The sequence below is a fragment of the Nocardia sp. NPDC005366 genome, assembly GCF_040606855.1.
Taxonomy (GTDB): Bacteria; Actinomycetota; Actinomycetes; order Mycobacteriales; family Mycobacteriaceae; genus Nocardia.
Genome location: NZ_JBEXFQ010000022.1, coordinates 1 through 57,671, shown reverse-complemented (window position 1 = coordinate 57,671; position 57,671 = coordinate 1). Strand labels below are relative to the sequence as shown.

At 67.5% G+C, this 57,671-nt stretch carries 40 protein-coding genes and 1 pseudogene (1 of these 41 running past the window's edge); 17 read left to right on the top strand and 24 right to left on the bottom strand.

The window, feature by feature from the left end; translation table 11 throughout:
• On the bottom strand, window positions 1-1,074 hold the 5' portion of the coding sequence (locus ABZS43_RS23820; RefSeq protein WP_355038151.1) for an MFS transporter. It extends 348 nt beyond the left edge of the window; 1,074 of the gene's 1,422 nt are visible here — the first part of the coding sequence; its start codon is at window positions 1,072-1,074; its stop codon lies off the left edge, out of view.
• On the bottom strand, window positions 1,071-2,063 hold the full coding sequence (locus ABZS43_RS23815) for an alpha/beta hydrolase family protein (protein WP_355038150.1): 993 nt from the start codon (window positions 2,061-2,063) through the stop codon (window positions 1,071-1,073). The genes ABZS43_RS23820 and ABZS43_RS23815 overlap by 4 nt, the downstream gene beginning before the upstream one ends.
• A gap of 287 nt (window positions 2,064-2,350) precedes the next feature.
• Here ABZS43_RS23815 and ABZS43_RS23810 point away from each other — a divergent pair, with 287 nt between their 5' ends.
• Window positions 2,351-3,262, top strand: coding sequence for a thermonuclease family protein (locus ABZS43_RS23810; protein WP_355038149.1), 912 nt, complete (start codon window positions 2,351-2,353; stop codon window positions 3,260-3,262).
• Window positions 3,263-3,275: 13 nt separating this feature from the next.
• On the opposite strand, the gene ABZS43_RS23805 is transcribed toward ABZS43_RS23810, so the two are convergent.
• Window positions 3,276-4,025, bottom strand: a complete 750-nt coding sequence (locus tag ABZS43_RS23805; RefSeq protein WP_355038148.1) for a hypothetical protein — start codon at window positions 4,023-4,025, stop codon at window positions 3,276-3,278.
• 458 nt (window positions 4,026-4,483) lie between these two features.
• On the opposite strand from ABZS43_RS23805, the pseudogene ABZS43_RS23800 reads away from it, so the two are divergent.
• From ABZS43_RS23800 to ABZS43_RS23790, 3 genes and pseudogenes are all read left to right on the top strand, one after another.
• A pseudogene (locus ABZS43_RS23800) lies at window positions 4,484-6,253 on the top strand (peroxidase family protein); the annotation flags it as partial.
• A gap of 12 nt (window positions 6,254-6,265) precedes the next feature.
• Window positions 6,266-7,390, top strand: a complete 1,125-nt coding sequence (locus ABZS43_RS23795; RefSeq protein WP_355038208.1) for a catalase family protein — start codon at window positions 6,266-6,268, stop codon at window positions 7,388-7,390.
• A 125-nt stretch (window positions 7,391-7,515) separates the two neighbouring features.
• Entirely contained in the window at window positions 7,516-10,125 is a 2,610-nt protein-coding gene (locus ABZS43_RS23790; RefSeq protein WP_355038147.1) for a LuxR C-terminal-related transcriptional regulator, read from the top strand.
• 31 nt (window positions 10,126-10,156) lie between these two features.
• Here ABZS43_RS23790 and ABZS43_RS23785 read toward each other — a convergent pair whose 3' ends face one another.
• Window positions 10,157-11,734, bottom strand: coding sequence for an acyl-CoA carboxylase subunit beta (locus tag ABZS43_RS23785; RefSeq protein ID WP_355038146.1), 1,578 nt, complete (start codon window positions 11,732-11,734; stop codon window positions 10,157-10,159).
• Window positions 11,735-12,638: 904 nt separating this feature from the next.
• Between ABZS43_RS23785 and ABZS43_RS23780 the strand changes: the two genes are divergently transcribed.
• The 8 genes from ABZS43_RS23780 to ABZS43_RS23745 are packed head-to-tail and all read left to right on the top strand — an operon-like array spanning window position 12,639 to window position 34,693.
• Complete coding sequence (locus ABZS43_RS23780) at window positions 12,639-22,280, top strand: SDR family NAD(P)-dependent oxidoreductase (protein WP_355038145.1); 9,642 nt, start codon at window positions 12,639-12,641, stop codon at window positions 22,278-22,280.
• Window positions 22,267-27,507 carry a thioester reductase domain-containing protein gene (locus ABZS43_RS23775; RefSeq protein WP_355038144.1) on the top strand — a complete coding sequence of 1,747 codons (5,241 nt, stop codon included), beginning with the start codon at window positions 22,267-22,269 and terminating at the stop codon, window positions 27,505-27,507. The genes ABZS43_RS23780 and ABZS43_RS23775 overlap by 14 nt, the downstream gene beginning before the upstream one ends.
• 1 nt (window position 27,508) lies before the next feature.
• Window positions 27,509-28,717 (top strand): cytochrome P450, encoded by a 1,209-nt coding sequence (locus ABZS43_RS23770; protein ID WP_355038143.1) that lies wholly within the window; start codon window positions 27,509-27,511, stop codon window positions 28,715-28,717.
• Window positions 28,704-30,221, top strand: coding sequence for a GMC oxidoreductase (locus ABZS43_RS23765; RefSeq protein WP_355038142.1), 1,518 nt, complete (start codon window positions 28,704-28,706; stop codon window positions 30,219-30,221). The genes ABZS43_RS23770 and ABZS43_RS23765 overlap by 14 nt, the downstream gene beginning before the upstream one ends.
• 18 nt (window positions 30,222-30,239) lie before the next feature.
• Window positions 30,240-31,154: an SDR family NAD(P)-dependent oxidoreductase gene (locus ABZS43_RS23760; protein WP_355038141.1), complete on the top strand. Its 915-nt coding sequence runs from the start codon at window positions 30,240-30,242 to the stop codon at window positions 31,152-31,154.
• A gap of 15 nt (window positions 31,155-31,169) precedes the next feature.
• A complete protein-coding gene (locus ABZS43_RS23755) occupies window positions 31,170-31,967 on the top strand; it encodes an alpha/beta fold hydrolase (RefSeq protein ID WP_355038140.1) in 798 nt (265 codons plus the stop codon).
• Window positions 31,957-34,146, top strand: coding sequence for an MMPL family transporter (locus ABZS43_RS23750; RefSeq protein ID WP_355038139.1), 2,190 nt, complete (start codon window positions 31,957-31,959; stop codon window positions 34,144-34,146). Before ABZS43_RS23755 ends, ABZS43_RS23750 begins: the two co-directional genes overlap by 11 nt.
• 22 nt (window positions 34,147-34,168) lie before the next feature.
• Window positions 34,169-34,693: a DUF2505 domain-containing protein gene (locus tag ABZS43_RS23745; RefSeq protein ID WP_355038138.1), complete on the top strand. Its 525-nt coding sequence runs from the start codon at window positions 34,169-34,171 to the stop codon at window positions 34,691-34,693.
• Between the two features lie 30 nt (window positions 34,694-34,723).
• On the opposite strand, the gene ABZS43_RS23740 is transcribed toward ABZS43_RS23745, so the two are convergent.
• The 4 genes from ABZS43_RS23740 to ABZS43_RS23725 all read right to left on the bottom strand — a co-directional run bounded on the left by ABZS43_RS23740 (window position 34,724) and on the right by ABZS43_RS23725 (window position 38,803).
• On the bottom strand, window positions 34,724-36,517 hold the full coding sequence (locus tag ABZS43_RS23740) for a long-chain fatty acid--CoA ligase (RefSeq protein WP_355038137.1): 1,794 nt from the start codon (window positions 36,515-36,517) through the stop codon (window positions 34,724-34,726).
• 168 nt (window positions 36,518-36,685) lie between these two features.
• Window positions 36,686-37,123: an SRPBCC family protein gene (locus ABZS43_RS23735; protein ID WP_355038136.1), complete on the bottom strand. Its 438-nt coding sequence runs from the start codon at window positions 37,121-37,123 to the stop codon at window positions 36,686-36,688.
• A gap of 94 nt (window positions 37,124-37,217) precedes the next feature.
• Window positions 37,218-37,649 carry a group III truncated hemoglobin gene (locus ABZS43_RS23730; RefSeq protein WP_355038135.1) on the bottom strand — a complete coding sequence of 144 codons (432 nt, stop codon included), beginning with the start codon at window positions 37,647-37,649 and terminating at the stop codon, window positions 37,218-37,220.
• A gap of 170 nt (window positions 37,650-37,819) precedes the next feature.
• A complete protein-coding gene (locus ABZS43_RS23725; RefSeq protein WP_355038134.1) occupies window positions 37,820-38,803 on the bottom strand; it encodes an oxygenase MpaB family protein in 984 nt (327 codons plus the stop codon).
• 157 nt (window positions 38,804-38,960) lie between these two features.
• Between ABZS43_RS23725 and ABZS43_RS23720 the strand changes: the two genes are divergently transcribed.
• Window positions 38,961-39,728, top strand: a complete 768-nt coding sequence (locus tag ABZS43_RS23720) for a TetR/AcrR family transcriptional regulator (RefSeq protein WP_355038133.1) — start codon at window positions 38,961-38,963, stop codon at window positions 39,726-39,728.
• Between the two features lie 3 nt (window positions 39,729-39,731).
• Here ABZS43_RS23720 and ABZS43_RS23715 read toward each other — a convergent pair whose 3' ends face one another.
• The 11 genes from ABZS43_RS23715 to ABZS43_RS23665 form a co-directional block, all read right to left on the bottom strand.
• Window positions 39,732-40,730, bottom strand: coding sequence for an oxygenase MpaB family protein (locus ABZS43_RS23715; RefSeq protein WP_355038132.1), 999 nt, complete (start codon window positions 40,728-40,730; stop codon window positions 39,732-39,734).
• Between the two features lie 20 nt (window positions 40,731-40,750).
• Window positions 40,751-41,386 (bottom strand): hypothetical protein, encoded by a 636-nt coding sequence (locus ABZS43_RS23710; RefSeq protein ID WP_355038131.1) that lies wholly within the window; start codon window positions 41,384-41,386, stop codon window positions 40,751-40,753.
• Window positions 41,383-42,366, bottom strand: coding sequence for an MlaD family protein (locus ABZS43_RS23705; RefSeq protein WP_355038130.1), 984 nt, complete (start codon window positions 42,364-42,366; stop codon window positions 41,383-41,385). The genes ABZS43_RS23710 and ABZS43_RS23705 overlap by 4 nt, the downstream gene beginning before the upstream one ends.
• Window positions 42,363-43,370 (bottom strand): MlaD family protein, encoded by a 1,008-nt coding sequence (locus ABZS43_RS23700; protein WP_355038129.1) that lies wholly within the window; start codon window positions 43,368-43,370, stop codon window positions 42,363-42,365. Before ABZS43_RS23700 ends, ABZS43_RS23705 begins: the two co-directional genes overlap by 4 nt.
• Complete coding sequence (locus ABZS43_RS23695; RefSeq protein WP_355038128.1) at window positions 43,367-44,437, bottom strand: MlaD family protein; 1,071 nt, start codon at window positions 44,435-44,437, stop codon at window positions 43,367-43,369. Before ABZS43_RS23695 ends, ABZS43_RS23700 begins: the two co-directional genes overlap by 4 nt.
• 4 nt (window positions 44,438-44,441) lie before the next feature.
• The gene (locus ABZS43_RS23690) at window positions 44,442-45,467 is read right to left on the bottom strand and encodes an MlaD family protein (protein WP_355038127.1); all 1,026 of its coding nucleotides are present in this window, start codon (window positions 45,465-45,467) and stop codon (window positions 44,442-44,444) included.
• Window positions 45,467-46,483 carry an MlaD family protein gene (locus tag ABZS43_RS23685; protein WP_355038126.1) on the bottom strand — a complete coding sequence of 339 codons (1,017 nt, stop codon included), beginning with the start codon at window positions 46,481-46,483 and terminating at the stop codon, window positions 45,467-45,469. The genes ABZS43_RS23690 and ABZS43_RS23685 overlap by 1 nt, the downstream gene beginning before the upstream one ends.
• On the bottom strand, window positions 46,480-47,505 hold the full coding sequence (locus tag ABZS43_RS23680; RefSeq protein ID WP_355038125.1) for an MlaD family protein: 1,026 nt from the start codon (window positions 47,503-47,505) through the stop codon (window positions 46,480-46,482). Before ABZS43_RS23680 ends, ABZS43_RS23685 begins: the two co-directional genes overlap by 4 nt.
• Before the next feature lie 7 nt (window positions 47,506-47,512).
• The gene (locus ABZS43_RS23675) at window positions 47,513-48,397 is read right to left on the bottom strand and encodes an ABC transporter permease (RefSeq protein WP_355038207.1); all 885 of its coding nucleotides are present in this window, start codon (window positions 48,395-48,397) and stop codon (window positions 47,513-47,515) included.
• Entirely contained in the window at window positions 48,397-49,260 is an 864-nt protein-coding gene (locus tag ABZS43_RS23670; protein WP_355038124.1) for an ABC transporter permease, read from the bottom strand. The genes ABZS43_RS23675 and ABZS43_RS23670 overlap by 1 nt, the downstream gene beginning before the upstream one ends.
• A 265-nt stretch (window positions 49,261-49,525) precedes the next feature.
• Window positions 49,526-49,687: a hypothetical protein gene (locus tag ABZS43_RS23665; RefSeq protein ID WP_355038123.1), complete on the bottom strand. Its 162-nt coding sequence runs from the start codon at window positions 49,685-49,687 to the stop codon at window positions 49,526-49,528.
• 49 nt (window positions 49,688-49,736) lie between these two features.
• On the opposite strand from ABZS43_RS23665, the gene ABZS43_RS23660 reads away from it, so the two are divergent.
• Entirely contained in the window at window positions 49,737-51,038 is a 1,302-nt protein-coding gene (locus ABZS43_RS23660; protein ID WP_355038122.1) for an APC family permease, read from the top strand.
• Here the strand turns inward: ABZS43_RS23660 and ABZS43_RS23655 are convergent.
• Window positions 50,989-51,396: a DUF6223 family protein gene (locus tag ABZS43_RS23655; RefSeq protein ID WP_355038121.1), complete on the bottom strand. Its 408-nt coding sequence runs from the start codon at window positions 51,394-51,396 to the stop codon at window positions 50,989-50,991. The two genes, ABZS43_RS23660 and ABZS43_RS23655, sit on opposite strands and share 50 nt — an antisense overlap.
• Window positions 51,397-51,613: 217 nt before the next feature.
• On the opposite strand from ABZS43_RS23655, the gene ABZS43_RS23650 reads away from it, so the two are divergent.
• Both ABZS43_RS23650 and ABZS43_RS23645 read left to right on the top strand, forming a co-directional pair.
• A complete protein-coding gene (locus ABZS43_RS23650) occupies window positions 51,614-52,720 on the top strand; it encodes a histidine kinase (protein WP_355038120.1) in 1,107 nt (368 codons plus the stop codon).
• On the top strand, window positions 52,717-53,385 hold the full coding sequence (locus tag ABZS43_RS23645) for a response regulator transcription factor (RefSeq protein WP_355038119.1): 669 nt from the start codon (window positions 52,717-52,719) through the stop codon (window positions 53,383-53,385). The genes ABZS43_RS23650 and ABZS43_RS23645 overlap by 4 nt, the downstream gene beginning before the upstream one ends.
• A gap of 19 nt (window positions 53,386-53,404) precedes the next feature.
• On the opposite strand, the gene ABZS43_RS23640 is transcribed toward ABZS43_RS23645, so the two are convergent.
• The 3 genes from ABZS43_RS23640 to ABZS43_RS23630 all read right to left on the bottom strand — a co-directional run bounded on the left by ABZS43_RS23640 (window position 53,405) and on the right by ABZS43_RS23630 (window position 55,644).
• Window positions 53,405-54,337: a universal stress protein gene (locus ABZS43_RS23640; RefSeq protein WP_355038118.1), complete on the bottom strand. Its 933-nt coding sequence runs from the start codon at window positions 54,335-54,337 to the stop codon at window positions 53,405-53,407.
• Window positions 54,338-54,470: 133 nt separating this feature from the next.
• A complete protein-coding gene (locus ABZS43_RS23635; RefSeq protein ID WP_355038117.1) occupies window positions 54,471-55,127 on the bottom strand; it encodes an SRPBCC family protein in 657 nt (218 codons plus the stop codon).
• A 7-nt stretch (window positions 55,128-55,134) separates the two neighbouring features.
• A complete protein-coding gene (locus ABZS43_RS23630) occupies window positions 55,135-55,644 on the bottom strand; it encodes a hypothetical protein (RefSeq protein ID WP_355038116.1) in 510 nt (169 codons plus the stop codon).
• A gap of 383 nt (window positions 55,645-56,027) precedes the next feature.
• Here ABZS43_RS23630 and ABZS43_RS23625 point away from each other — a divergent pair, with 383 nt between their 5' ends.
• Window positions 56,028-57,005: a magnesium transporter gene (locus tag ABZS43_RS23625; protein ID WP_355038115.1), complete on the top strand. Its 978-nt coding sequence runs from the start codon at window positions 56,028-56,030 to the stop codon at window positions 57,003-57,005.
• Between the two features lie 32 nt (window positions 57,006-57,037).
• On the opposite strand, the gene ABZS43_RS23620 is transcribed toward ABZS43_RS23625, so the two are convergent.
• Entirely contained in the window at window positions 57,038-57,481 is a 444-nt protein-coding gene (locus ABZS43_RS23620) for a DUF2267 domain-containing protein (protein ID WP_355038114.1), read from the bottom strand.
• Between the last annotated feature and the right edge of the window lie 190 nt (window positions 57,482-57,671).

Genomic DNA, 57,671 nt, shown 5'->3' with positions numbered 1-57,671 from the left:
CACGTAGAGGTACCCGACGCCAACCGCGACCCAGAAGCCGAAGAAGGCGACCCCGGTGGCGAGCGCGCGAATACCCCAGCGATTCACCAGAATCGGGGAGAGGACGGCGCCGACACCCGCGCCGACGGCGAACGGGGTCATGGCGATCCCGGTGCGCAGCGCGGAGAACCGCAGCACGTCCTGCAACAGGATCGAGACGGTGAACACGAACGCGGTGAACAGTCCGAAGAAGATCGTCACCAGTACCGAACCGACGGCGAACCCCTTGTCGCCGAACAGATCCAGCCGGACCAGCGCGACGCCGCCGCCCCGCCGGGTCGCCCGTTCGTAGGCCACGAACAGCCCGCCCAGCGCCAGCGCGGCCACGACGTAGATCCCGTGGAGCGGCCGCCACCCCGCCTGCTGGCTGTCCGCCAGCGCGAAGAGCAGCAGGAACAGCGCCGCCGTGGCGACCACGGCGCCGCGCAGGTCCAGCGGCGGGCGTTGCGGCGCCGGCCCGAGTTTCAGGTATTTCGCGGCCAGCCCGATGGCGAGCACACCCAACGGCAGGTTCATCAGGAAGATGACGTGCCAGCCGAGCCCGAACGGGTCGAGGGTGATCATCGCGCCGCCGAGGATCGGACCGAGCATGCCCGCGAAACCGGCGGTCGCGCCGTAGACGGCGAAGGCGTACGGCTGGTGATCGCGCCGGAAGGAGGAGGTGATGACCGCGATGGTCTGGGCCGCCATGCCCGCCCCGGCCACGCCCTGGACGATCCGGGCGAGCACCAGTTCCATAGCGCTGGTGGACATTCCGCACCACAGCGAGGCGGCGGTGAAGGCCGCCGCCGACCACAGGAACATCCGGCGGCGCCCGGTGATCGCGCCGAGGCGGGCCGCGGTGAGCAGCACGCAGGCGAAGGCGAGCGAGTAGCCGGCCACCACCCACAGCTGCTGGGACCGGGACGCCCCCAGCTCGGCGGTGATCACCGGGAGCGCGGTGTTGACGATCGTCACGTCGATCATCTGCATGAACACCGAGATCAGGCAGGCCCCGAAGGAACCGAGGGCCACCGCGGCCTCTCTGCGGGTCAATTCAGAGCCTCCTCGAACATCGGCCAGGATTTGTGCAGATCGTCTTGCCAGTAGCCCCAGGAGTGGGTGCCGGTCGGCCGCAGATCGAAGGTCGCGGCGATCCCCGCCGTGCGGAGCCGCTCCTGCAACTGGCGCGTGCATACGTTCGCGACCACCTCCAGTGGGGCCCCGAACAGGAACTGGTAGAGCAGGTGTGTGACCTCGCCGCGCGCGCCAGCGAGATTGTCGTTCGGCCCCGGCAGGCCGGTTCCGGTGGAGACGTAGACGGCGGTGCCGCGCAGCTTGTCCGCTTGCAGATACGGGTCCTTCGCCCGCCAGGCCGGATCTCCCGGCGGCCCCCACATATTGGCGAGGGTGCCGCGCTGGGTGGTGACCACAGCCCCGACGATGGCCTGGCCCGCGGGGTCGCTGGTGCGCACGCAACCGCTGTAGGAGCCGATCGCCCGGTAGAAACCCGGTGCTGCCAGCGCCAGCTGGAACACCGAGGTCCCCGCCATCGACACCCCGGCGATGGCGTTCGCTCCGGTGCCGTCGAACGCGCCGTCCACGATCGGGGGCAGTTCCTCGGTCAGGAAGGTGGCCCAGCGCTGCCTGCCCAGCACCGGGTCGTCGGCGCGCCAGTCGGTGAAGTAGCTGCCCGCCCCGTCCAGTAACACCACGACGTTCACCTGCTTGGCGGCGAAGAAATCGGCGAGATCGGTGCGATCGACCCAATTCCCGTCCGAGCCGCCGCTGGAACCATTGAGTAGATACAGCGTCGGCGCGGGCGAATCCGGGTCGGCCGCGCGCAGCAGCGTCATGCGCACGGTCCGGTCCATCGCAGCCGAGTACACCTCGAGCTGGGTCTGCCTGCCGGTCCCCGGCCGGATCTGCACAATTCGCGAGGCGTCCGCCGGTGCGGGATCGGCGTGCGCGCTCGTCAAGACGCAGGCGAGAAATAGCGAAGCGGCGAGCAGTACCGCGCCCGCCCGCCGCAGCTGTTCCGACATATCGACTCCTGGTCCCGGTGGGACGACTCCGATTCGCAGTCAAGAACATTCGCGTGCTGCCGCGCTCGATAATCGAGCAATCTTGTGGTCGTTACCAATTGGTCCTGGCGTGTGTAGATCGGGTTCCCAAACCGGGGAGGGCCGCGAGGCGGTAAGGCGACCATCCGAGCTCGATTCGCGTCGGTGGATTCGAGTACGGGTCTACTCGTGTGGAGCGTGGCGGTTCGAGCCGACGATAGAGGTGTTCGGAGGGAACGCACGCAGATCTCGGTTCGGAAGGAAATGCGATGTTCGAGGCAGTACAGATCTTCTGGTCACCGGCCGGTGTCAGCATGCCCTCGCTCGACACCAAAACCTTGATCGACATCCATGACGGGGACACCCCGAGCATCCGGATGCCCGTGCGAATGCTGTCGATCGACACTCCCGAAATCACCGCCGGATCACAACAGGGCGCCGACAGAGTGGACGAGAAGTTCGCCCAACTCGCGCAGTGGATTCAGCAGCGTCCGGCCGACGTGCCGGTATCGCGCCGATTCGCGGAATTCCTGCTTCCGAAGCTCACCACCGGCAAGGCCGGGACGCTGCAGTTCGCTCAGGGTACTCAGGCCGCGGATTTCGCCAAATCGAATGCCGCGCAACGATTGACACGCCCGGACGGGAGCAAGCGGTCGCTCTTCGTCCGCACCGCGGACTCGCCGTTCGACACCAATGGCCGCCTCCTTGCCTACGTCGCCCCGAACTATTCGAAGTCCGAACGCGAAACTCTGACCCGCGAGCAGCGCTCGACCTTCAATCTCGACATGGTGCGCGCGGGTTGGGCCGTGCCTTTCATCATCTACCCCTCGATACCCGGTGAGCTGGATCTGCCGCTGTTCCTCAGCGCGGCCGATGAGGCGGTCACCGCCGGTGGCGGGATCTGGGATGTGCCCGAGACGATGCCGGCATACGAATACCGTTCGGTCGAGCGACTGTTCGGCATCGCCAGGTCGATCATCGTCGACGGCAAGCCGGTGTCCGATCCATTCGGCTGGCGCGAGCGGTATTGCGTCGACATACGAACGAGAGTGCTGGTCGGGCCCGAGGACTACTTCGACATCGACCCGATCTATCGGCTTTTCCTGTGGCCGGCCGATGTGCGTGATGCCGTCAGCAGACTCAACCTGACGCCGTCACCCAGGCTGGTCGGCATCCGATAGCCGGGGGAGCCGATCAGCGGCGAACCGATCGCGCCGTCAACGCGGTGAGCGCCTGCTTGGTCTTGGTCTCGCCGGTCGCGACGCGCAGACCATGGTGACGTACCGCGGTCTCGAATCGGCGTTGTCGGTCGAGGGCGCGGTCTCGCACCTCGGCGTGTGACTCACCGCGCTCGGGGGTGACTCGCAGTGACAGTTCGAGCAGATCGAGGTCGGCGATTCTCCAGCGCTCGGCATCGACCTCGAGATCACCCACGCGTACCTTCGTCCACTTCGTCGACGCGATCGGGCCCATGACCAGGAGGCGGTCGACCGCTACGCCCGGTGGTGTGCAGCTCACCAGGAACTGGCGCTGGGCGGGGTCGAGGACGGTGGTGACGTCGGTGCCGAGCATCGTGGCGGCGCGCAGGGATCCGGCCGGTCGCTCGCTGATCGCCGAGGCGGACAGCACGCGTCGTTCGGCGTTCCAGTCTTCTTCGATGCGGTACCGCAGCGCGTCGTCGGCGCGGGGGGCGGTCCATCTGCCGACCAGTTGCGCCGGCAGGCAGGGGCGCAGTTTTACGGTCAGGTCGTCGTTCTCTCCGCTGCGTAACCGGATGACGATCCGGCTCGACAGCAATGTCGGCGTTGTGCCGGGATCGACGGGGTGGGTCTCGGCGAACCAGATGCGACGGTCGATCGCCGGACGGCCCGTACATCCGAGCCGGGTCAGTGCCGCCGCGACGTCACCGTCGAGGTCTACCTTGATTTCGATCGGACTGATCATCCGAGCGCCCTTTCCTGCTGTTTGCCGCGAACGGGTCCCGCTGTCCGGCGGCACCGTCGAAGACAGCGTGGTCCAACCGTGGCCGCCCGGGCGCGCGTACCGTCCTACCCGATTGCGCGCGGCGGCATCGGCAGCCGCGCGGCGGTGACGGCGTGACCGCGATAACGGCAGCGCCAGCCCGTTTGCCCGGAGCCGGACGGGTCGCCCGTGGTGGTGCCAGCGGGCCGACACCTCCGCCGCAGCGATCGAGGCTTGGGGTAGCCCACTACTCGTGACGGGTGTCTCGCCACCCCGGAGACTGGCATTCGATTCGATCTCGGGCGCGTCGCAGGTCGCGCCAGCCACATGGAGGTTCTTTCATGGTCAGCGCGAAGTCGACATGTCCAGCGCGGGGGACCACTCCGCGGCCGCCCCCGCCCCCGTCGTCGCGTCGCCTGCGACCTGTCACCCGGCTGTTGGTGGTGGCCGCCGAGGCGCTCGACCGCACCGTCGGCTGGTTCCGGTTGCCCACCCCGGTGGGATTGGCCGTCCTCGTCGGCTTGCGCAGCCGACTGCGTGCCGAGAATCTGTTCGACACCGGTCCCCATCCGGACGGATCGCTGCCGACCGACGGGTCTGCCGCAGGCGAACACCGGCGCGCGCGAACCATCGACGGGACCTACAACAGCCTCGCTGATCCACGAGCGGGTTCGGTCGGCTGCCGGTTCGGGCGAAACGTCGCGCTGGAGTACACCTTTCCCGAGGACTCCGATCGGATACTGGTGCCCAACCCGCGGGTGGTGAGTCGGGAGCTGTTGACGCGTAAGCGTTTCGAACCGGCCACCACGTTGAATCTGTTGGCGGCGGCCTGGATTCAGTTCGAGGTCCACGATTGGCTCAGCCACGTCGAGTCCGACGTCGAGCCATTGACCGTGCCGCTGGCCGATCAGGATCCGTGGCCGGCGCACCCCATGACGATCCCGCGCACCCCCTCGGTCCCCAGTCCCGAACCCGGCGGCCCCCCTACCTACACGACCGAGGAATCCCATTGGTGGGACGCTTCCCAGATCTATGGCAGCACGGCGAAATTCGCCGACGTGCTGCGGACGGGGGAGAAGGGGCGAGTCGAGGTCGACGAATTGGGACTTCCGCCGCTGGATGTGGAAGGGCTACTGGAGTCGTCGAGCACCGCGGCCAACGCCTGGGTCGGCCTCGCTCTACTGCATTCGCTGTTCATGCGCGAACACAACGCGATCTGCGAGCGCCTCACCCGCCGCTACCCCGACATGAGCGATCAGCGACTCTACGACACCGCTCGTCTGGTCAACTCGGCATTGATCGCCAAGATCCACACCATCGACTGGACACCGGCGATCATCGCTCACCCCACCACCGTCGTCGCCATGCGCGCCAACTGGTTCGGTCTCATCGGTGAGCGGATCGCCCGCCGATTCGGTCGCCTCAGTGGCAACGAAGTGCTGTGCGGCATACCGGGTTCCGCCGTCGATGACCACGGCATCCCGTATTCGCTGACCGAGGAATTCGTCGCCGTGTACCGGATGCATCCCCTCATCCCGGATGACCTCGCGATCCGCAGTCTGGCCGACGACAGCGTCGTCGCCGAGCATCCGTTGCCCGATCTGGGGGTCGCCCACATCCGTGAGCGTCTGGCCGAGACCCCGATGGACGCCTTGTTCTACTCGTTCGGCCGCGCCAACCCCGGTGCGCTGACCCTGCACAATTACCCGGTCCACCTGCAGAACCTCGCGCGCCCCGGCCACCCGCTGATAGACCTGGCGACCGTGGACATACTGCGGGTCCGTGAACGGGGAGTGCCGCGCTACAACGAGTTCCGCCGCCACCTGCGGCTCCGGCCCGCCGTGTCGTTCGAGGAGTTGACCGACAATCCGGTGTGGGCGCGCGAACTCGAGCGGGTCTACGGCGATGTGGAAGACGTCGACCTCATGATAGGGCTCTACGCCGAACCCAAGCCACCCGGATTCGGCTTCAGCGACACCGCATTCCGGTTGTTCGTGCTCATGGCGTCACGTCGGCTGTCGGCCGACCGATTCTTCACCACCGACTTCCGTCCCGAGATCTACACCGAGGCAGGTATGTCCTGGGTACGTGACAACACCATGCGCAGCGTCCTGCTGCGCCATTTTCCCACCTTGGCGCCCGCTCTCGATGGCGTCACCAACCCCTTCGCTCCGTGGCGAACCGTCGGATCCGCCGCGGGAGCGGGAAAGGAGACGACCGCGATGACCGACCTGGCAGCCTCGCGCCCGACCGCGCAGTCCTACCTGCGCTACCGCGACGACCTCGAACAACCACGTCCCGACGAAGAACAGGATATCGACAAGATCATCGCGGTGCTGCGCGCCAACAACGAACGCGCCTTCCGCAAATACAAGCACGGGGTGCGCGACGCGCACGCCAAGAGCCACGGCATCCTGCGCGGCGAACTCGTCGTCCACCCCGACCTGCCGCCCGAACTGGCTCAAGGCCTGTTCGCCGCCCCCGCCACCTATCCCGTCGTCGCCCGGCTGTCGAGTACCTCGGGAGCGATCCGCAGCGACCAGCTGCGCGGCGTGCGCGGGCTGGGAATCAAGGTCCTCGGTGTGGACGGGCCACGCGCGTTGCCCGGCGACGAGGCCACCACCCAGGACTTCATCATGGTCACCCACCGTGAATTCCTCTTCGCCGATGCCCACGCCTACTACACCAGGGGAATGCCCACCGCATGGGTGCTGGCCCGCTTGCCCGATCCCGTACTGCACACGGCCAGCACCATCCTCTCCGCGCTCGACGCGCACGTGTTGCGGCGTATCGGACGTCCCCTGCCACCCAACCTGGGCGTGTTCGTGCGACCCAACACCCACATTCTGGGAGAAACCTTCTACTCCTCGGCGCCCCTGCGCTACGGCGACTACATCGCCAAGATCCTCTACACCCCGGTGTCACCGGAAGTCCGCGCCCTCACGGGCCGACCGGTGGCTAACGACGCGGGCGTCAACGCCCACCAGGACATGGTCGTCGACTTCTTCGCTTGCCACAGCGCCGAATACGAGCTGCGGGTGCAGCTGTGCACCGACCCCGACACCATGCCGATCGAGGACGCCACCGTCGCCTGGCCCGAAGCCCGATCACCGCACCGGACCGTCGCGACCATCCGCTTCGACGTCCAGGACCCCTACACCCCGCAACGACGGGCCTTCGGTGACGACGTGCTGTCGTTCAACTCCTGGCGTGGCCTCGCTGTCCACCGGCCGCTGGGCTCGATCAACAGGCTCAAGCAGCGCGTGTACGAGGCGTCGAGCAACTATCGCCACCACGTCGACAACGCGCCCCGCCTCGAACCCACCCCCGACCAACTCCCGCGATGACCACCGCGCCGCCCGTGTATCCGCCCGCGCTATCGGCGGCAGGAGTCCGCGTTGGTGCCGACGTAGTGCGTTCGCCAGCGGAAACCTGTCGCAACGTCGGCGGGCGAGATCTAGAATTGTTGTTCATGGGGGACCGCTGGCAGCTCCTCGATCGCCCGGTCGAATACCAGGCCGTTCGCACGGCGTTGACGAGCGGCGGTGTCGGCGGTGTCGGCGGTGTTGTTCTTGTCGGCGCCGCCGGGGTCGGCAAGACCACCCTCGCCCGACTCGTCACCTCGGCCCTGGACGCTCCCGTGCGGTGGATGGCATGTACCGAGTCGTCACAGGCCATTCCCCTGGGTGTTTTCGCGCCGTGGATCGCCCCGACCGCGTCGCGCGACCCCATCGCCCTACTCGGTTCGGCCAGGGAAAACCTACTCGCCGAACAAGACACCGTGATCGGCGTCGACGACGCGTACCTACTCGACAAACTCTCCGCGACCCTGCTGCACCAGATCGCCGTCGACCGCGCGGCTCCTATCGTTGCCACCGTCCGCACCGGCGAACCCGTCCCCGACGCGGTCACGTCCTTGTGGAAGGACGGCTACCTCGAACGCATCGAACTGCGACCACTGACCAAACAACAGTGCGTGTGTCTCGTCGAGACTGTCCTGAGCGGCACCCTGGAAGGCCTCAGCGCCGACGTCATATGGGAGTCGTCGGGCGGAAACCCCCTGTTCCTGCGCAACATGGTCGAAGGCGCCGTCGAGGCGGGCACCCTGACCGAAGTCAACGGGTTCTGGCAACTGCGGGGCCCGACCGCTGTGCCTTCCGGGCTGGTAGCGCTGCTCGAAGGCAGGCTCGCCCGGGTGGGTGAGCCCGCCCTGGACACCCTGAAGATGCTGGCCCTCTACGAGCCACTCGACATCGACGTCCTCACCGACCTCGTCGGCGAGGACGCCGTCGACGCCGCCGAGATCTCCGGGCTGATCCGTACCAGTCGCGACGGCTGGTGCGTCAGCGCCCGATTCAGCCACCCACTGCTCGGTGACGTCGTGCGCCGCCGGATCGGTACCGCCGCCGCGCGCAAGCGGCGCGGTCGCATCGTCGAGATGCTGCGCGACCAAGATCTCAGCACCGCCGCCCACCGGATCCGGTTGGCCCAGTTGTGTGTCGACAGCGGCCAGCCGATCGACAACGATCTGTTGATCACCGCGGCCAAAGACGCTGTCGCCCTGTCCAACCTGCCCCTCGGCGAACGTCTCGCGCGCGCGGCCTGTGACCGCGGCGGCGGACTGCCCGCAGCCGAACTGCTCTCGCGCGCCCTGCTGTGGCAGGGGCGACCGCTCGAAGCCGACGAGATCCTCGCCGACTTCGATCCCGATCGCCTCGATCAACTGCAACTCGTCCAATGGGGCATCCCACGCGCGAGCCGGCTGTTCTGGTCCCTGGGTGATGTCGAACACGGCCGCGAGATACTGGATCTGCTCGGCGACCGGGTCGAGCATCCAGCGCTGCGCCTGATCATCGATGCCGTGAACGCGGCGATGGCGGTGCACGAGAACAAGATCGCCATCGGTATCGAGGCCGCCGAATGTGTACTCGCCGACCCGAGCTCCCCGAAACAAGCTGTCGACTGGGCCGCGTTCGCCCTCGGCCTGGCGATGCCGGTCGCCGGGCGCGGCGCCGACTTCGCGCCGATCGCGGCCCGCAGCCGGGCACAGCAGAAATCCACCGACGGCATGATCCGCGTCATGGTGCGCTACGGCGATGTGCTGGCACTGACACTCATCGGCGAACTCGACCTGGCCGAGCAGCGGGCCATCGAATACAGCGAGTTCTCCTCCGCCGCACAGTTTCTCGGCTGGGCGATCGCCAAAATCGCATGCGGTGTCGTCGCCACCTATCGTGGCCGCTTCCGTGAGGCGATCACCTCGTTCGAACAAGCCCTGGCCGCACTGCACGCCGAAACCTCACTGCCCTGGAAACTTCCGGCGCAGCTACTCCTTATCCGCGCCTACGCGGCCCTTGGCGATGTCGAACAAGCCGAACGGGTCCTCGACGAGGCCGAAGAACACAGCGGACCACATCTGGCCCTGCACGAACCACAACGCATGATCGCCCGCGCATGGCTCGCGGCAGCCTCCGGCGGCCAGCACTCCGCGGTCGAACTCGCCCGCAAGGCCGCGGCCATCGCCCACACCGCGGGCCAATACGCGCTGGAAGCCGAAGCTCTGCACCACGCCACCCGATTCGGCGACCGAACCCTCGCGCCACGGCTGGCCTCACTCGTCGGCCGCGTGCAAGGGCCCGTCGTGGCGATCTATGCCCGCCATGCCGCCGCATTCGAACACTCCGACACGGACGCGCTTTCCGCGGTCAGCGTCGAGTTCGAGAACGCCGGACTACTACTGGCAGCCGCCGACGCCGCGGCGCAAGCGGTGCCGATCCACGACCATGCGGGCCAACGCCGACTCAGCGCCCTGGCCGCGGCCCGCGCCCTCGACCACGCCGCCCGGTGTGACGGAGCGACGACCCCCGCCATCATCGCCGCGGCTCACCCCCTGCCGATCACCGACCGCGAACGTGAGATCACCGCCCTCATCGCGCGTGGGCTGTCCAACCGCCAGATCGCCGAGCGGCTGTGCGTCTCGGTACGCACCGTCGAAGGCCACATCTACCGGGCCTGCACCAAACTCGACGCCGCCGACCGCGACCAACTCGCCGCACTGATCTGGGGCGACGTCGCACGATAGCCGCCCGCTTCGTGTTCGGCGCCGCGGGGGATCACATCGGGTACACGGGGTGCTTGCGTGGATTGAACTCCGGTCTGACCGGCTGCTTGTCGCGTAACAGGCGTAGGGCGTGCCGGATCTCCAGCCGGGTGGTCGCCGGTTCGATCACGGCGTCGATGTAACCGCGTTCGGCGGCGATCCACGGGGTGGCGATCGTCTCGTTGTACTGATTGACCATGAACTCGCGCGCCGCGGCGCGATGTTCCTCGGGGACTGCCGCCAATTGCCGCTTGCCGATGAGGTCGACCGCGCTTTCCGCGCCTATCACCGCGATCCGGGCGGTCGGCCAGGCGAAACTGATATCCGCGCCAACCTGCCTGGCGGCCATCATGCCGTAGGCGCCGCCGTAGGATTTGCGGACAACCAGGTTGATGATCGGCACCGTCGCCTCGATGATCGCGCGCGGGACCCGGCCGCCGCGGATGATCACGCCGTTGGCTTCCTGCTCGAGGCCGGGCAGCACGCCGGGGGTATCGACGACGAACACCAGCGGGATGTTGAACGCGTCGCAGAGCCGGATGAAATAGGTCGACTTGTCCGAACAGGCGGCGTCGATGGAACCACCCAGCACCAGCGGCTGGTTCGCGATCACGCCGACCGGGTATCCGTCGACTCTGGCGAATCCGGTGATCAGATTCGGGGCGAACGCGGCACGGATCTCGTGGAATTCACCGTCATCGAAGATCCGTAGCAGGATCTCGTGCATGTCGTAACCGGCGCGGTCGGAATCCGGGATGATCGTGTCGAGTTCCCGGTCGATCGCGGTGATCTCCGGCTCCAAGCCCGGGTTGACGATCGGCGGCTGCTCGAGACAGCTCGTCGGCATGTAGCCGAGATAGTTGCGGGCCCAGTCGTATGCTTCCTGCTCGGTGTCGGTCACATGATGCAGGGTGCCGCGCGTGGCCTGTACCTCGGCGCCGCCGAGCGCCTCGGCGGTGATGTCCTCACCGTTGACGGCTTTGATCACCTCCGGCCCGGTGACGAACATGTAGGAATCTTTGGTGCCGATCAGTACGTCGGTGTTGATCGGCCCGTACACCGAACCCGCGGCGCACTTGCCGAGGATGATCGACACCTGCGGCACATATCCGGACAGCTTTTCCAGCACTCGGGATATGTCGCCGAACGAGGCGATCGAACCGACCGCGTCCTGGATACGCGCGCCGCCGGAATCGTTGATCGTCACCACCGGACAGGCGTTGTCGAACGCGAGCTGCAACGCCCGCATGAACTTGCGGGCGGACGTCACACCAACCGACCCCCCGTACACCGTCTGATCGTGGGCGATCACTACCACCGGGCGGCCTCCGATCATCCCGCGGCCGGTGACCAACCCGTCGCCGTAGAGGGCATCCGGTTGGTCGGGCTGACGAGCCAGTGCACCGATCTCGATGAATGTGCCGGGATCGAGCAGCATGTTCAGACGCTGGCGTACGCTCGGAACGCTCTTCTTCTCCCGCTTGGCGATACCGGACTCGCCCGCTGGTTCCGCGGCGATCTCGAGAATCTTGACGAGTTCATCGAGCTTCGCCTGAGTATCGACCACGCTTGCTGCCACCTTCCAGACCATCTGTTGTGCTTGTGGCGATGTTAAGCGGAATCGACGCTGAACCAGTCATCGTGCTGGAAGCCCTAGACAGTTCACAGTCACCGTCGGCGTGACATTGCGTTCCGAGCGGTTCGAACACAAGTCGGGCCGCGCCTGTGCGGGAACTCCGACCGCCGAGCGGAGCGTGCCGCACGGCCCCGCCGAAGCTCGAGCAGAAGAGGTTGCCCCTTCGCCGAGCGCGCGCCGTGGGCCACCACGATTCATAGCGGATAGGTTGTGCAGTGAATTAGCTAACACCCGCGAGTCGAAATGTCTGGATTTCGCGATCGGCCCAGCCTCTCCGTGTCGTCGAGTTCTAAGTTAATGGGCGTTCTCGAGGTGGCGACGGTCGGCGGCGGTGAAACGTCGGTTACCGGCCGGCGTTGTGCGCCGCGTAGCCATCGCGGTCGGACCTGCGGACGACCGGGGTCGGCCGGATGCCGTCGAACGGCAATGTCACGGCTCTGGCGCGGCATCCGGGCGGGCTGCGGGGGAGGGATTGCCGGAGCGGCGGGCGGCATTCGCTTCGAGGTAGCTCTACTGATATCGGATGTCCGAAACAAGGGCGCTCGGTATATTTTCACCGCGATTGATATGTGTAACTCGTCCGTCATTTCAGCTTGCGTTAACCCGACTTTGCGTGTGAGACTACGCTCGGATCCGCGTTGTTGGTTCGATGTTCGCCGAGAGGGCGAACCGGTCTGCTTCGGTCGACGCATCGTCGCGTCGCAATCTGAATTGTTGGGGAGTGATTTTTCGCGAGCATGCTCGGCAATGTGGTCGTGGTGCTCTCTATTGAACTCAGAATCTGATGTTCAATTCTTAGTCATGTCTTCGGGTGCTCGGTGACCTCTGTGTTCCGGGTGATCGTGATGAGGGGTGTTCGATGCCGACAGGCGATTCACCGAATAACTTTTCCAGCCTGGTCGATGCTATTCGTTTCCGTGCCGACAGAACTCCGGATCGGCTGGCCATTCGATTTGTGCGGCCCACCGCCACCGACAAATTCGAGACGGAGGATCTGACCTACCGTGACGTCGACTCCGCTGCTCGGGCGGTCGCGGTGACGCTCGCCGCGAACTGCGCGATCGGTGAGCGTGTCCTGTTGATGTGCCCACCGGGCCTCGAGTACATGATGTACTTCTATGGATGCCTGTACGCTGGGCTTATCCCGGTACCGGCGTACCCGCCGGCGTCGAACCGGCATCTGTTCCGTGTCGAGACCATTGCGCGCTCAGCTCGTGCGAGCGCCGTGCTCACCGCTACCGGAGCCGATCGACTCGATGTGTCGAACATTCACGGAAATGAAATCCCGACCCTTTCCGGCGTGACGTGGATCGAAGCGGACAGGGCTGCCTTCGATACTCCATCGGATTCGTGGCGGCAGCCGCCCATCAATGGCGAAACGACAGCGCTGCTGCAATATACGTCGGGATCGACATCGGCGCCCAAAGGCGTTATCGTCAGTCACGCCAACCTGTTGAACAATGCGCGTCTAGCGGAGGATGCCTTCGGCGTCACCGAGGAAACCATCGGCGCCGGTTGGCTCCCGCCCTATCATGATATGGGGCTGCTCGGCGGGTTGGTATCGCCGATTTATTCCGGGTTTCCCATCGTAGTGATATCTCCGATGACTTTCATCCGGGATCCGCTCTATTGGCTGGAAGTGATTTCGCGAGAAAAGGCGACCAGCAGTGCCGGGCCGAATTTCGCATATCAGATGTGCGTCGACCGCGCCGACCCGCGACGTCTTGCCGATATCGATCTCTCCTCGTGGAAATACGCGATGAACGGCTCCGAGCCGGTGCGCGCCGAGGTGCTCGACAGTTTCGCCGAGACCTTCCGCGATGCCGGCTTCCGGCGATCGTCGTTCTACCCGTGTTACGGCCTCGCCGAGGCGACTCTCTTGGTGTCCGGCGCGAGGACGACCCCCGACCCGGTGATCCTGGACGTCGCGGGTGACCGGCTCGAGCAAGGGGTTGTCGATGTCGCCGGGGACGGCAGGCATCTCAGATTGGTCAGTTCGGGCCGGATCGCGACCGACACCGAGGTCGTGATCGTCGACCCGGCGACCCGATCGGTCCTACCCGAGGGGCGGGTCGGCGAGGTCTGGATCCGTGGAATCAGCGTCGCCGCAGGATATTTCGAGAACGAGACGGCGACGGTGGAGACCTTCGGCCGATTCACCGACACCGGTGCGGGACCCTATATGGATCCGGGCGATCTCGGCTGTCTGATCGACGGTGAACTGTTCATAGTCGGTCGCACCAAGGAAGCCATGAACTTCCGTGGGCGCAATGTGTATCCGCAGGATGTCGAGGCGACATCGGTGCACAGTCATCCAGGACTGGCGGGCACCCGTTGTATCGCATTCACCGTCGAAGTCGACGGTGTCGACGAATTGGTCGTCGTACAGCAGAAACCACGTCGGGCACGCAAGGAACACTCCGACGCCGATATCGTCCGGTCGATTCGGCGCGCGATCTCCGACGAGTTCCAGTTGTCGGCCCATGACGTGCTTCTGGTGCCGGCGCGAGCGATTCCGGTCACTTCCAGCGGGAAGTTGCAGCGCACCGAATGCAGGAAGCAATATCTCGACGGGCAGTACGGCGGCAGAGCCGCGGCGACGCCAACGGAATCCGCCGCGCCGCCTCCGGCGTCTTCGGTCACCGCTGGACCGCGCGGCCGACGCGAGATCGAGGATCTCATCGTCGATTTGATATGCCGCCATTCCGGACTGGAGCCGGCCGATATCGATCGCCACGAACAATTCGCCAGCTACGGGCTCAACTCGATCCAGGCCGTGCGCATCGCGGCAGATCTGTCCGAGGCGCTGGGAGTCGAGCTTCCGCCCACGATGGCATGGGAGTATCCGAGTATCGATGCGGCCGCCGCGGCTCTGGCCGCAAGCGTGGCGGGCGAACGAGGCACTGCCGCAGCGCCTTCGGCGATCGTCGCACCGTCCGCCGCGTTGTCCGAGCCGATCGCGGTGGTCGGGATCGGCTGCCGGCTGCCGGGCGGTGTCACCGGTCCGGACGACTTCTGGGATCTGCTGGTAGGCGGACGCTCCGGGATCGACCTCGTACCGGAAGATCGCTGGGATCTCGCGGAGTTCTTCGACTCCGATCCCGACGCGCCGGGCAGGACCTACTCGCGTCACGGCGGATTCCTGACCGATGTGCGCGGTTTCGACGCCGACTTGTTCGGCATCTCGGCGCGGGAAGCGATCACCATGGATCCGCAGCACCGACTGGTGCTCGAGGTCGCTTGGGAGGCGCTCGAAAACGCCGGTATCGCACCGGATTCGCTGCGCGGCTCGGCGACCGGCGTGTTCGTGGGAATGACCGGCGGTGATTACGAGCGGATCGCGTCCGCGGCCCACGGCACGGCGATGATCGACGCCTACGTCGCGACAGGCAATGCGGGGAATTTCGGAGCCAACCGGTTGTCGTACGCACTCGGACTGCAGGGCCCGAGCATGGTCGTCGATACCGCCTGTTCGTCGTCACTGGTCGCGGTTCATCTCGCCGTGCAGAGCCTGCGTACCGGAGAGTCGGATGTGGCTTTGGCCGGTGGTGTCAATTTGCTCCTCGCGCCCGAGGTCACCGTCGCGTTGTCGAAAGGACGGATGCTGTCGCCGAGCGGTCAGTGCCGGACATTCGACGCGGAGGCAGACGGATACGTACGCGGCGAAGGCTGCGGCTTCGTCGTACTGCGACGGCTGTCGGACGCTGTCGCGGCGGGCGATCATATTCTGAGCATCGTGCGCGGCTCCGCCGTCAATCAGGACGGCCGCAGCTCCGGGCTGACCGCGCCGAGTATGACCGCGCAGCAGGCCGTGGTGCAGCGGGCCCTCGCCGTCGCGGGCGTGGCCCCGGAGCAGGTGGGCTACCTCGAAGCGCACGGGACAGGAACGCCCCTCGGCGACCCGATCGAGGTGCGCGCACTGGCCGATGTGCTGGGGACACGGCGTTCGGCGCGACATCCGGTGCGGCTCGGTTCGGTGAAGACCAATATCGGCCATCTGGAGGCGGCGGCTGGAATCGCCGGATTCATCAAGGCGGCACTGGTGGTGTCACGGGGGGTGATTCCGCCGCATCTGAACCTGCGCGAGCCGAGTCCGCACATCGCTTGGGACCGTATGCCTTTCGAGATTCCTCGCACGGTCACCTCCTGGGAGGACGGCCCCCGGATCGCGGGTGTCTCCTCCTTCGGCTTCGGGGGCACCAACGCCCACGTGGTGCTGGAGGCGCCGCGGCAGTCCGCCGCGCCCGCGCCGCTCGATTCGGGCGACGCGCCGGTCGTGGTGAAGGTCGCGGGCGCCGACGCGACCGGTGTCGCGATGGGGGCCGCGCGCCTCGCCGAGTTCGTCGCCGCCGATCCGCGCTGGAGTCCCGACGAGATCGCCTGGGCCGCCGACGTCGGCAGGGCGGATCTTCCCACCCGCGCGACCGTGGTCGCGCAGTCACGCGACGAACTCCTGACCGGATTGCGAGAGGTTGCCTCCGGTAAGGGAATTCGGGAACGTCGACGTGCGGGTGCGACCCCGAGGATCGCCTTCCTCGCGCCCGGCCACGGTGCAAGGATCGCCGGAACGCTGGCCGGGATCTACGGAACGGTGCCCATCGTGACCGACGTCATCGACAGTATCGGCCCGATCACGCGATTGCCGTTGTCGGTCCTGGTCGAGGGCGGCACGCACGCCGAGGAGAGCCTGCTGCGCACGGAGGTGGCGCAACCGGCCCTGTACGCGCTGGCGGTGGCATTGGGCGCCTGGTGGCGCTCGGTCGGGGTGGAACCGGAGGTCGTCGCAGGGCACAGCGTCGGCGCGTACGCGGCGGCCGCGCTGGCGGGGGTGTTCTCCGTCGCGGACGGCGCCGAACTGATCCGGGTCCGCGCCGAGGCGATGAGCACCCTCCCGGCGGACGCGGCCATGGCCGCCATCGCCTGCACCGCGGCCGAATTGGAGGCATTGCCCCAGCTGCGATCCGGTGAAGTCAGCGTCGCGGTGCTCAACGGTCCCGCCGACACCGTGGTCGCCGGGCCGGCCGAGCAGGTCGACGCGCTGGTAGCGGTGATGTCCGAGCGCGGGGTGAAGGCGAAGCGTCTGCCCGTGACACAGGCGTTCCACTCGCCCGCGGTCGAACCCGTACTCGCCACGCTGCGAACAGCGTTCGAATCGACGGAATTATCGGAGCCGTCGGTGGATTTCGTCTCCGATACGACCGGGGCCCCGGTGTCGCGCGAGATCGTCGATCCCGAGTACTGGGTCACGCATACCCGCCGATCGGTCCGCTTCGGTGACGCGGTCACCACCCTGATGAGCCGAGGCGTCGATGTGGTCGTCGAACTCGGGCCAGGCGCCGTGCTGCCCCTGGTGGCCAACCATCCCGCCGCCGTCGACACCCTGTGCCTCGCCTCGGTGAACGCGGAGCGGCCCGCGCGGGCACTCGCCGAAACGCTGGCCCGAATCTGGTTGCGCGGCGGCGATATCGCGTGGCACGCGGCCCGACCGCGACCGCGGCGGGTGCCGGTTCTGCCGAGCTATCCGTTCCAGCACACCGCGTACTGGATCACCGACGAACCCGCCCGGCCGATCAGCCCGTCGCCCCAGTCGAATTCGCCGTCCACCCGCGTCGCGCCACCCGCCGCGGCGCCCGCCCCGTCATCCTCGCGCGATGCCGCCGTGGGTGACGCGCGAAGCGTGGAGGACGAGATCGAGGCACTGCAACGTGAGTTGGCAGGACTGCTCGGGTTGCCTGCGGCCGATCGCATAGATCCCGGCATCGGATTGTTCGAACTGGGCCTGACCTCGGCGATGGCAGTCGAGCTGATCACGAGACTACGTGAGACACACGCGGTTCCGCTGCCGCCGACCGTTGTGTTCGAGTATCCGACGATCGCGGCGCTCGCCGAATACCTCAGTCGTGGGGGCGCCGAGCGGACGATCCCGGGCGAGCGCACGACGGCGACCTCCGAACCGATCGCCATCGTCGGCATGGCCTGCCGATTCCCCGGCGGCGCGGACGATCTCGACAGTTACTGGGATCTGCTCGCGGCGGGACGGGACGGTACGGGCCCCGCCCCCGCCGATCGCCCCGGACTGGCCGTGGACGAACTGCGCGGATTCCGCGGCGGTTTCCTCGCGGGACCGGTAGCGGCATTCGACGCCGAGGCGTTCGGCATCTCTCCCCGCGAGGCGCGCGCGATGGATCCGCAGCAGCGACTGCTGCTCGAGGTCGTGTGGGAGGCACTCGACGACGCCGGGATCGCGCGTGAACGGCTCGACGGCATGGCGGGCTCGGTCCATATCGGCATGAACACGACCGACTACCTGCAACTGCTCGCCGCGACGGGCACCTCTCCCGCGGACCCGTATTTCGCCACCGGCAACACCTTCAGCGTCGCCGCGGGCAGGGTGTCCTATCTGCTCGGTCTGCGCGGTCCGAGCACGGCGGTGGATACCGCGTGCTCGTCGTCATTGGTGGCCACCGACCACGCGGTTCGCGATCTGAGGTCGGGAGTATCGGATATCGCCGTCGTCGGCGGCGTCAATCTGATGTTGTCGCCCGCGACGATTCTGAGCCTGTCATCCATGGGAGCTCTGGCCGCGGACGGCCGGTGCAAGACTTTCGACGCGGCTGCCGACGGGTACGGGCGTGGTGAGGGCTGCGGAGTGCTTGTGCTCAAGCGACTGTCGGATGCGCAGCGCGACGGCGACCGGGTGTGGGCACTCATCCGTGGCACCGCGGTGAACCAGGACGGTCGTAGCGCCGGCTTGACCGTGCCGAGCGGTACCGCGCAGGCCGCGGTCATCGCCGAGGCGTTGCGGGCGGGCGGGGTGGCGGCCGACTCGGTGGGCTATGTGGAGGCGCACGGGACAGGCACCCCGCTGGGCGACCCGATCGAGCTGTCGTCACTGCTGAGTGTGCTGCGTCCGGACGCGGGCGAGACGCCGCCACTGATCGTCGGTTCGGCCAAGACCAATATCGGGCACCTGGAAGCGGCTGCCGGGGTCTGTGGGCTGATCAAAGTCGCGTTGTCGTTGCACCACGGCAGGATTCCGCCGCATCTGCACTTCGGGACGCCGAATCCGCGCATCCCGTGGGAGGAAGCCTCCGTCGTCGTCCCCACCGAGTCGATGGAATGGCCCGACCACGGTGCCGGACGCTTCGGCGGCGTCAGCTCGTTCGGGTTCAGCGGCACCAACGCCCATGTCGTTCTCCAGGAAGCCGCCGCCGAGGCCGTCACCGAGCCCGGCGTCGAGCCCGACATGCCTGAAATGCTCGTGATCTCGGGTGGGAGCGGGGATGCTGTCCGCGACAACGCCGCGGCGCTGGCGGAATTCGTCGCCGCACAGGGGCAGGTGCCGGTCCGCGACGTGGCGGCGACCCTGGCGAGGCACCGTACCCTTCAGCCCTTCCGCCGCACCGTGGTCGCCGATACTCGCGCTGCCGCGGTGGCGGCTCTGGAGAGCATCGCCGCCGATACGCGCGCGATGTCGCGGGTCGCCGCGCGGACCCGCACGGGACTTGTCTTCGTGTATTCGGGCCAGGGGGGCCAGTGGCCCGGTCTCGGGCGCGCGCTGCTGTCGGAACCGCTGCTTCGCGAAACGTTCGCCGAATGCGATCGCGTCGTCCAGGCGACGGCGGGGTGGTCGTTGATCGCGGAATTGGCACGTGAGGAAAGCGATTCGCGACTTGCCGACACCCGCTTCGCGCAGCCGGTCATCTGCGCGGCGCAGATCGCGCTCACCGAGTTGTGGGGCCACTGGGGCATCCGTCCGGGCGCGGTGATCGGGCACAGCGTCGGTGAGATCGCGGCTGCCTGTGCCGCAGGGATTATGACCAGCGATGACGCGATGCGGTTGGCGGTGCGGCGCGGTGCGGCGATGGCGGGGGCACGCGGGCGGGGCGCGATGGCGGCGATCGGGCTACCCGTCACGCAGGCACGCCAACTCGTGGACCGTTATCGCGATGCCCATGGCGACGCGGACGGGTTGTGTGTTGCCGCGATCAACGGTCCCGCCGCCGTTGTCGTCGCCGGAGCGCCGGGGGCGGTCGCGGCTGTCGTGGATTGGGCACGCGAACGCGGTGCGCCGACGCAAACGGTGCAGCGGGAGTACGCGTTCCACAGCGCGCAGGTCGAGGACGCCCGCGCGATGGTGGCCGAATACCTCGACCATGTCGAGCTGCGGAAGCCGTCGGTGACGTTCTTGTCGACCGTGACCGGTGGACAGGTCGGCGACGAGGTGACCGATCCCAGCTATTGGGCCGAGGCCATCGTGCGGCCGGTTCTGTTCGAGTCGGCCGTGCGGGCCGCCGTGGATGCCGGAGCGCACACCGTGGTCGAGGTCGGTCCGGATCGCACACTCGCGGGGGCGGTGACGCAGATCCGAGGCGCGACACCGCTGCCGTATCTGCCGTCGATGATCCGTGACTGGCCGGTACGCGAGACGATGCTGAGCGCCGCGGGCGGCCTGCTGGACCAGGCGTACACCGTGCGGCTTCCCGCGCTCTATCCCGATGGCGGCTATCGACGTACCGGTCTGCCCACCTATCGCTGGCAGCGCCAGGAGCACTGGCTGCCCGGTGCGGTTCAACGGGCCACGACCGTCCCCGAGTCGCGGACGGTCGGCGATCTCTACGACATCGATTGGCGCCGGGCCGAACCGTCGCCGTCATCGGTACCGCGTACGGGTTCGTGGGTGATCGTCGGCGCGGAATCCGAACTCGCGCGTCGGCTCGCGGCCAGGCTGCGAGCCGACGGCGGCAGTGCCGCGATCATCGATCCCGACTTCGCGAGGACGGCGAGCCGCGACCGATGGCACGAGCTGATCGCCACGATATCCGGCGGGGCGTCCGCGCCGCCCGGTGAGATCGACGTCGTCCACCTGGCGGCGGCGGATATCGCCGCACCGGTGGGGGATGCCAGGGATCCGGGACGAGCGGCGGCGACCGTGGAAGATTCGACCGCCACGTTGCTCGCCGTGGCGCAGCGCTGGATCGCCGATGAGCGAGGCGGACGCATCCACGTCGTGACCAGGGGCGCGACTCCGGCCGGTAATGAGCCGATGACGCTCGAACAGGCGCCGCTGTGGGGCCTGGGACGTGTCATCGGTCTCGAACAACCGCAATTATGGGGTGGGGCAATAGATCTCGACCCCGGCGAGGCCGACCTCGAACACGACACTGCGGCCATCGTCGACCGGATCACCGTGGACGACATCGAGGATCAGATCGCCTTGCGCCGACGCGAACGCCTGGTCCCGCGATTGCGTGTCATCGCCGATATCCCGACCGCCACAGCGGTTCTCGATCCGGACGGTGCCTACCTCGTCACCGGTGGCCGTGGTTCGCTCGGCGTGCGCCTTGCCGACTGGCTCGCCCGGCGCGGGGCACGCCATCTCATTCTGCTGGGGCGCACCCCGCTCATCGAGGCGGCCGAGACCACCCGGCAGGCCATCGAGAAGTTGCGCGCATCGGGTGTCACGGTGCATACCCCCGATGTCGATGTCGCCGACGATCGGAGTATGAGGGACCTGTTCGACGGCCCCGATGTCGCGTGGCCGCGGATCCGCGGCGTGATCCATGCCGCGGGCGCACTCGATGCCGCGACCATCGCCGATATGCCGACCGAGGATCTCGTCCGGGTGCTGCGCGCCAAGGTTCGCGGTGGTCTTGTCCTCGACTCGCTTTCGGCGCTGGCCGAGGTCGACTTCTTCGTCCTGTTCTCTTCCGCGGCGGCGGTCTGGGGCTCGGCACTGGCCGGTCACTACTGCGCCGCCAACCACTTTCTCGACATGCTCGCCTGGGATCGCCGCAGGCGGGGGCATCCCGCGCTGGCGCTGGACTGGGGCTGGTGGCGCGACAGCACCATGGCCGCCGGGCACGGCGAGTATTTCGCGGCGATGGGCATGGCGGAACTGTCCGCCGACACCGGACTCGAGGTACTCGACGCGACGCTCGGCGCCGATCACACCCAGGTGGTGGCCGCGCCGGTGGACTGGCGCAAGTTCCTGCCGGTGATGGAGGCCAAACGCCGCCGCCCACTGCTGGCGGATATGGCTCGGGGCAGGGAGGTGGCCGTCGGCGGCGCTGAAGCGGACCGCTTCGTCGCGCGGTTGCGATCGACGCAGGTCTCCGGTCGCTCCCGCGTCATGTCCGACGCCGTACAGCGCGAGGTGGCGGCGGTGCTCGGCCGGTCGGCGCAGTCGCGTCTCGATCCGCGCCAGGGCTTCTTCGAGTCGGGAATGGATTCGATCACCAGCGTGGAACTGAACGGACGAATCGAGAGATTGGTCGGCCGACCGGTTCCGGTGACGACGGTCTTCGAACATCCGACCGTCGCCGATCTGAGCGCGTACCTGCTGGACCTGCTCGAACTCACCGGCACCGGAAATGCCTCGCCGACAACCGAACACACACCCGTCGAGACCGAGTCGGACCTGCTCGACCTCACCGAGATCGAACTGCTTCGCCTGCTCGACGAGGAACTGAACACCGGGAGGATCGATGACCAGCACTGACGAGCGTCACGGCACGAGAGTGCCGGATCGCGAGGCGGTCCTGCGCCGCGCGCTGCTCGAGGTACGCACCGCACGCGAGGAGGCGGCCAAGGCGCGGCACGCGCTGTCGGAGCCGATCGCGGTGATCGGCGCCGGATGCAGGTTCCCAGGAGGGGTATCCGGGATCGAAGACTTCTGGACCATGTTGATGGACGGCCGTTCCGGGGTGGTCGACACCCCACGCGATCGCTGGGACGTCGACGCGTTCTTCGACGCCGATCCGGACGTGCCGGGCCGGACCTATTCGCGTCACGGCGGATTCCTCTCCGACGTACGCGGATTCGACGCCACTGTTTTCGGCATCCCGCCGCGCGAGGCGATCAGCATCGATCCGCAACACCGTCTGATCCTCGAAGTCGCCTGGGAGGCTTTGGAACACGCCTCGATCGCCCCCGACTCCCTACGCGGCAGCCCGACCGGTGTATTCGTCGGCATGGGCGGCGGCGATTACGAACGGCTCGGCGCCGCGGCGCACGGGGTGGAATCCATCGACGCCTACGTGGCGACCGGTAACGCGGCGAATTTCGCGGCCAACCGTTTGTCATACGTACTCGGTCTGGAGGGCCCGAGTCTGGTCGTCGATACGGCGTGTTCGTCGTCGCTGGTTGCCCTGCACCTGGCCGCGCAGAGCCTGCGTGCGGGGGAAAGCGAACTGGCGTTGGCGGGCGGGGTGAACCTGCTGCTGTCGCCGGAGGTGACCGTCGCGCTGTCCAAGGGGCGCATGCTGTCACCGAGCGGGCAATGCCGCACCTTCGATGCCGACGCCGACGGGTATGTCCGCGGTGAGGGCTGCGGCGTCGTCGTCCTGCGCACGCTGTCCTCGGCGCTCGCCAACGGGGACGATGTGCTGTGTGTGATCCGAGGTAGCGCCGTCAACCAGGACGGCCGCACGTCCGGATTGACGGTGCCACGAAGTTCGGCACAGCGTGCCGTGGTGCGCCGCGCCCTCGCCGCCGCGCGGGTGGCGCCGTCCGACGTCGGTTACGTGGAGGCGCACGGAACCGGCACACCGCTCGGCGATCCGATCGAAGTGCGCGCACTGGCAGCGGAACTCGGCGCGGACCGCCCTTCGGACCGGCCGCTGTTGTTGGGATCGGTGAAAACCAATATCGGCCATCTGGAGGCGGCCGCGGGTATCGCCGGGTTCATCAAGGCGGCGCTGGTCGTCTCCCGTGGCAAGATCCCTCCCCACCTGAACCTGCGCTCGCCCAATCCACATATCGCGTGGGACGAATTGCCCGTGCGGATTCCCCGCGAGTCCGTCGACTGGGACGCGCGGACGCGGATCGCGGGTGTGTCCTCCTTCGGCTTCGGCGGTACGAACGCCCACGTGGTGGTCTCCGCCGCGCCGGACTCGGCGGCGACCGACCGCACGGCTCCCGGCGGGGACCGCGCCGTGGTCGTCAAGGTGTCGGCGGCGAGCGAGCCCGCGCTCGGTGATGCCGTCCGGCGTCTGGCCGAACATGTGGAGTCCGAGCCCGACCAGACGGTGGCGGAGATCGCGTGGACGGCGGGGACGGGGCGGGCGGATCTGAACTACCGCGCGGCGGTCGTCGCGGTCACCCGTGACGACCTGCTGGCCGGGCTGCGCGATCTCGCCGCCGGTGACGGCCTGCGCGGTCGCCGCGCCGCGGGTGCCGCGCCGAGGGTCGCGATGGTGGCACCGGGCCACGGCGCGAGAATCGCGGGCTCGCTCGCGGGAATCTACGGGGTGCATTCGGCGGTGACCGAGGTGATCGACTCCCTCGGTTCGGTCGCCGAGCTTCCGCTTTCGGTCCTGGTCGATCCCGGAGCCGAGGCCGAGACCGCCCTCCTGCGGACCGAGGTCGCCCAGCCGGCGTTGTACGCGCTGGCGGTGGCATTGGGGAGCTGGTGGCGTTCGGTCGGCGTCGAGCCGGATATCGTTCTCGGGCACAGTGTCGGCGCCTATGCCGCGGCGGCGCTGGCCGGAGTGTTCTCCCTGCGCGACGGCGCGGAGCTGATCACCGCGCGAGCCAAGGCCATGAGCGAGCTCGCCGAGGCGGGGGGCATGGCCGCGATCGCGTGCGCGAGTGACGAACTGGAGACTCTGCCCCAGCTTCGGTCGGGAAGTGTGACTGTCGCGGTCCGTAACGGTCCCTTCGATTCGGTCATCTCCGGCACCCCCGCGGACGTGGACGCGGTGGTCGCCGAGATGGCCGCGCGTGGTACGCGCGTCACTCGGCTTCCGGTCACCCAGGCATTCCACTCCGCGTCGATGGAACCGATGCTCGACGGATTGCGTAAGGCGTTCGCCGATGTCGAGCTATCCTCTCCCGCCATCGATTTCGTTTCGGACAGCACCGGCGTGCTGGAAACCGCCCGAGTCGCCGATCCCGAGTACTGGGTGGCCCATACCCGCAACCCGGTGCGTTTCGGCGATGCCGTGGCCACCCTCGGCGAGCAGGAAGCGCGCGTCGTGATCGAGCTCGGTCCCGGCGGACTGTTGCCACTCGTGCTCAACCACCCCGATATCGCCGACGTGTGGTGCGTGGCGTCGACCGGAGCCGACCGACCGGACAGGGCCTTGGCCGAGGCGCTGGCGCGGGTGTGGACGATCGGATCCGCGATCGACTGGCGCGCGACACAATCCGGGCCGCACCGGCCCGCCCGGTTGCCGACCTACCCCTTCCGTCGAACACCGCACTGGATTCCCGATCCCGTCGCCGATCCCGTCGCCTCTCTCGCCTCGAGCGTTCCGCGAGCCGAGCCGGGTGCGCTGCGCCCGCTGATCATCCGGTCGGCGGCAGGCGGTGCGTTGAGTCAGACTCGCATCTCGGCCGAAACCATTCCGTTCCTGGACGAACATGTGGTGCACGATATTCGGGTCGTGCCAGGCGTCGTCATGTTGGAACTCGCGCTGCGCACCGCGGAATCCGCCGCCGAGGGGCCGCTGCTGGCCCGAAATGTGTCCATCGTGCACCCGCTGGTCGCCACGGACGACGTCGATATCGAGATACAGATTCTCGTCACCGCTTCCGATGACCTCACCTTCACGGCCGAGATCTACAGCCGCACCGTGGATTCGGAGGGATGGACGAGGCACGCCACGATCGGGTTCGCCGCGCGCGATGACGGCGACGGCGAGCAGACCGGGTCATCGGCCGAGCTGTATCTGGAGAATCCACGCATAGTCAACGACACGGAGTTCTACGACGAGATCTGGCATCGGCGCTTCGTGCTCGGCCCCAGTTTCCGGCTGATCGAACACGCGCAGATCGGCACGGGAGCCGCCGTGGCCGCAGTCGTGCGTCCCCCGCAGGATGTCGGCAGCGAAAATGCGGGTGTCCGTGCGGAACTGATGGTGTTCGACGCCTGCATCCAGTTGGTCGCCGCCGCCTGGGGGCACGATCACGGCGGCGATGCGGACCGGCCGGTACTACTCGGCACAGGTTTCGACGGCATGCGGGTGCTGCGCGACACCGCCGATGAACGGCTCACCTGCACGGCGGTGCTCACCGACTCCTCACCGGCCGGTGTCACCGGGGATATCGAGATCTACGCCGCCGACGAGCTCGCGGTGATCTTCACCGGAGTGTCCTTCGCGCCGGTGAGCGCTCCGATGCTGGAACGGATCGCGCACACGAGCCGCCTGTCGCATCAAGGTTCCGGGCGTCTGGCGAAAGTGCCCCCGCCGGAGCTGGGGACGCTGCGCACAGCCGAACAGGCAGTGGCCCGCGAGACCGTCCTCGGGTACGTGGTGGCCGTCCTCGCGGCTGTGCTCGGCTGTGAGACCGAGGACATAGATACACTCGCCATGTTCAACGAGCTGGTCGACTCGCTGATGATGGCGGAATTGAAGCAGAAGATCGAACGCGATCTCCAGCTGGCCGTACCGCTCGAGGCGTTGTTCGACCATCCGACCCCCCGTCGTCTGACCGACTGGCTGGTGAGCGAGATCGGCTCCGAACAGGCCGATTCCGATCGGACAGACGGTGCGCCCAAACGTTCGTCGACGGGAATTCGGATCCGGCGCAAGACCGTCGACGAGATGTCGGAACTGGCAGATCTGGACGCCAGGATCACCGCGGGCGCGGAATCGGATTCCACCCGCCCGGACGTGCTGCTCACCGGGGCCACCGGCTTCGTCGGCGCGTTCGTTCTGCGTGAACTGCTCGACCGGCACGAACGTGTGCACTGCCTGGTCCGCGCCGAGGATATCGACCACGCCAGGCGGCGTATCGCCGACAACCTCGCCGGATACGGATTGTCCTGTGGCCCCGATGATCTGAAGGGTCTGATACCGGTCGTCGCGGACCTGTCCCGGCCGCTCGGCGGACTGGAACCCGCCGACTACGACCGGCTCAGCGACAGCGTCGGCCAGATCGTGCACGCAGGCGCGCTGGTCAAATGGACCTACCCGTTCCGTGGGCTGGAGGCGGTCAATGTCGGCGGCACACGGGAGATGTTGCGGCTGGCCACATGGCGCTCGCCGATTCCGTTCCACTTCCTGTCCACCGTCGGCGTGTTCTCCTCTCGGGAGTACCTGCGCGACAGCGTGGACGAGAACGAACCGCTCGACAACAGCGGATCGCTCGTGGTCGGGTACGCCCAGACGAAATGGATCGCCGAGAAGATGGTGCGCACCGCCGCCGAGCGCGGGCTGCCCGTCACCATCCATCGAATCAACACCGCTGGGCACAGTGTCACGGGAGCATTCAACAAGCTCGACCACCTGTCGATGATGGTCAAGGGATGTATCGAGGCGGGCATAGCGCCGATGCGGGCGGAGATGCCCATCCAGCCCGCCCCGGTCGACTACGTCGCGCGGGCGATCGCGGCCTGCACCGAAACGTCACAGATGCACGGTCGGACCTTCCACCTGGTCAGCGGGGCGCCGATGACCTGGCCGGAATTCTTCGACGTGCTGGACGATTTCGGATACGAGCTACAGCGTCTGCCCTTCGAACAATGGCGCGAGCGAATCCTGCGGCGTGGTTCGAGCAGTATGGCGCTGCTCGGTCTGATGCCGTTCCTCAGCGATTCCGTCGACCACGTTCGCCTACCGCTGTCGGAAAGCGAACAGTCCGCGGCGGCACTGGCGTCGATAGGTATCGAATGCCCGCCGCTGGACGCACGGCAGATCGAGATCTATCTCCGGCGTTTCGTCGACTCCAGATTCGTGCAAGCACCCGGCGATATTTCCGCCGCGCGTCGAAAGGCAGGATGAGATGACCCTGACCATCGATCTCGCTGATCCCGAGTACCGGCTCAACCCCTGGCCGATCTACGAGAAACTCAGAGAGACTCCGGTGCACTATCTGCCGGAAGCGACATGGGATGGACGTGATCTGTACGTCTACGCCCGCTACCGCGAGGTCAACGACGCGTTGCGGAACCGGGAGCTGTATTCCTCGCAGATCTACCGCGACGGCATGCTCAATATCCCCATGCTGGTCAACAGGGACGCTCCCGAGCACACCCGGCTGCGCAGAATGGCGAACCGCGCGTTCAGCGCCAGACTTGTTCGCACACTGGGGGATTGGGTACAGGAAATCGTCGACGACCTGATCGCCGATATCCTCACCCGCGATCGGGTCGAGTTCGTGGAGGCATTCACCACCGCGCTGCCGCTGCGCGTCGTCGGCGGGATGCTCGGTATTCCGCTGGATCGCAAGTCCGAACTACGCCGGTGGTCGCAGGGGGTGATGGACGGTTTCGCGGTGGCCGCGGGCATGGATCCGGATCTGGCGCCCGGCTATTACGAGGACGTTCTGGAATTCAGCAACTACATGGACGAACTGGCCCAGGCGCGGTTGGGTTCGCCGAATCAGGGGGACATCCTCGGCGAACTGGTCGCACAGGAAGAGTCGGGGGATATGGACCGCGACGAATTGGTCACGATGGCGTGGTCATTCATCGCGGCCGGTCACGAGACCACGATGAATCTGCTGGGCGGGGGATTCAAGGCCGTGTTGGAAGATCCTGGACTCGGTGATCGAATCGCGGCGTCCCCGGAGAACCTCCGGGAATTCATCGAGGAGTTCCTGCGCCTGTACAGCCCGACCCAATGGCTGCTGCGCCGCGCCGCCCGCGATATCCGGGTCGGGGAGGTCGACATTCCCGAAGGCGGACTGATCCATGTGGTCATAGGGTCGGCCAACCGCGACGACACCCATTTCCCCGGCGCCGCGCGATTCGATCTGGACCGGCCGAACAAGCGCGACCACCTCGCCTTCGGGGCCGGATCGCATTTCTGCCCCGGTTCGTCGCTGTCGCGTTTGCTCGGCGAGCACGCCTTCCGTTCATTGCTGGCGGTCCGGCATCGGTTCAGCCTCGATCCGCAGAACCCACCGCGGCTGCGCACGCGCCAGGGCTCCTTCGGCTATGCCCACATGCCGTTGCTCATCGACGGGGAAGCGGCCGGTGGCGCTGCGTAGACGAGCATTTCTGTCAGGTGGCTCGATATTCGCCGCATCCGTCGCGTTCGGGGCGGGCCGGGGGCGCGGTGAGCCCCCGGAGGTCGTGGATACGGTCGTCGTCGGCGCGGGATACGCGGGAGCGGTAGCCGCGTTGCGACTCGCGCAGGCTGGGCTGCGATGTGTGGTACTCGAGCGTGGACGCCGCTGGAGGATCACCGACGCCGCGGACACCTTCGCCACCCCGGAGAGACCGGACGGGCGCGCGTTCTGGGTGGCCGACCCGGGCGGCGGGACGGTGCTGTCGACGGGCGTGCTCGAGGCGTATCCCGCGCGCGGGATCGTCGGACTTCTCGGGGCAGGTGTCGGCGGCGGATCGCTGGTCAACAACGCCGTACTCATCGCGCCGAGCGCACGCGGATTCCGCCGCACGTTCGCGGGAATACTGGATTACGCGGATATGACCGATATCTGGTATCCACGTGCGCGCCGACTGCTCGGCGTCGAGCCGATTCCCACCGACGTCCTCGACTCCCCGGCATATTCCGGCGCCCGCGAATTCGCCGACCTCGCCGCCCACTCGGGATTCGAGCCCGTCCGGCTCGATATGGGGATGGACTGGTCGGTGGTGCGACGCGAGATCGCGGGCGCCGCCGCACCGTCGGCGATCTCCGGACATTCGATGTGGGGTATCAACAGCGGGGCGAAGCGGAGCGTGGATCGCACCGTGCTCGCCGCCGCCGAAGCCACCGGGTTGACCGAGGTGCGGGCGATGTCGCAGGTTCGCGCGATTGGGCTGGAGAACAACGGATATCGCGTCGAGTACACCGAACGCGCGCTCGACGGTGGGATAGTCGCGCAGCGAACGATGATCGCGGGGCGCGTCGTGCTGGCTGCCGGTTCGATCGGCACGACCGGTCTGCTGGTGCGGGCGAGGGCCGAGGGCAGGCTGCCCGGGGTCAACGGTGAGATCGGCCGACGCTGGGGTACCGGCGGCGACCATCTCGTGGCGATCGGCGGGTTTCCGCCGCCCGAGGCGGGCCAGGGCGGTCCCGCGCATATCGGCGTGTTCGACGAGGACGGCGACGTGCCGGTCTCCATACTGAGTTTTCCGCTGGGGACGACCCTCGGCGGCGGGCTGGCCGGAGGGGCACTCGCGGTGTCGGATCCGCCTGCGGTCGGTACGGTTCGATATGACGCCGGTGTCGTCGTCGACTGGCCCGCCTCGCATCCCGCCGTGACGAGGATCGCCGCCGCGGTTCAGGCGACCGCGGATCGATTCGCTCGCGCTCGCGCGGGTACGAGCGTGGCTGTCAGTGGGGCGCCGACGACGTCACACAGCCTCGGCGGTGTCGTATTCGGCGCCGCGACAACCGATTCCGGTGAGGTTGTCGGCTGCCCGAATCTGCATGTCGTGGATTCGGCGCTGTTGCCGGGGTCGTGCGGCGCGGCGCCGCCAGCGCTGACGGTGACGGCGCTGGCTGACCGTTGTATCACCACGCTCATCGACCATCTCGACCACTGAATCCTAGGAAGGCGGACCATGTCCGACACGATCCTGATCACCGGAGCCTCGGCAGGGCTCGGATTGCTGACCGCACACGAATTGGCGCGCCAGGGGCGCGATCTGGTGCTCGGCTGTCGCAACGAGCTCAAGGCCGCGCAAGTCGCCGACAGCATCCGGGCCGCCGCGCCCGACGTGCGCGTCGCCGTCGCCGTCATGGACACCTCCTCGATCCGGTCGGTGCACCGGGCGGCCGCCGAGATCGCGGCCTCGGCGGCCGTCCCGCTGGCCGGCATCATCAACAACGCGGGCATCCAGATCGTCGACGGGGTGCAGACTTCCGCCGACGGATACGAGATGACTTTCGCGACGAACCATCTCGGCCATTTCCATCTGGTCAACGAGTTGCTCGGCTCGTTGTCGCCGCGGGCGCGCATCATCTCGGTGGCCAGCGAGGTGCACCAGGGACCACGCAAGTCCTTCGGATTTCCCGCACCCCGATGGGACGACCCGGCGCGACTGGCCGATCCGGCCGTGCAGGCGGAACACTCCGGTGGCCGTTGGGGCCGGATCCGCTACGCCACGTCGAAACTGGCCAATATCTACTACACCTACGAACTCGCGCGAAGGCTCGGTGACGGGGGCGTGACGGTGAACGCGTTCGACCCCGGCCTCATGCCGGAGACCGGGCTGGCCCGCGACTATCCCGCTGTGCTGCGCAAGGGCTACCACGTGATGACGCCGTTGCTCACGAAACTGCCGGGGGCGGCGACCGCGGCGCAGTCGGCGTCCGATCTCGCGTGGCTGGCCACCTCCGACGATGTGGCCGGAATCAGCGGCAAGTACTTCTCCGGTCGCCGCGAACATGCCAGCTCACGCGAGTCCTACGACGCCGATCGCGCCGCGCAGTTGTGGCAGACATCCGAGCAGTTGATCCGCAAAGTCATCGGCTGAGCTCGGGGAGTCCGGATGCGACCGAGAACTGCGGCCACCACCGAAAGGTCCAGTTGGTTCTGGCGTTTCGACGCACTGCGACCCGCGCGACAGCGGGTGGTGTGCTTCCCGCACGCCGGTGGTTCGGCCGGGTATTACCGTGCCTGGCTCGACCACGTCGCCGCGGATACCGAATTGCTGCTCGTGCAATATCCGGGCAGACAGGAACGTTTTCGTGAGCGGGCGGCGACCGAGGTGATCGACTTCGGCCGTGCCGTCGCCGCCGACCTCGCACTGCGTCCGCCGCTGCCGACCGTGCTGTTCGGGCACAGCATGGGCGCCTCGGTCGCCTTCGAAACGGCAGGGCGAATGCCGTTGTGCGGTAGCGCCGCGGACCTGTTGATCGTGTCCGCGGCGCAGGCGCCGACCCGCCGACGCGATCTCGCGGTGGACGAACTCGATGACGCGACGCTGCTCGCGCGGATGAGCGGTCTGCCCGAGTCCGATCGCAGGCTGCTCGAAAGTTCGGAGGTCGGCGGGGTTTTCATGTCTGTACTGCGCCGGGACTTGCGCGCGCTGGCCCGGTACCGTCCCGGCGATGTCGAGCCGATCGCCGCCGACATCGTGTGCTTCGCGGGGACAGCCGATCCGGACTTCGATATCGCCGACGCCGACGCGTGGCGTTCGCATACCGCCGGGGCCGTGCGGACGCGTGAGTTCGATGGCGGGCATTTCTACTGGCCGGAGCAGACGGCGGCCGTAGTCGGCGCGGTGGAGCAGAGCCTGCGCGAGATCGTTTCCGCACCGATCCGAGGAGAGAATCGTGCCGAATAGTCCTGTCAGCGAGCACAAGTCACGGGCACGGGCGGTGCTGGCGGTGACGTTGGCCCTGTTCCTCGCCGCACTGGTCGGCGAATTCGTGATACCGGATCACCGGCTCGCGGGCGGAGCCGTCGATCCGTCGTCGGATTCGGCGCAGGTCGCGCGGAATATCGCCCAGATCGCACCGCAGGCCGATCCGAACCTCTTCATCGTCGTGTCTTCCCCGGCGCGGATCACCGACGAGAGGGTCGCCGCCGTCGGGCGCGAACTGACGACCCGACTCGGTGAGATCGATGGCGTCACGGGGGTGAACTCCACGTGGACGGTTCCGTTGGCCGCGTTGCGATCCGCGGATCAGACGTCCGGACTCGTCATCGCGCATATCCGAGGCGACGAAGGCGCCCAGGACCGGGTACTGGCGGACGTGCGCTCGCGGCTGCCGACCGTCGACTCCGATATCGACGTGCGGATCGGCGGTCCGGTCGCCGTCCGGGCGCAGGTCCAGTCGACCGTCGAGAGCGACCTGATCAAAGCCGAATTGATCGCACTGCCCCTGATGTTCGTGGTTCTACTGATCGTCTTCGGCGGGCTCACCGCCGCGCTGCTGCCCATCGCGGTCGGCGTGTTCTCCATCGTGTGCACGAACGCGCTGCTGAAGGTGCTCAGTCACATCGCCGATGTCTCGGTGTTCTCGCAGAACCTCACCACGGCCGTCGGACTGGGGTTGGCCGTCGACTACGCCCTGCTCATGGTGCGCCGGTTCAGGGAGGAGTACGCCGCGCACGGCGATGTCGCTGTCGCGGTGCGCGCGACCTCGGCTTCCGCCGGACGCACTGTGCTGTTCTCCGCCGCGACCATCACCGCGGTGCTCGTGGTGCTGCTCATCTTTCCGATGTATTTCCTGCGCTCGTTCGCCTATGCCGGCGTCGTCGTCGTGGCGATCTCGACCCTCGTGGTCCTGATCTGCCTGCCCGCCGCCTTCGAACTGCTCGGAGGGAGAATCGCCGCGACCAAGTCGGTCGCGGCCAGGCGTGATCGCACGTACTGGGCGACCGGGACGCGCCGGGTCTTGCGGCATCCGCGTCTGTTCGCCCTGGGTACCACCGTAGTGCTGCTCGGTCTGGCGATACCGTTCGGCTCCGTCGCGTACGGCACCGTCGACGATCGGCAGCTGCCACCGGGCGCCGAGATCAGGGCGACGCACGACATCCTGCGCACCGAATTCGAATCCAGTGCCCTGCCGATCGCCAACCTGGTCATCCCCGCGAACTCCGACCCCGCTGAGGTAGGCGCGCTCGCAGGGGGGTTGGCCCGGATCGAAGGAGTGGCGGCGGTGGCGCCGCCGCCATTGCTCACCGATCCGAGAACGACCTCGATACCGGTGGCGTCGACGCTGTTGGTCACCGCGAGCAAGGATATCGAACCCGCCTCCATCCAGGGGCAGGCCGTCGTCGCCGATATTCAGCGAATCGCCCGTGGTCACGACATCCTCGTCGGCGGCGAGATCGCGACACTACTCGACACCAAGGCGGTGATCGGGCGGATCGCGCCGATCGCGATCGTGGCCGTCCTGCTGGTGGCGCTGGTCGCCGTCTTCCTGCTGACCGGAAGTATCGTGCTCGCCGCCGTCTCGGTCCTGGTCAATGGATTGAGCCTGACAGCGACGCTCGGCGCGATCGTGTGGATATTTCAGGACGGGCACCTGTCCGGCATGCTCGGCTTCACCCCGACCGGCGCGATCGACACGACCCTGCCGATCCTCGTGATCTGCATCGCGTTCGGATTGTCCATGGACTACGGGGTTTTCGTGCTGGCCCGGCTGACAGAGGAGCGGCGTGCCGGCGTCCCGCACGACGAGGCGATCGTCAACGCGATAGCGCGTACCGGAGGAATCGTCACCTCCGCGGCCATCATCTTGACCATCGTTCTCGTCGCGATCGGCACCTCTCAGGTCGCCGCGATGAAAATGCTCGGAATCGGGGTCGCGCTGGCGGCATTGGTCGACGCGAGCATCGTGCGGCTCGTCCTGGTGCCGGCGACGCTCGGGACACTCGGCGAGGCGACCTGGTGGTCACCCCGGGTGCTGCGCCGACTGTCCGCCTCGTTCTCCTTCGCCGAGCACGAGGTGGGCGAGGCGCCCGGGTCTCCGACGCCGACCGACGCCGCGCTCGAAACAAAGGCCACCGCATGACAATTCGATCAGAGGTGCTGATATGAGTAAGAATTTCGCCGACGAGTACCTGTTCCCGTACCCGGTCGACGCGGTGCATCGGGCACTGTTCAGTAGGGAGCATTGGGCGTGCCGACTGGCGCAGGTGGGTGATCAGGCGACGACGATGACCGGTTTCACCGCATCACCGGGACAGATCACAGTCACCGCGTCCACCGAGATCGCGGGCGCGCTGCTGCCTCCGGGAGCCGCCCGAAACCGTGACATCACCTTCGATTTCGAGGAGGAATGGCACGATCTCGACGGCGACATCGCCCACGGCGTGATGCGCGCGTCGATCAAGCTCGCGCGGATGCGGCTCGACGGCACATTTCGCCTGCGTGCCCGCGGCCTGTCGGACAGTGTTATGCGCTTCGAGGGCGAAGTGACCTCGAAACTGCCGGTTTTCGGCAGGGCCGTCGAGGACGGCGTCTGCACGCAGATCATCGAAGGGTTCACGCGCAACTGCGATTTCATCCAGGAGTGGGTGGGGCTGAAATCTGTCGAACCGGTACCCGAACCGGAATGAGCGCCGGTGGCTCGACCGCGGGTCCCCGGCTCACGCGCTGTACATCGCGCCGACCTCGGAAGCGAAGTCGCGGAGCACGATATTGCGCTTGAGCTTCAACGAGGGCGTGACATATCCGTTGGCCTCGGTGAAATCGGCGTTCAGCAGGCGGAATTTGCGGACGGCCTCGGCCTTGGAGACGGCCTGGTTGCCGTCATCGATGGCGGCTTGGATCGCGGCCAGCAGATCAGGGTCGGCGGCGAGATCGGCGACACTGGCGTGGTCGGGTTTGCCATTGAGCTGTTTCCAGGTGGGGAACTGCTCGTCGTCGACGGTGACCAGGCAACCGATGAACGGCTTGCCGTCGCCGACCACGATCACCTCGCCGATGATGGGGTGGGCACGGATACGGTCCTCGATCATGGCCGGGGCGACGTTCTTACCGCCCGCGGTGACGATGATTTCCTTCTTGCGCCCGATGATGGTGAGGTATCCGTCCTCATCGAGGGTGCCGAGGTCCCCGGTGGCGAACCAGCCGTCCCGGAACGCGTCGGCGGTGGCTTCCGGGTTGTTCCAATATCCGGTGAACACGTTCGGTCCACGCAGCAGGATTTCGCCGTCGTCATCGATGCGGATCGTTGAGCCGGGTAGCGGCTGGCCGACCGTGCCGATCTTGGTCCCGTCATCCGGGTTGAACGTGGCTGCGGCGCAGGTCTCGGTCAGCCCGTAGCCCTCCAGCACGGTGAATCCGACCCCGCGGAAGAAGTGACCGAGCCGTTCGCCGAGCGCGGCGCCGCCGGAAATGGCGTGCGTGGCGCGGCCACCGAGCGCGGCACGCAGACGGCCGTAGACGAGGCGGTCGAACAGCGCGTGCCGGATCCGCAACGGCAGCGAGATCCGGCCGCTCTCCCTGGCCCGGCTGTAGGCGATGGCCGTCGAGGCCGCCAGATCGAAGATCCGGCCCCGACCGGCGAGTTGGGCTTTCGCGCGGGCGGAGTTGTACACCTTCTCGAATACGCGCGGAACGCCGAGGATCATCGTCGGCTGGAACGCCTCGAGTTCGGCGGTGACATCCTTGACGTCGGCGACGTTGGCGAGGTCGATGGGGGTGAACACCGCCGCGACCTCGGCGCCCCGGCCCAGCACATGCGCCAGCGGCAGGAACAGCAGCATCGACGACTCACCGGTGCGGAACAGCGCGGGCATCCGGGCGGTGATGTTACCCACCTCGGCCAGGAAGTTGCCGTGGGTCAGTTGACAGCCTTTCGGCCTGCCGGTGGTGCCGGAGGTGTAGACGATCGTCGCCAGTCCATCGGCCGATACGGCCGCCCTGCGATCGGCGAGGACGCTATCGCTGATCGGTGCGCCGTCCGCCATCAGGGTCGCGATGGCGTCGGCGTCGATCTGCCAGGTGTGCATCAGTTTCGGTAGTTGGTCGCGCAGTCCGGCGACCAAGGCCGCATGCTGGTCGGTCTCGGTGATGATGACGATGGCCCCGGAGTCGGAGACGATCCACCGCAACTGGTCGGTGGAGGAGGTTTCGTATACCGGGACCACGACCGCGCCCGCACACCAGATCGCGAAGTCGAGCAGCGTCCACTCGTAGCGGGTACGGGACATGACAGCCACCCGATCGCCGACCTGAACGCCGTTCGCGATCAGTCCTTTCGCGGTCGCTCGCACCTCGGCGCGGAATTGGGCAGCGGTCAGATCGTGCCAACTGTTATCGACCTTGCGGCTCATCACAGGGAGATCGGGAAACCGTTCGGCGTTGCGTTCGATCAAGTCGCCGAGGTTCGCCTCGGGGGGAACCTGGTATAGGGCCGGCAATCCGAATTCGTGCATGATCACTCCTCGTAGGCGACGCTGCCGGAAGGCGCGGGTTCGCTCGTCCTGGGTAAGTGGCGCATAGTCAAGTGTGATCTGAATTACACCGACGGGCGATGGCTGTTGGCAGTTCTCGGCGAGGACCAAAGTCCTCTGTCGGGCAGTGTCGGGCGCGCAGTCGCGGCGTCAGCCCTCTACCCGCTTCCGCAGACCGTTCAGCGTGCTGTCCACCAGCCCTTTGATCACTCGATTGCGGATGAAGCCGGGCAGCGGCAGGTTGTGATGGATGGTCAGCCGGTAGCTGACCGAGGTGGTGTCCGGGCCGGCTTCGTCGAGCTGGTAGCTACCTTCTTGACCGGTCTGCAGGCGTCCTTGCACCATCGACCAGCTCATGCCGTCGTCACGGTGGAGGTAGGTGAGGGTGTAGGTGTCGGTGCCGACCGTCGCCGAGGCCTTGAATCGGGCGGTCACCGGCAGTCCGGTCTGCTGGTCCACCTCGAGTACATCGGCTTCGAGTATTTCGGGAATCCACTCGGGCTGGCTTTTCAGGTCGCGGATCGTGGCGAGTACCCGCGCCACCGGGGCATGCACGCGCATCGTTTTCGTGGCGCTGTCAGTGGGCATGAGATCTCCTCGCACTGGAGATGCCGGTGTCCTCGGGGCCCGAGGCCTCTGTTCGCGACAATACTCCCGCCGCGCGGCGCTGACTGTCGAGTGGTCACATGGGTTGCGGTTGGGCGGACTCGCTTCGGCCCCAGGTCCGGTCTCCGGTGATGCGGCGGTTCATCGCCCGGGCCATCCGCGAGGCCTGCACCACCGCTCGCGCGGCGAACGGTCCGGAATGCCGCTCGTGGACGACCTCGATCCACAGCGCCAGCCAGCGCTGGAAGTGCGCGGTGGTGAGCGGGTGCTGTTCGTGCAGGCGGGTGTGGGCGGCCAGGGCGCTGCGGCGGTAGGACTTGGCCCCGAACAGCACCGTTTCCCAGAAATCGCACATCACGGGCAGATGGGATTCCAGGCCGGCCTCGCGGAGTTCGGTGAACGGGATCGCAAGCACTTCGTCGGTGAGCGCCCGGCCGTAGAAGTCGCGCAGCAGTGCTTCGACGTCATCGCGGGTGGTCAGGTCGGCGCGGCCCGCGGGCACTGTCATCGGTGACTCCTCAGCTTCGGCGGCTGAACGAGGCCGTCGGACATGCCACCGATGGTAGCCCGGTGCGCGTGCGCGATGCTCCGGTGGTGATCGGACCGGAGATCGGCTCGCTCGGGGCTGCCCGAGTGGGCCCGCTTCCGCGCTAGTGATAGTCCGACCGGCTATCGCTATCAGATCGGACAGCCCGATCCGAGGGGCGGCGCGGCGAAGGTGTCGAGTGCGTACTTGCGGTGCGCGCGGACCAGTTTCTCGTACTGCAATCGGTTGTAGGCCAGAGGCGCCAACAGCAGTCGGTCGGGCAGGATCTTCCACGCGATCTGCAGGACGCGCACATAGACGGCGAACTCGATGTCGTGGCGGCGCTTCGGTTCGTAGCCGACCAGTCGTCGCACGCCGGGGTGCATCGCCTGGGTCGAGCACACCTGGATCAGGTGTCCGACGAACGGGCGGATCAGCAACCACAACGGCACGAGGACGTTCCGCGCCAAGGGGGAGATCCCGAGTGTCGGCAACGGCAGGCGAGTGAGCTTGGCGAATTCCTCGACGAGGAACGGATTCGATCGCAGTTCCTGTTCGACCATGGCGTCGTAATACGCGGTGGCCGAGGCCAGGTCGGGCGGCAGTTTCCCGGATTGCGAGGCGAGTTCGAGTTCGGCGAACGTCTCGCGCATCATCTGGTAAGCGGCTTCCTTCTCCTCCGGGCGCATGACGACGCCGGTGCAGTAGGTGAAGGTGTTGAGCGGCACGAACATTCCGCTGACGCCGATCCAGATCCAGGTCTTCGGATTCAGCGCGCTGTATCGGACGTCCTGGTAAGCGCCCTTGCCTCGGCCGTGCACGTCGCGATGACGCTGCTTGAGCCATTGCGCCTCGGCCTTGCGGTCGACCGGGTCGCCCCACAGGGCCAGAAGTCCGGACGTGCCGCTCCGGACGCCGCGGTCGGCGAAGTTCGCGGCGAATCGCCCGGTCCGGTCGACGGCGGCGGCGACGGGAACCAGCGCCACCTGGTCGAAGGCAGAGGCGGCGAAGACGCCGGTCAGCACGCTGGCGGTGTGCTTGCGGAACTCGGCCACGACCTCGGGCCGCACCCGGTCGGAAGTGCTTGGCGCGATGCTGGTTTCGGACACAACGGGCAACTCTGCGTTCGTTGTCATGACACACCCCTGAACGGCGAGTGATAGTTTACTACCTATTAGACTATCATTCCGGTGTGGTGCAGGCGAGGCCCGGCCGTGCGCCCCGACGCGGTCGAGAGGGGGATGGGTGGTGTCGACACGGGTGACGAGGTGCTCCGCCGGTAGGCTGACGTCGGTGAGGGCGCACCGGGAGGATCCGAGCATCACCGAGGCGACGGTCACCGAGGCGATGGCCACCGAGGCGAGCGCCCGCCCGCAGACCGGTGGGGCTCGTGCCCTGATGGGCGGCGTCGATATCGAGGGGACAGTCACGGAGTTCCTCGCCGCGGCGGGCGAGGCGTGGTCGGACCTCACCGCTCTGGACTCGCGTTCGCGTCGCATCGTCGACGCGGCCCGAGATTGCTTCGCCGAGGTCGGGTTCGAGGAGACGACGATGGTGCGCATCGCCGAACTCGCCGGCGTCGGCGTGGCGACGGTGTATCGCAGATTCGGCACCAAGTCGGCGCTGGTGCGCTATGCGTTGATGGCCGAATCGCAGCGGGTCGGCCTCATCATGGCCGAGGCTGTTCGCCGCTCGGTCGGACCGGTGAGCGCGCTGGCGGAAATGTTCGCCGCGTTCGTCAGCGAGGCGAGCGCCCCGCGACTGCTCACCCGCAGTCTGCGCGTGTCCTCCGCCTCCGGTGAACTGACCAGCTTCCTGACCGGTGACGAATTCATCGCGCAGGGGCGCACGCTGGTGGCCCGGTACCTACAGCATTGGCAACGACGGGGAGAGCTCGGTGATTTCGACACCGAGGTGGTCGCCGAACTGTTCGTCCGGCTGACGATGACGTTCATCTCCAACCCGCGCGGTGTGCTGCCGCTCGGCGACACCGCGGCGGCGAAACAGTTCGCTCGCCGCTACCTGGCGCCGCTGCTGTTTCCCCACCCCGGTGGCCGCTGACCGCTACACCTGCTTGGGTCGCACCTTGTACGCGGCCGACTTCAACTCCCGCTTTTTCATCCGCTGAATACTGCGGTGGTGCTTGCGGGCGTGGTAGGCGATCGGGAAGTAGGTGAGCCGCTCGGGCAGCACCCGGTAGGCGAAACGGATTCCGGCGTAGATCCTTTCGAGCCTCCGCTGCTCCTCGGGACTCCAGTCGACGCCGATCATGGCGCGCAGACGTGGATCGAGCAGCCCAACGACGGACAGATAGTTGAACCGAAGCATCGGCCTGGCCAAGGCGCGAGCGATCGGTCGGGCCGGGAACCGCAGGGCGCGCAACTGTTCGGTGTCACCCGCGCGCAGCATGGCGAAATCGGCGCGTACCCGGTCTTCGGCGGAGAGCACCTCGTTCACCATGCGCTCGTAGTAGGCGTCGAATTCGGTGCGCGTCTGTGGGTAGCCCTTCATCGGCACCCGAAGGATCTTGGCGATCCGGATGTTGTCGCCGAGCAGGTCGTCGAGTTCGGCAGGGCTGAATTCGCGACCGATCAGCAGCGGGCCCGCTTTCGCCGTGGTGACGAAGGCGGTGGCGATCACCCACTGGTAGGCCTCGGGATTGAGCGCGCTGATGCGCTTGCCCGCGGCGTTGCGCATGGTCAACGGCTCGTGCAGGGAACGAAGACGGGTGCCTTCCTGCACCGCCTCCAGTCCGCCGTAGGTCCAGCGCAGCACGGAGTCGACCGAGCGGATGGCACGGCCCATCGGGTCGGTGCGCGCCACCGAGTATCGGTCGGTGACATCGCGGATGACCGGGTGCAGACCCTGCATGGCGAAGGCCGCGCCCTCGAGGAGCAGATAGGTCCAGTGCCCGACCATTTCCGCGGTCAGCGATTCGGGGGACACCAGTTCGATCGGTTCCTCGTCGTCGGATACCCAGACGAGCGGCGCGGGCGCCGGTCCGCGGGAGTGGTCGGGCTCTCGTGGGATGTGCGGTGCGGATTTGCTTGCGGCTGTGGACATGACGATCTCCTGTGTGGGGGTCAGCGGGGTGCGGACGGTGTCGGGGAAGCGGGAATGGGCAGGTCAGGTGTGACACCGCCGACATCGGTGATGGTCCACCCGGCGGCGCGGTCGAGTGTCACGGTGTAAGCGGCGGTGGCGACGACGCCTTCGGGGGTCTGGCGGCTACGGGAATTCATGTCGACGAACACCCGCACGACGTAGAGGTCGCCGTCGCGGCGCAGCACTTTCGCGGCGAGCGGCTCTGCGGTGGCGGAATACTCCATCTGCGTCAGCCACGGCCCGACGACGTCGACCGCGGCGGACATCTTCGCGGCGAGTTGTCCGGTGACGCCCGCCTGCAATGCGGTGCGCCACCTTTCGATATCGCCCACCTTCACCTCGGAGACGTTCAACGCGTAGGTGGCGGCGGCCTGCTCGGCGGCGGCATCGGCGCCGAGCCGAGCCCGCAGTGCCGCCAACTCGTCGGCCGAATCATCGGTGCGCCAGGCGAATACGGCCACTGCCGCGACCGCCACCGAGATCACGGCGACCAGCAGCGCGGCGATCATCGGACGGCTCGCGGCACGCAGGCCGCGGACGCGGGCAGCGGGCCGAGACGGAGGCGAAACCTTCTCGGGCGCTGTGGTTTCGGTGTCGGAGTCCGTAGTACTCATCGTTGTCCTCGATCGGCGGGCGCCGGGTCGCCCGGCGGCTGGAGGGTGATGCGGAGCCGGTCGCCTGGCAATGCGGTGAGGGCCTGGTCGAGCAGCGTGGCCATGTCGACAGCGCCGAGGGCGGGTCCGGCGGCGGTGGTGACGGGGCGCAGGGCGACGCCGAGTGCTCCGAGTTCGGGGGCGAGCCTGCTGAGGAATTCGACGAATCGCCGCTGTTCTTCCCGCCACGATCCCAGGACTTCGCTGCCGCGCAGCAGCGCCGAACCCTCGAACAGGTACTCGTAGGACACGCCGAGGGTGTCGCCGAAACCGTCGAGTTGCGGGGGCGCGGCGGTCAGTACCGGCTTCACCCAGTCGATATCGGGCAGTAGCCGCATCAGGTTGCGCAGGACGGCCTCGATCGACGGCTGGTGCCTGGCGAGGGTCACGGCGAGCACATCGGCCGCGCGGGCGAGGGCCGGCGCGGTCGTCGACGCGTGTTCGACCGCCTGGGTGAAGGTGTCGACCAGCCGGACCACGGTTCGGGTATCGCTCTGACTCAACAGATTCGATGAGACTGCGAGCAATTCCGGTACCGAGGTCGGCGCTTGGACGGAGCCGGTGATCTCATCGCCGTCGGCCAGATACCGGTCCGAGTCCGCGGAGTCGGGCAGGAACGCGAAGACCGGCTCGCCGAGCGCGGACAGGTTCTCCACCTTCATCGCCGCGTCGGCCGGTATGTGATGAACGCGGTTGTAGGACAATCGGATCAGCACGCCACCGGGGACACTCTCGACGCCGTCCACCGCGCCGATGTCGACTCCCCGGTACACCACGTCCGCGCCCGGTCGGAGTCCGGCGGCATGCGGCATCCGGACGCTGACGTGGTTGTGTCGTGCGGTCGGCTCCACCCGCAGCACCCCCAGCGCGAGGTAGCCGACGCCGAGGGCGGTCACGAGGGCGAGGACAAGGGCGGAGTACGCGGCGGGCAGACGGGTCATGGCAGCACTCCGATCAGCCGCAACAGAATCAGCGCGTCCACTTCACCGCCCGGACTGGCGCCGAGCCCGATCCGGCGCAGGTCGACGGCGGGAGCGCCGAGGAACGGAATCACCTTGCCGTTCAACAGCTCCGATATCGCGGCGCCGTTGCCGATCCAGGTGGTGGCGTCGGGGGAGGGTTCGCGCAGCAGGGTGGCCGATTTCTCCAGTGCCTCGTTGATATGCGGCAGTCGCGGGATCAGCCAGTCCAGTCCGGTGGTGAGGGTGTTGACGTCGATGACGACATTGAGCACGGCGGTCATGAACTGAGGGACGCGCTCCAGCCGATGGCGCGCGGTCTCGGAGAAGATGAACCCGACTTCCTCACGCATCGAGTTCAGTCGCTGGCTCACCTGGTCGGTGGCCGCGATCATGCGGTCGATATCGGGCAGGTGAGCGACGGTGACGGCGAGATCGGTGTCGATCCTGGCCGCCAATTCCCCTGTCCCGGCGGGGTCCTCCGGCATCATTGCGACGAGCTGTTCGAGAGCGTCCTGGGTTCGGGTGGCGCTGCCGCCGTTGACGAAAGCGGCCATGCGTTCGAGGATCTGCTCGATCTGCGGACCGGTCTCCGTGTCGCGCAGTGGGATTCGGTCGCCGTCGCCGAGTGTCGCGCCGGTGGGTTGTGCCGGGGGCAGCAGGGCGATGTAGATGTCGCCGAGCACAGTGGTCTGGCGCAGTTCGGCGCGGGTGCCGACCGGCAGTCGGACGTCGGCGCGGATGTGGAGGGCGGCGATCGCGGCCCGCGGTTCCAGCGTGATCGAATCGACCGCGCCGATTTCGGCGCCGTTGCTGCGCACACGCGCTCCCGCGGGCAGGCTGAGCAGGGATTCGAATTCGACGATCACGTCGTAGTGGCCGCCACGCACCCCAGTGCCGGGCAGGGTGTGATCGCTCGGGTCGAATCCGCAGCCCGCCGCGAGCAGCGCCAGCAATGTCCCGATGAGGATCACCCGGCGGCTCATGGTGTTCCTCCTACGGTCGCCAGCACGGCCAGGGGCAGCGGCATGCGGGCCGCGTTCGTCCCGAGCATCGCGCACAGTCCTGGATCAGCGGCAGCGCACTGCGCCGGCGGTCGGTAGTCGAGCGTCAGCCCGCCGTCTCGAATCATGTTCTGCAGCATGGTGATCACGCCGGGGACGGTGGCCAGGAGGTCGTGGGAGTTCTCGGCGCCGGTGCGCGCGAGGGTGACGAGTGGGATGGATTGTTCGATGGCGTCCATCAGATACGGGAAGTGGTGATCGAACGCACGATCGAGCGGGCCGAGCGCGAAGGCGAGTTTGCCGACGAGGACCTTGACGATCACCAGGGTGCTTTCGAGCAATTCCAGGCCGGGGCCGAAGGTGATCATGGAGGTCTTGATGTCGGCCCACTCGTCGGTGACGAACCGGCTCAGTTCGGCGGATCTGTCGATCAGTTCGCCGATCTCGCCGGCGAAGGCGTCCGGCGCGGCCAGTAGCCGGGACAAGGCGCGCATCTGCTGATCGAGTTCGGGGCCGAGGCCGTCGAGTTCCCGGTCGGCGCCTGCGAGCAGGGCGCTGAGCGGGGTGGCGCCGTCCGGGCCGGGCCGGGTGAGTTCGTCGGCGACGCGGGAGAAGGAGCCGAGGGCGTCGGCGACGCTGACGGGAGTGCGGGTGCGGTCCGGCGGCAGGCAGCGGTCGGCGGGCAATTCGGCGCCGCCGTGTGTTTCGCTGTCGACCAGTTCGACGCGCCGGTCGGTGAGCAGCGACGCGTTCACCACCACCGCCCTGGTCTTTTCGGACAGCGGCCGTTGGTCGATCGTCATCTCCACCCGGACGTGGTCGCGTTCGGGCACGATGTGGCGGACCCGTCCGACCGCTACGCCGCGGATGGTGACAGGCGCGTCGGTGTAGAGACCGAAAGTCGTGTCGAACAGCGCGCAGACCGGCTGGGCCTGACGCCGATTCCACTGGGTGGCCGCGGCCGCGGTGGTGACGACGGTCGCGACCACGGCGATGATCAGCAGGGCGGGGACAGCGCGTCCGCGGGCGGCGGCGGAGTCGGTCCTCATCGTCTCAGCACCCCGCTCCCGGAACCGGCAGGCATACGTCCGGCCGATGGACGGTGAGCCCGCTCTGGTCGATCAGCGCCCGCCCATCGGGTCCGGCCAGCGCGGCGAGTGCTTCGAGGGTGTGACGCCACTGCCCGAGTACGGCGTCGGTGGAGGCGAGTAGTTCCCTGCCCAGGTCCGCGCTCTGCTCGAGCGGAAAGAACAGCGGTTCCAGGGTTTCGGAGTACGGGCCGGCGAGGAAGTCGAACAGCAGACCGACGACCGCGGTGACCTTGTCGGCGAAGATCTCCACTTCCGAGCGGGCCGCGACGATCTGCGGCCCGAGGACGGCGTAGGCGCGGACCACCTCGGTGGCGAGGACCTGGTTGTCGTGGACGGTGGACAGGTACTCGTTGGACAGTTCAAGCAGGCCCTGCACCTGGTCGCGCTGCGCGGCCATCGCGCCGATCACCGCACCCAGCGCGGATACCGCCTCGCGCACCGTGCCCGGCGTGTCGGTGAGCGCGCCCGAGGCCGCGTCGAGGGTGGTGCGCAGTGATCGGGTGTCGACCTGCTCGGTGATCTGCACGCTCTCGCCGATGAGGTCGCCGATGACGTAGGGCAGTCGCGCGCGTTCGGCGGGTATCGGTCCGCGCAAGGGTTTTTCGCCTGCGGGCAGCAGGGCCAGATACAGGCCGCCGACCGGGGTCAGCATACGGATATCGGCGGCCGTGCGGTCGCCGATACGCTGGTCGGCGTCGACGGTGAACGCGACTTCGACGTTGCCGTCGCGCAATTGGACCGAGGTCACCCTGCCGACCGGAACCCCGGCGATGCGCACCCCGTCACCGGCGCTCAGACCCGCCGTCTCCGGAAGCAGCAGCCGGTAGGCCGAACTGCCGGGCGGATTCGCGTAGAGCGCGCCGACGCCGGCGAAAGCGATCGCGAGGACGATCACACTCGCCAGCGCCCACACGGTCTGCGCGCGGGGGGAGATCTCCTCGCCGCCGAAGGACAGCGACGGTCGTCTGGTTCCGGCTCGCGCGGGCATCAGTGACTCCCCTCGCAGACGGTCAGCCGCCTGCCGTGCAGCAGGATCGAGGCGGCGACGGGCGGGGCGAAGGTGCCGTCAGAACATCGTCGGGTCGGTTCGGATTTCGGGATCAGGGCGTTGAGCGATTCGAGCACCCCCGGCAGGGCCGACAGCGACCGCACCGCCTCGGCGGTGTCCGGGATGGCTTGGCGGATGCGCTCGGTGAGCGCGTCGGAGCTGTCGCGGGCGCCGAGCAGCAGTCGGCTCAACGCTTCGGCGGTGCGCACGATCTCGGTCATCTCCACCGATCCCTTCTGCATGAGGCTCAGGAACTCCTCCATCCGGCTCGCCACCGGCATGAAGATGGAGTGAAAGACCCGCAGGATGTTCTGCAGGTTCTCCGAGCGGCCCCGGAGTTTGTGGGACAGGTCGTCCAGATTCGCCACGATGGTGGTGATGACCGCGGTCCGGTCCTCGGCGTAGGAGGCCAGCGCGCCCAGATCGCGCAGCACCGGGGCCATATCGCCGCCGCCGCCCTCGATCATCGCCACCAGATTCCGCGCGAATCGGTTGTACACCTGCGGATCCGCTTCGCGCAGCAGCGGACGCAGGCCGTTGAAGACGGTGGTGATGTCGAAGGAATCGATGGTGTCGCGCACCGTCTCGCGCGGGTCCCGCGGCGGGCCCGGCGCGTCGGCGGGCAGTACGGCCAGATAGCGCTGGCCGGTGAGGTTCTGGAATCGGATGGCCAACTGATCGCCCTCGCGCAACCGGTGTTCGGTGAGCAGCGTGAGTCGAACGAGCGCCCGATGATCGGCGGTGAGCGAGATATCGGTGATCTTGCCGACCTGTACGCCCCGCACCCGGACGTCGGCGTCGTCCTGCAGCCCGAATACGTCACCGAATTCCGCTCGGTAGGTGAGGGTTTCGCCGCCGACGGGCCGGGTGATCGCCTGCACTACCAGCGCCAGGATGGCGATCACCGCGAGGAGTAGCGCGAGCAGGCGCGCCGCGGCGGCACGGGGTGTTCTCATCGCGCTGCCCCTCCGGTGGCTCGCAGGGGCAGCCCGAAGGCGGGCACACTATCGATCAGGATCTCCACATCGAGCACAACGCCGTCGCCGGACGAACGCAGTGCGCCGTCGATACCCGCGCTGAGATCGGCGACCTGCGCGGGAGTGACTCCGCGCATGGCTTGATTCAGCGGAATCAGCATGTCCAGCAACATGTCCACCGCGCCGGAGGTGGGACCGAGCGCGCCGACGAGTTGTCCGGCGAAGGCGAACACGAGGTTCGACACCTCGGAGATGGTGTCGGACGCCTGTCGGATGTGACGGTCGTCGTCGAGTTCGTCGACCGAGGCGAGCGCGGTCAGGATATTCAGGGCCGACGGCGTGAACGCGGCCGCTCCTTCGGTGGCGTCGGCCACGTCCGGGATCGCCTGATCCAGCGAGACCCGTTGTGTGCGTTGCCAGGTGCGCGCCAGTAGCAGCGCCGATCCGAGCAGGGGCGCGCCCGCCTCGGTCAGTGCGGCCGCGTCTTCGAGCGAAGTCGCGAGCGTCGGGGTCAGCACGTCGGCGACGGCGCGGCCGGATTCGCGCAGAATGCCGGTGACGGTGAAGTTGTCGACGTGGTCGCCGACATCGAGGACCATGCCCTCGGTCAGCGGTACTCCGCCCGCCATCGGCACCAGTTCCAGCGCGGTCGCGCCGAACAGATTCGCCGAGACGAAGCGGATCTGCGTCGTGGTGCTCAGCTCGGTCAGCCGGGGCGCTTCGATGCTCACCCGCACCCGCCGCCGGTCCGGGCCGACCGGGGTGACGTCGACAACCGAGCCGATCGTGCGCCCGCGCAACCGGACCGAGGTGTCGACACCGACACCGTCGCCGAGGCTGACCGCGACGATGTCGAATGCCGCCTGTCCCTCCCGGTTCGGCTCGATCGTGCGCCATGCCGCGGCCAGGAGCACCGCCAGTACCGCCAGCATCACCACCCCGCGCCATCGCAGGCCGCCCCGCGCGGGACCTCGTTCGGCGAACCGCATCGCACGACTCATGGATCGCTCACCCCCCGAATCCGATGCCGGTGTCGAAACCCCACATGACGATGGTCAGCGCCATATCCGCGGTGGCGATCAGCACCAGGCTCGCGCGGATCGCCCGGCCCGAGGCGACCCCGACGCCCTCGGGCCCACCGGTCGCGTAGAAACCCTGATAGGCGTGTACACAAGTGACTATCAGGACGAAGACGACGACCTTGATCAGCGAATACACGAGATCGCGCGGCTCGACGAACATCTGGAAGTAGTGCTCGAAGGAGCCCGCGGCCTGGCCGTGCGCGACGGTGACAGTGAGACGGGTGGTGAGGAAGCCGAGCGCGAGTGCGATCAGATAGGTCGGCACGACGGTGATCACCGCGGCGAGCAGTCGGGTGGACACCACATACGGGATCGGCTCGATGGCCTGGGCCTCGAGCGCGTCGATCTCCTCGGCGATGCGCATGGCGCCGATTTCGGCGGTCATGCGGCACCCGGCCTGCGCGGCGAATCCGACGGCGGCGATGAGCGGCGCCAGTTCGCGCGGATTCGCCAGTGCCGACATGGCACCGGCCAGCGGCCCCATTCCGAGGGTGTCCAGTGCGGTGATGCCGACCAGGCCGATCATCGCGCCCGCCACGACGCCCATCACGACGAGCACCGGGGCGACGCCGCCGCCGACGATCACCGAACGCCCGTTGCCCCACGCCAGATCGGTGAATACGGCGACGACCTGTTTGCGGTAGCGGCGTAGGGCCCACCCGGTGCCGGTGCAGGCGGCGACGCCGAAGCGGAGCTGGAAACCCAACTCCTCCAACGGAGCCCACATCCGATTCGGCCGCAGGGTCCAGCGCAGCCCGCGCGGCCGGTAGGTCGAGGGGCGCGTGGTCCACTGCCCGCCGGGCGCGGCCATCACAGTAGTCCCGTCGGGACGAACAGCAGCACGATCTGCGTGATGATCAGATTCACCACCAGGCAGGCGAGCAGACCGAGTACCACCGCGGCGTTCACGCAGTCGGCCACACCTTTCGGTCCGCCCTGCGCCTGCAGTCCGCGCTGGCTGGCGATCACGGCGACGAGGTATCCGAAGACCGCCGACTTGCCGAGGCAGATGACCAGATCGGTGACGCGAGCGAAGCTGCCGAACGACAACCAGTAGGAACCCGGCGCGACCCCCTGCCCCACCGAGGCGACGAGAAAGCTGGCAAGGATGCTCATCAGGATGACCACCACCGCCAGCATCGGCGCCACCACCGTCATCGCGAGCACTCGCGGCGCGACCAATCGCCGATGCGGGTCGATGCCCATGGTGCGCAACGCATCGATCTCCTCGCGGATCGTGCGGGCGCCGAGATCAGAGGCTATCGCCGACGCGCCCGCCCCGCCCACCAGCAGCGCGGCCGCCAGTGGTGCGATCTGCTGCATGACGCCCATGCCGCCGACCGCACCCGCCATCGATCCCGCGCCGACGTTCTCGGTGAGACTGCCGACCTGCACGGCGATCACCACCCCCATGGGCAGCGAGATCAGAATGGCGGGCAGCAGCGCCACCGAGGCGAAGAACCACGCCTGCACCAGCGCCTCGCGCGCCGGGAAATGTCCGGTAGTCAGATCGGCGATCAGCAGGACGGTGGAGCGTACGCCGAGCCGGACCGTGCGGCCGAATGTGCGTGTGCTGGAAAGGGTTCGCTCCCACAGGGCGCCCGCGACGCCGGGGCGGCTGCCCCAGGTGCGGTCCGACGGCCACGCGACCATCGACGTGTGCTGATCCGACACGTCCACTCCTCGAACGAGATCCGATCGCCACCTGTGCGTCGCCGGTCGAGCGAGAAGCCGAGGGGGAGGCGCGGATTGATAGTTGAGTGTGCATCAGACTATCAATCCAGGAACCAATTCGCAGGCGAATGGATACGAATGATCGGCCGAAACCATACGAAGACTCACGATGATCGGCCGTGCGCTGTCGTGAAGGTGGGTGGTCGCGACGATCGGCCGAACGACGAGGTATCGGACGCTGGCGTATTCGCGGGGTGTTGTCATTTCAGTCCTTGTCGCGGTGCCGCGGTTGGTTGAGGACTGGCAGCAGATAGCGGATGCGGGTATCGATTTCGGCGGCGGTGGCCTGGAAGATCGGGTAGCTGTCCGCGTCGGTGTCACCTGATGCGGCCGGGTCGGGGACGCTCCAGTGGATGTACAAATACATCAAATGAGCTTGATCTGATTGACCGGATTGGGTCTACGACAGGAGTGCGGTGTCCAAGACAAACCGGACAGACACGCCCGACGAGCTGGCTCGCAGCGTGGGGGTGACCGATGCTGTCGTGATCGGGCTCGGTTCCATGATCGGGGCGGGAATTTTCGCCGCCCTGGCCCCAGCGGCGCGGGCGGCGGGATCGGGGCTGTTGCTCGGGCTGGCGATAGCGGCCGTGGTGGCCTACTGCAATGCGACGTCGTCGGCGCGGTTGGCCGCCCGGTATCCGGCCTCCGGCGGCACCTATGTCTACGGGCGCGAACGGCTCGGCGAGTTCTGGGGGTATGTGGCGGGGTGGTGTTTCGTCGTCGGCAAGACCGCGTCCTGTGCGGCGATGGCGCTGACGGTCGGCGCGTACGCGTGGCCCGAGCACACCACCGCCGTCGCTGTCGCGGCGGTCGTCGCGTTGACGGGGGTGAACTACCGCGGCATACAGAAGTCGGCGCTGTTGACCCGGGTGATCGTGTCGATCGTGCTGGCCGTACTCGCCGCGGCGGTTGTCGCGGCATTCACCTCCGAAACCGCCGACGTGGCACGGCTGGAATTCGGTTCCGACATCACGGTTTCGGGGGTGATGCAGGCGGCGGGTCTGTTGTTCTTCGCCTTCGCCGGATACGCGCGGATCGCCACGCTCGGTGAGGAGGTGCGCGACCCGGCGCGCACGATACCCCGCGCGATTCCGCTCGCCCTCGCAATCGCGTTGCTCGTGTACGCGGTGGTCGTGGCCGCGGCGCTGACGGTGCTGGGGCCGCGGGGATTGTCCGAGGCGAGCGCACCGCTGTCGGGCATGGTGCGGGCAGCCGGTGCGGGCTGGCTGGAACCGGTGGTGCGGGTCGGAGCCGTCGTCGCCGCGCTGGGATCGCTGCTGGCATTGATCCTCGGCGTCTCGCGCACGACATTGGCGATGGCCCGCGACCGGCACCTGCCGCACACCCTGGCGGCGGTGCACCCCCGGTTCGCGGTGCCGCACCGCGCTGAGATCGCCGTCGGCGTCATCGTCGCCGTGGCTGCCGCGACCGCCGATATCCGTGTCGCGATCGGATTCTCTTCTTTCGGCGTGCTGCTCTACTACGCCGTCGCCAACGCGTCCGCGTGGACACTGACCGCGTCCGAGGGCCGCCCGGCCAGGGCGATCCCGGTGATCGGGTTGCTCGGATGCCTGACGCTCGCCTTCACACTGCCGCTGACCTCGGTGCTCGCCGGTGCTGGGGTCGTCGCCATCGGCGCCGCGATCTACACCGTCCGCCGCAAGTTCAGCACCGGTTCGCCCGGGCGAGGCCGAGGCCGCCGAGAACCGTGCTGATCAGTCCGACCACCAAGGCCACGTAGGCACCGCCCAGCCCGTTGCCGGTGCCGACACCACCGTCGGAAGTGGCGACAACCAGCCCTCCGATGGCCATGCCTATCGGCCCCGCCACCACTGCCACGACGGCCCCGTTGCCGTTGCCGAAACGACCGGTGGAGCGGGCCAGGGCCAGACCGCCGATGATCACGCCGGTCAGCCCGACCAGTGTCGCCACGATGGCCCCGAGTCGCCCCGAGCTCAAGGTGCCGACGCCGGCGGCGGCGGGCTGGACCGAGGCGTGCGCGGCCGTAGGTGTGGCAAGCGCGAAACCACCGAGCATGGCTGCGACGGCGGCAAGCCGGTGACGTATGGACATGAGGTGCTCCCTCTATCGAACGAATGAACGTTCCTCGATCGTGCTCGTCGGCCGCCCGCCGAACATCGTGCAGCCATGGGCAATTCACGCTGCCGTGGTTGCCGCAACCGACTACCGTGGATGGTGTAGAGGCTGCGAGAAGTACCGCGTGTGCGGTACGCGGCCCATCATCCGGGCGCCGGATTCGCCGCCGCGAAAATCCGGTTATGGTGCACCCATGAGCCAGGGACGTATCGGCGATGGGGCGATCGCCGTCGCGGTCGCGGCGATCCTGCTGGCCACCGGGCTGTCCAAACAACACACCGCCGCGAATCTCGACCCGCTGGGCTACGCGTTGTTGGTAACCGGCGGTCTGGCGCTGGCCGCGCGGCGTTGGGCTCCGGTCACCGTGCTGGCCGTGACCGGGTTGTGCGCGCTGGGATACCAAGCCCTCGGTTTCGACGTGCCCGCCGTCGCGTTCCTGTTCGCGGTGTATGCCGCAGTGCGGGCGGGACACCGCGGGATCACCGTGGCGGCGTCGGTGATCTTGCTGCTCACCCTCCCGCTCGCGGCCCTGGTATCCCTGCACGAGATGGGTGAGGCGCTCGCGCGGGCCAGGGACTCCCTCGAACTGGCCTGGCTGATCGCCGCCGGTGCGGCGGGGGAGGCACTGCGGCAGGCCGAGCGGCGGGCGGACGAGGCCGAGCGCACCAGGGAGGAGACCGCGCGGCGCCGCGCCGACGAGGAGCGGCTCCATATCGCGCGGGAGTTGCACGATTCGCTCACCCACCAGATCTCGGTCATCAAGGTGCAGTCCGAAGCCGCCGTCCACGTGGCCCGCAAGCGGGGCGAAGAGGTGCCGGAGGCCCTGCTGGTGATCCGGGATGCCGGTCGTGAGGCGGCCAGGGAACTGCGCGCGACCCTCGAGGCGCTGCGCGATGACAACAAGAGCCCGCCGCAAGGGCTCGCCGACATCCCGGACCTGGTGCGACGGGCCCGTACCTCCGGTCTGGACGCGACACTGACGATCGAAGGACAACGCCGGGATGTGCCGGCCGCGGTGGACCGGACCGGCTACCGGATCATCCAGGAATCCCTGACCAACATCGCCAAGCACGCCGGGGCCGAGACCGCGACGGTCCGGATCGACTACCGCTCCGACGCCCTGGTCATCCGGGTCGACGACGACGGCAGGGCCACCTCGGACACCGCACCGGTGCCCGGTGTCGGGTTGCTGGGGATGCGCGAACGGGTCACCGCTCTCGGCGGTCGCCTGCGGGCGGCGCCGCGCGGCGAGGGCGGCTTCTGCGTACGGGCCGAACTACCGGTGGACTCAGCGTCATGATCCGTGTCCTGCTGGTCGACGACCAGCCGCTCATTCGCAGCGGATTCCGCGCGCTGCTCGACCTCGAGGATGACATCGAGGTGGTGGCCGAGGCCGCCGACGGGAACGAGGGCCTGGCGCTGGCCAGGCAACACCTGCCCGACATCGCGCTCATCGACATTCAGATGCCGGTCATCGACGGTATCGAGGCGACCCGCCGCATCGCCGAGGACCCGGCCCTGGCCGGGGTGCACGTCGTCATCCTGACCAACTACGGCTTGGACGAGCACGTCTTCAACGCGTTGCGCGCCGGCGCGGCCGGATTCCTCGTCAAGGACATCGAGCCGGAGGATTTCCTGCACGCCGTACGCGTCGCCGCACGCGGCGACGCGCTGCTCGCGCCGTCGATCACCCGCCGACTGATCGACCGGTACGTCACCCAGCCGCTCGACACCGGCACCGGCGCGGGGCTGAAGGAACTGACCAATCGCGAACGCGAGGCCGTAGCCCTGGCCGCGCGAGGGCTGTCCAACGACGAGATCGCCGACCGGATGGTGATCAGCCCGCTGACAGCGAAAACCCATATCAATCGAGCCATGACCAAGCTCCACGCCCGCGACCGCGCCCAACTCGTCGTTCTCGCCTACGAATCCGGCCTGGTAACCGTCGGGACGCGATGGAAGTGAGAGCCTCGGGATCTCGTACCTACGCGGAGTGGGCGACCAGTACCGGGCAGTGGGCGTGCTGGACCAAGAAGTTGCTGGTGGAACCGAGTAACAGGCCGGTGAACCCGCCGCGTCCGCGATTGCCGACGACCACCAATTGGGCGGATCTCGACCATTGCGTCAATTGCTGTGTCGGCCCGGCCAGATACACCTTGCGGGTGATCGCGACATCGGGGTATTTCTCCTGCCATCCGGCCAGGCGCTCGGCGAGGATGGCGGCCTCCGCGGTCTCCATCTGGTTCGCGTCGATTGCCAGGGATTGTTCGCCCGCGAATTTGCCTGCGTCCCAGTCGCTCCAGGAGTGCACCGCGACAAGTTCGGCGCCGCGCAGGGAGGCCTCGGCGAATGCTGCCGCGATCGCGGCTTCGCTGACGGGACTGCCGTCGATGCCGACCACGACCGGGCCGTCGTGGCGAAGATTCTGCTCTGTGCCGGTGGCGCGGACGACGACGGTGGAACCGTGTCCGTGACTGGTCACCGCGAGCAGTGTCGAGCCCAGGTGCGCGAAGGTACCCGCGTTGCCGGTGGCGCCGAGCACCACCAGGTGTGCGGTCTTCGAGTGATCGATCAGCAGGCGGGCGGGTGAGTCGTCGGAGATCTCGGTATCGACCTCGAGTTGGGGCGCGACCTGTCGGGCCACCGCGGCCGCGTTCGCGAGAACCGTTGTGCCGTGGGCGCGAACCGCGTCGATGACCGAAGGTGTCATGACGTCATGGCTGCCCGCCGTCGAGCTCACCATCAGGAGATCGATTCCGTACACGATATGCAGTGGGCGGTGGCGCTGCCCGGCGGTCTCGGCTGCCCAGCGCAGGGCCAGATCGCTACCTTCGGAACCGTTGACGCCGACCACGATCGGGGCCGACTGCTGCGAATCCGGGTCGTCTCGGTGGGAATTCACTCGGTGGGAATTCATCTGTGCGGCCTTTCGGGACTCGGGGGTATCGATTTCGGTACTAATCTCGGGGGATTCCGACATGTTTCGGGCTGGTCTCGGACGCGGGGTCCGCACGTCCTCGTCGTACTACGCGCGGGTGTGGCGTGCGGACTCAGGTTCGAGCCGCGTCGGTGGTCGGGACGGCGACGCGTTCGACGCGCTGTTTGATGCCCTGCAACATCTTCCGCTCCATCACCCAACTTCCCGGCTCCATGATCAATCGGTTGAACAGCCGAACCGGAGCGGAGGCGGTCGGTGTCGCGATGCGGTTGCGGCTGACCAACCTGGTTCCGGTGTGCTGCGGGTAGAGCCCGAACGCCCAGACCCAGTTCCCGTCGCTCGAGCTGAACACGAGTGCGCGTTCGGGATCGAGGACGGCCACGCGCATCGTCGGGCCGCTCTTACCGAGTGTGAAAGTGTCACCCACGGTGAGGTTCTGGAATTGGGGCAGGATTTCCTCGGCGCTGTGCATATCCAACCCGAGGAGATTCTCGATCCAGTCGTAGGTGTATGCGCCGCCTCGGCCCGGGCCCAACTGGACCAGCCACGGCCAGATCGCAGGGGGTGCGGCGTCGATGGTGACGGCCCTGGTGGCGACGATGTCCGGCGCGGACAGCAGCTCGTCTCCCGGCATGGTTCGAGTTACCTCGTCGGGCGTCGTGCCCCAGTTCAGGCACCTCTCGCGCAGCAGCACTTGGTAGCCTACCGTCAGGCCGACAAGGTAGGTCCCGAGCCCGATCGCGCACGCGGTGGTCGTCTTCATAGGCATGCCGATCTCACTGTCGATCTTCGGTGATGCGACCGCCGAAGGCGAGCTGATCGCGATCCCAGCGGGCGAGTCTGCGGCGTGTCAGGAGCCCGGTGGCGCCGTGGACCAACAACCATCCGCTCACCCACACACCGACCAAGAGAACTGTTGCCGCGCCGATCCCGGACAGCGCGGCTGCCTCGGGTTCGCGAGGTGTGCTGGTGAGCTTGCCATCGGGCTCCAACCATACCGTCACATGCTCGCCGAGGGTGGCGCTGCGCGGTACGTCGAGCGTGGCAGTGCGGGTTTGCCCGGCGTCGGTCCAGCTGACCGTTGCCTCGGAGTGGCGACCCCGGTCCGTCGGAGCGGCGGTGATCGTAGCCACGACGGCGCTTTTCGTCGCGTGCTCGGTCCGGATCTGTGCGGCATTCGAGGAGTACACCTGGGTGCCGATCGCGCAAGACAGCGGCACCGCGACGACCCCGGCCAGCACCACCACGATGCGGAGGACGGATTCGACGCGGTCGGAAGGCCGCATCAGCGGATTCGAACTCCACGGTCGCATCAACCACATGCGCGCGATTCGAGTCCATGAGTCGTGAAATGTGATGGTCGAGCTGCCAGACATCCCGGGCAACCTCTCCTCGGTAGTTTCGCCAGTCAGCAATTGCGCGTCGCCGAGCGCGTCGGCATCGAGTCCGTGGCCTGGGGGTGGACTCGGCGACCGCGACACCCCAATGGAGCGGGCACACCGCGCACGCAAATCGTCATGGTTGGAGCGTGCCGGACTCGATGGTCGTCGGTGAGAGGAATTCTGCCCCGCAGTCGGGGACCAACGGATTCAACCGTCGACCGCACCGGGGCCGGTCGCCGAACAGGGGTCGTCGTGCCGGGGCGGCCGTATGGCGATACCGTGCGGCGGTGAGTTCACCGGTCAGTCCCCCCGAGATTTTGACGACAGCTGCCGCGCACGCCTATCGCGACGTGCCATCGGCCGCACCCGATGACACCGTCGGCGAGGTACTCGCTCGGATGAGGGGGCGACGGTTCGCCAGTGTCGCTGTGGTCGCGATCTGCGAGGGCGAGCGATTGGCGGGGCTGCTCACGATCGAGAATCTGCTCGCGGCCGACGATCACGCGACGATGGCAGAGGTGATGGATCCCGACCCCCCGACGGTGGCCGGGCATCAGGATCAGGAGCATGCCGTCTGGGAAGCGTTGCGTCACGATGAACCGGGTTTGGCGGTCATCGACGCGGATCGGAACTGGATGGGCGTGATCCCGCCACAGCGGTTGCTCACGGTATTGCTGGGAGAACACGACGAGGATGTCGCGCGGTTGTCGGGTTACCTCGCTTCCACCGCGGGAGCTCGGTCGGCGAGCACCGAATCCGTCGGCCTGAGGCTGTGGCATCGCCTTCCGTGGCTGCTGGTCGGATTGGTCGGCGCGATGCTGGCGGCAGGATTGGTCGACGCTTTTCAAGCGCAACTGGAACGCCAAGTCCTGGTCGCCTTCTTCATCCCCGGAATCGTCTACCTGGCCGATGCGGTCGGTACTCAGACAGAGGCCTTGGTCATCCGCGGCCTGTCCGTCGGGGTAGGGATCAAACGCATTCTCTGGCGCGAATCCGTCACCGGCTTGCTGATCGGCGCGCTGATAGCCGTCGTCGCGTACCCGCTGACCTTGCTGTTCTGGCACGATGCCGCGGTATCCGCGGCGGTAGGTTTGTCGCTGTTGTCGGCTTGTTCGGTTGCCGCCGCGGTGGCGATGGTGTTGCCGTGGTCTTTTTCGAAGTTCGGGGTCGATCCCGCGTTCGGGTCTGGGCCGCTGGCGACGGTGATCCAAGATCTGATATCGATCTTCGTCTACCTGACTGTGAGCTCGATAATCGTCGGTTGAGACCGATCAGGGCTCGACTCCGGTCGTCGCCTTCATTCGATGGGGAATGTCGCGGGGTATTCCCCGCGAAGTACGGCGTTGATGCGCTCGGGTAGGACTTCGAAGACGTGGTCGAGTTGGCCCGGCGAAAACAGTTGTGCGAGGGCGGTGGTCACCGCGCCGGCCAGGGCGGGCACTTCTGCCGGGTCGATTTCTGCCGTGGCGGCGAACTGGGCTACGAAAGAATCCAGGTCGTGCGGTTTCGGGACACCCGCGGGCTTCCAGCCTTCGTAGAACAGTCCGCGAAAGAGTTCGGGAAGCTGAGCGCTCAAGTGCGCGGAGTTGACCACCGGCAGGTGGTCGCGCACCGTGTGCAGCCATGCCCGCACGAGTCGATAGGCGAACGCCGGGTCCTCGGTGCCGACGGCGACGACGATATCGCTGAGCCAATCGTGTGCTCGACGTAACGCTGGGGCGAATGGGTCTGTCGAATACATCGAGGTCTCCTTATCGCGGGATGGCGGCGCGCCGCCCACGGTCGGGACGACTGTGGGCGGCGCGGTGCGGATCATGTGCTGACGGTGAGTGTGTCTCCGTTGGTGTCGAGGTTGATTTTGACGGTGTCGCCGTCGGTGATGTCGCCGGCGAGTAGTGCTTTGGCGAGGGTGTCGCCGATGGATTGTTGGA

What these genes read in the sequence shown, in the direction of transcription:
- ABZS43_RS23815 (WP_355038150.1), bottom strand. Translation starts at nt 2,063, where the DNA reads ATGTCGGAACAGCTGCGGCGGGCGGGCGCGGTACTGCTCGCCGCTTCG.
- ABZS43_RS23810 (WP_355038149.1), top strand. Translation starts at nt 2,351, where the DNA reads ATGTTCGAGGCAGTACAGATCTTCTGGTCACCGGCCGGTGTCAGCATG.
- ABZS43_RS23805 (WP_355038148.1), bottom strand. Translation starts at nt 4,025, where the DNA reads ATGATCAGTCCGATCGAAATCAAGGTAGACCTCGACGGTGACGTCGCG.
- ABZS43_RS23795 (WP_355038208.1), top strand. Translation starts at nt 6,266, where the DNA reads ATGACCGACCTGGCAGCCTCGCGCCCGACCGCGCAGTCCTACCTGCGC.
- ABZS43_RS23790 (WP_355038147.1), top strand. Translation starts at nt 7,516, where the DNA reads ATGGGGGACCGCTGGCAGCTCCTCGATCGCCCGGTCGAATACCAGGCC.
- ABZS43_RS23785 (WP_355038146.1), bottom strand. Translation starts at nt 11,734, where the DNA reads ATGGTCTGGAAGGTGGCAGCAAGCGTGGTCGATACTCAGGCGAAGCTC.
- ABZS43_RS23780 (WP_355038145.1), top strand. Translation starts at nt 12,639, where the DNA reads ATGCCGACAGGCGATTCACCGAATAACTTTTCCAGCCTGGTCGATGCT.
- ABZS43_RS23775 (WP_355038144.1), top strand. Translation starts at nt 22,267, where the DNA reads ATGACCAGCACTGACGAGCGTCACGGCACGAGAGTGCCGGATCGCGAG.
- ABZS43_RS23770 (WP_355038143.1), top strand. Translation starts at nt 27,509, where the DNA reads ATGACCCTGACCATCGATCTCGCTGATCCCGAGTACCGGCTCAACCCC.
- ABZS43_RS23760 (WP_355038141.1), top strand. Translation starts at nt 30,240, where the DNA reads ATGTCCGACACGATCCTGATCACCGGAGCCTCGGCAGGGCTCGGATTG.
- ABZS43_RS23755 (WP_355038140.1), top strand. Translation starts at nt 31,170, where the DNA reads ATGCGACCGAGAACTGCGGCCACCACCGAAAGGTCCAGTTGGTTCTGG.
- ABZS43_RS23745 (WP_355038138.1), top strand. Translation starts at nt 34,169, where the DNA reads ATGAGTAAGAATTTCGCCGACGAGTACCTGTTCCCGTACCCGGTCGAC.
- ABZS43_RS23740 (WP_355038137.1), bottom strand. Translation starts at nt 36,517, where the DNA reads ATGCACGAATTCGGATTGCCGGCCCTATACCAGGTTCCCCCCGAGGCG.
- ABZS43_RS23735 (WP_355038136.1), bottom strand. Translation starts at nt 37,123, where the DNA reads ATGCCCACTGACAGCGCCACGAAAACGATGCGCGTGCATGCCCCGGTG.
- ABZS43_RS23730 (WP_355038135.1), bottom strand. Translation starts at nt 37,649, where the DNA reads ATGACAGTGCCCGCGGGCCGCGCCGACCTGACCACCCGCGATGACGTC.
- ABZS43_RS23725 (WP_355038134.1), bottom strand. Translation starts at nt 38,803, where the DNA reads ATGACAACGAACGCAGAGTTGCCCGTTGTGTCCGAAACCAGCATCGCG.
- ABZS43_RS23715 (WP_355038132.1), bottom strand. Translation starts at nt 40,730, where the DNA reads ATGTCCACAGCCGCAAGCAAATCCGCACCGCACATCCCACGAGAGCCC.
- ABZS43_RS23710 (WP_355038131.1), bottom strand. Translation starts at nt 41,386, where the DNA reads ATGAGTACTACGGACTCCGACACCGAAACCACAGCGCCCGAGAAGGTT.
- ABZS43_RS23705 (WP_355038130.1), bottom strand. Translation starts at nt 42,366, where the DNA reads ATGACCCGTCTGCCCGCCGCGTACTCCGCCCTTGTCCTCGCCCTCGTG.
- ABZS43_RS23700 (WP_355038129.1), bottom strand. Translation starts at nt 43,370, where the DNA reads ATGAGCCGCCGGGTGATCCTCATCGGGACATTGCTGGCGCTGCTCGCG.
- ABZS43_RS23695 (WP_355038128.1), bottom strand. Translation starts at nt 44,437, where the DNA reads ATGAGGACCGACTCCGCCGCCGCCCGCGGACGCGCTGTCCCCGCCCTG.
- ABZS43_RS23690 (WP_355038127.1), bottom strand. Translation starts at nt 45,467, where the DNA reads ATGCCCGCGCGAGCCGGAACCAGACGACCGTCGCTGTCCTTCGGCGGC.
- ABZS43_RS23685 (WP_355038126.1), bottom strand. Translation starts at nt 46,483, where the DNA reads ATGAGAACACCCCGTGCCGCCGCGGCGCGCCTGCTCGCGCTACTCCTC.
- ABZS43_RS23680 (WP_355038125.1), bottom strand. Translation starts at nt 47,505, where the DNA reads ATGAGTCGTGCGATGCGGTTCGCCGAACGAGGTCCCGCGCGGGGCGGC.
- ABZS43_RS23675 (WP_355038207.1), bottom strand. Translation starts at nt 48,397, where the DNA reads ATGGCCGCGCCCGGCGGGCAGTGGACCACGCGCCCCTCGACCTACCGG.
- ABZS43_RS23665 (WP_355038123.1), bottom strand. Translation starts at nt 49,687, where the DNA reads ATGTATTTGTACATCCACTGGAGCGTCCCCGACCCGGCCGCATCAGGT.
- ABZS43_RS23655 (WP_355038121.1), bottom strand. Translation starts at nt 51,396, where the DNA reads ATGTCCATACGTCACCGGCTTGCCGCCGTCGCAGCCATGCTCGGTGGT.
- ABZS43_RS23650 (WP_355038120.1), top strand. Translation starts at nt 51,614, where the DNA reads ATGAGCCAGGGACGTATCGGCGATGGGGCGATCGCCGTCGCGGTCGCG.
- ABZS43_RS23645 (WP_355038119.1), top strand. Translation starts at nt 52,717, where the DNA reads ATGATCCGTGTCCTGCTGGTCGACGACCAGCCGCTCATTCGCAGCGGA.
- ABZS43_RS23640 (WP_355038118.1), bottom strand. Translation starts at nt 54,337, where the DNA reads ATGAATTCCCACCGAGTGAATTCCCACCGAGACGACCCGGATTCGCAG.
- ABZS43_RS23635 (WP_355038117.1), bottom strand. Translation starts at nt 55,127, where the DNA reads ATGCCTATGAAGACGACCACCGCGTGCGCGATCGGGCTCGGGACCTAC.
- ABZS43_RS23630 (WP_355038116.1), bottom strand. Translation starts at nt 55,644, where the DNA reads ATGCGGCCTTCCGACCGCGTCGAATCCGTCCTCCGCATCGTGGTGGTG.
- ABZS43_RS23620 (WP_355038114.1), bottom strand. Translation starts at nt 57,481, where the DNA reads ATGTATTCGACAGACCCATTCGCCCCAGCGTTACGTCGAGCACACGAT.